This window comes from Priestia sp. TSO9 (assembly GCF_021029645.1).
In the GTDB taxonomy this organism is placed as follows: Bacteria; Bacillota; Bacilli; order Bacillales; family Bacillaceae_H; genus Priestia; species Priestia megaterium_E.
This window is the reverse complement of the sequence record NZ_JAJEKD010000016.1, coordinates 112,908-170,578: the sequence shown is the minus strand read 5'-3', so window position 1 is coordinate 170,578 and position 57,671 is coordinate 112,908. Positions and strand designations below refer to the sequence as shown.

General features: G+C 39.0%; 58 protein-coding genes and 1 tRNA gene (2 of these 59 cut by a window edge). 55 read left to right on the top strand and 4 right to left on the bottom strand.

Annotated features, from left to right (window positions below; all coding sequences use genetic code 11):
* The 3 genes from fliS to hpf form a co-directional block, all read left to right on the top strand.
* On the top strand, window positions 1-163 hold the 3' end of the coding sequence (gene fliS / locus LJC66_RS25795) for a flagellar export chaperone FliS (protein ID WP_025752547.1). 239 nt of this gene lie to the left of the window's left edge; 163 of the gene's 402 nt are visible here — the last part of the coding sequence; its start codon lies beyond the left edge, outside the window; the stop codon is at window positions 161-163.
* A gap of 2 nt (window positions 164-165) precedes the next feature.
* Window positions 166-504 carry a flagellar protein FliT gene (gene fliT / locus LJC66_RS25790; RefSeq protein ID WP_230933792.1) on the top strand — a complete coding sequence of 113 codons (339 nt, stop codon included), beginning with the start codon at window positions 166-168 and terminating at the stop codon, window positions 502-504.
* 189 nt (window positions 505-693) lie between these two features.
* Window positions 694-1,245, top strand: a complete 552-nt coding sequence (gene hpf / locus LJC66_RS25785; RefSeq protein ID WP_013059750.1) for a ribosome hibernation-promoting factor, HPF/YfiA family — start codon at window positions 694-696, stop codon at window positions 1,243-1,245.
* Between the two features lie 71 nt (window positions 1,246-1,316).
* Here the strand turns inward: hpf and LJC66_RS25780 are convergent, their stop codons facing one another.
* Window positions 1,317-1,721, bottom strand: coding sequence for a GNAT family N-acetyltransferase (locus LJC66_RS25780; RefSeq protein ID WP_195695706.1), 405 nt, complete (start codon window positions 1,719-1,721; stop codon window positions 1,317-1,319).
* A gap of 226 nt (window positions 1,722-1,947) precedes the next feature.
* On the opposite strand from LJC66_RS25780, the gene secA reads away from it, so the two are divergent.
* The 6 genes from secA to cccB all read left to right on the top strand — a co-directional run bounded on the left by secA (window position 1,948) and on the right by cccB (window position 9,162).
* Window positions 1,948-4,464: a preprotein translocase subunit SecA gene (gene secA / locus LJC66_RS25775; protein ID WP_014457805.1), complete on the top strand. Its 2,517-nt coding sequence runs from the start codon at window positions 1,948-1,950 to the stop codon at window positions 4,462-4,464.
* Window positions 4,465-4,563: 99 nt separating this feature from the next.
* Window positions 4,564-5,662 (top strand): peptide chain release factor 2 gene (prfB, locus tag LJC66_RS25770; RefSeq protein WP_114896991.1). Its coding sequence is split into 2 segments (ribosomal slippage): window positions 4,564-4,626 and window positions 4,628-5,662, totalling 1,098 coding nucleotides; the frame shifts between segments, so codons are not numbered across the junction.
* 306 nt (window positions 5,663-5,968) lie between these two features.
* A complete protein-coding gene (locus LJC66_RS25765) occupies window positions 5,969-7,702 on the top strand; it encodes an alkaline phosphatase D family protein (RefSeq protein WP_372586392.1) in 1,734 nt (577 codons plus the stop codon).
* A gap of 26 nt (window positions 7,703-7,728) precedes the next feature.
* Entirely contained in the window at window positions 7,729-7,947 is a 219-nt protein-coding gene (locus LJC66_RS25760; RefSeq protein ID WP_195695708.1) for a twin-arginine translocase TatA/TatE family subunit, read from the top strand.
* Between the two features lie 59 nt (window positions 7,948-8,006).
* A complete protein-coding gene (gene tatC, locus LJC66_RS25755; RefSeq protein WP_230933790.1) occupies window positions 8,007-8,723 on the top strand; it encodes a twin-arginine translocase subunit TatC in 717 nt (238 codons plus the stop codon).
* Window positions 8,724-8,847: 124 nt separating this feature from the next.
* Complete coding sequence (cccB, locus tag LJC66_RS25750; protein ID WP_013059743.1) at window positions 8,848-9,162, top strand: cytochrome c551; 315 nt, start codon at window positions 8,848-8,850, stop codon at window positions 9,160-9,162.
* Between the two features lie 25 nt (window positions 9,163-9,187).
* Here the strand turns inward: cccB and LJC66_RS25745 are convergent, their stop codons facing one another.
* Window positions 9,188-9,724, bottom strand: coding sequence for a flavodoxin family protein (locus LJC66_RS25745; protein ID WP_230933789.1), 537 nt, complete (start codon window positions 9,722-9,724; stop codon window positions 9,188-9,190).
* A gap of 338 nt (window positions 9,725-10,062) precedes the next feature.
* Between LJC66_RS25745 and ftsE the strand changes: the two genes are divergently transcribed.
* From ftsE to pruA, 8 genes are all read left to right on the top strand, one after another.
* Window positions 10,063-10,749: a cell division ATP-binding protein FtsE gene (gene ftsE / locus LJC66_RS25740; protein WP_013085414.1), complete on the top strand. Its 687-nt coding sequence runs from the start codon at window positions 10,063-10,065 to the stop codon at window positions 10,747-10,749.
* A complete protein-coding gene (ftsX, locus tag LJC66_RS25735; RefSeq protein WP_014457813.1) occupies window positions 10,739-11,629 on the top strand; it encodes a permease-like cell division protein FtsX in 891 nt (296 codons plus the stop codon). Before ftsE ends, ftsX begins: the two co-directional genes overlap by 11 nt.
* A gap of 160 nt (window positions 11,630-11,789) precedes the next feature.
* Window positions 11,790-12,998, top strand: coding sequence for a murein hydrolase activator EnvC family protein (locus LJC66_RS25730; protein ID WP_230933788.1), 1,209 nt, complete (start codon window positions 11,790-11,792; stop codon window positions 12,996-12,998).
* A gap of 173 nt (window positions 12,999-13,171) precedes the next feature.
* Window positions 13,172-14,611, top strand: a complete 1,440-nt coding sequence (locus tag LJC66_RS25725) for a S41 family peptidase (protein ID WP_013059738.1) — start codon at window positions 13,172-13,174, stop codon at window positions 14,609-14,611.
* A gap of 162 nt (window positions 14,612-14,773) precedes the next feature.
* A complete protein-coding gene (locus LJC66_RS25720) occupies window positions 14,774-15,964 on the top strand; it encodes a PDZ domain-containing protein (protein ID WP_025752562.1) in 1,191 nt (396 codons plus the stop codon).
* Window positions 15,965-15,990: 26 nt separating this feature from the next.
* Window positions 15,991-16,215 (top strand): DUF2198 family protein, encoded by a 225-nt coding sequence (locus LJC66_RS25715; RefSeq protein WP_013059736.1) that lies wholly within the window; start codon window positions 15,991-15,993, stop codon window positions 16,213-16,215.
* Window positions 16,216-16,530: 315 nt separating this feature from the next.
* Window positions 16,531-17,445 (top strand): proline dehydrogenase family protein, encoded by a 915-nt coding sequence (locus LJC66_RS25710; RefSeq protein WP_230933847.1) that lies wholly within the window; start codon window positions 16,531-16,533, stop codon window positions 17,443-17,445.
* Between the two features lie 27 nt (window positions 17,446-17,472).
* Entirely contained in the window at window positions 17,473-19,044 is a 1,572-nt protein-coding gene (gene pruA / locus LJC66_RS25705) for an L-glutamate gamma-semialdehyde dehydrogenase (protein ID WP_230933787.1), read from the top strand.
* 66 nt (window positions 19,045-19,110) lie between these two features.
* Here pruA and LJC66_RS25700 read toward each other — a convergent pair whose 3' ends face one another.
* Window positions 19,111-20,772, bottom strand: a complete 1,662-nt coding sequence (locus LJC66_RS25700; protein ID WP_230933786.1) for a sigma-54 interaction domain-containing protein — start codon at window positions 20,770-20,772, stop codon at window positions 19,111-19,113.
* Window positions 20,773-21,108: 336 nt separating this feature from the next.
* Here LJC66_RS25700 and uvrB point away from each other — a divergent pair, with 336 nt between their 5' ends.
* From uvrB to LJC66_RS25575, 25 genes are all read left to right on the top strand, one after another.
* Window positions 21,109-23,088, top strand: a complete 1,980-nt coding sequence (uvrB, locus tag LJC66_RS25695; protein ID WP_050688914.1) for an excinuclease ABC subunit UvrB — start codon at window positions 21,109-21,111, stop codon at window positions 23,086-23,088.
* A 6-nt stretch (window positions 23,089-23,094) separates the two neighbouring features.
* Window positions 23,095-25,971, top strand: coding sequence for an excinuclease ABC subunit UvrA (uvrA, locus tag LJC66_RS25690; protein ID WP_230933785.1), 2,877 nt, complete (start codon window positions 23,095-23,097; stop codon window positions 25,969-25,971).
* 87 nt (window positions 25,972-26,058) lie between these two features.
* Entirely contained in the window at window positions 26,059-26,370 is a 312-nt protein-coding gene (locus LJC66_RS25685; protein WP_013059730.1) for a hypothetical protein, read from the top strand.
* A 38-nt stretch (window positions 26,371-26,408) separates the two neighbouring features.
* Window positions 26,409-27,500, top strand: coding sequence for a DUF4097 family beta strand repeat-containing protein (locus LJC66_RS25680; protein WP_230933784.1), 1,092 nt, complete (start codon window positions 26,409-26,411; stop codon window positions 27,498-27,500).
* Window positions 27,501-27,541: 41 nt separating this feature from the next.
* Window positions 27,542-27,736 (top strand): PspC domain-containing protein, encoded by a 195-nt coding sequence (locus LJC66_RS25675; protein ID WP_013059728.1) that lies wholly within the window; start codon window positions 27,542-27,544, stop codon window positions 27,734-27,736.
* Between the two features lie 2 nt (window positions 27,737-27,738).
* Window positions 27,739-28,104: a phage holin family protein gene (locus LJC66_RS25670; protein ID WP_013059727.1), complete on the top strand. Its 366-nt coding sequence runs from the start codon at window positions 27,739-27,741 to the stop codon at window positions 28,102-28,104.
* A 191-nt stretch (window positions 28,105-28,295) separates the two neighbouring features.
* The gene (gene hprK, locus LJC66_RS25665; RefSeq protein ID WP_013059726.1) at window positions 28,296-29,231 is read left to right on the top strand and encodes an HPr(Ser) kinase/phosphatase; all 936 of its coding nucleotides are present in this window, start codon (window positions 28,296-28,298) and stop codon (window positions 29,229-29,231) included.
* Between the two features lie 16 nt (window positions 29,232-29,247).
* The gene (lgt, locus tag LJC66_RS25660) at window positions 29,248-30,081 is read left to right on the top strand and encodes a prolipoprotein diacylglyceryl transferase (RefSeq protein WP_028409654.1); all 834 of its coding nucleotides are present in this window, start codon (window positions 29,248-29,250) and stop codon (window positions 30,079-30,081) included.
* Window positions 30,082-30,141: 60 nt separating this feature from the next.
* Window positions 30,142-30,789 carry a pyrophosphatase PpaX gene (gene ppaX / locus LJC66_RS25655; protein WP_195695717.1) on the top strand — a complete coding sequence of 216 codons (648 nt, stop codon included), beginning with the start codon at window positions 30,142-30,144 and terminating at the stop codon, window positions 30,787-30,789.
* The gene (locus tag LJC66_RS25650; RefSeq protein ID WP_144633527.1) at window positions 30,786-31,313 is read left to right on the top strand and encodes an acyltransferase; all 528 of its coding nucleotides are present in this window, start codon (window positions 30,786-30,788) and stop codon (window positions 31,311-31,313) included. The genes ppaX and LJC66_RS25650 overlap by 4 nt, the downstream gene beginning before the upstream one ends.
* Before the next feature lie 183 nt (window positions 31,314-31,496).
* Window positions 31,497-32,678 (top strand): ATP phosphoribosyltransferase regulatory subunit, encoded by a 1,182-nt coding sequence (locus tag LJC66_RS25645; protein ID WP_230933783.1) that lies wholly within the window; start codon window positions 31,497-31,499, stop codon window positions 32,676-32,678.
* Complete coding sequence (gene hisG, locus LJC66_RS25640) at window positions 32,678-33,310, top strand: ATP phosphoribosyltransferase (RefSeq protein ID WP_013059721.1); 633 nt, start codon at window positions 32,678-32,680, stop codon at window positions 33,308-33,310. Before LJC66_RS25645 ends, hisG begins: the two co-directional genes overlap by 1 nt.
* A 15-nt stretch (window positions 33,311-33,325) precedes the next feature.
* Window positions 33,326-34,594 carry a histidinol dehydrogenase gene (hisD, locus tag LJC66_RS25635; protein ID WP_230933782.1) on the top strand — a complete coding sequence of 423 codons (1,269 nt, stop codon included), beginning with the start codon at window positions 33,326-33,328 and terminating at the stop codon, window positions 34,592-34,594.
* 75 nt (window positions 34,595-34,669) lie between these two features.
* Complete coding sequence (gene hisB, locus LJC66_RS25630; protein WP_025752581.1) at window positions 34,670-35,254, top strand: imidazoleglycerol-phosphate dehydratase HisB; 585 nt, start codon at window positions 34,670-34,672, stop codon at window positions 35,252-35,254.
* Window positions 35,255-35,902: an imidazole glycerol phosphate synthase subunit HisH gene (gene hisH, locus LJC66_RS25625; RefSeq protein WP_028409649.1), complete on the top strand. Its 648-nt coding sequence runs from the start codon at window positions 35,255-35,257 to the stop codon at window positions 35,900-35,902. It abuts the gene before it with no gap.
* Complete coding sequence (gene hisA, locus LJC66_RS25620) at window positions 35,889-36,623, top strand: 1-(5-phosphoribosyl)-5-[(5-phosphoribosylamino)methylideneamino]imidazole-4-carboxamide isomerase (RefSeq protein WP_050688920.1); 735 nt, start codon at window positions 35,889-35,891, stop codon at window positions 36,621-36,623. Before hisH ends, hisA begins: the two co-directional genes overlap by 14 nt.
* Window positions 36,623-37,381 (top strand): imidazole glycerol phosphate synthase subunit HisF, encoded by a 759-nt coding sequence (gene hisF, locus LJC66_RS25615; RefSeq protein WP_025752585.1) that lies wholly within the window; start codon window positions 36,623-36,625, stop codon window positions 37,379-37,381. Before hisA ends, hisF begins: the two co-directional genes overlap by 1 nt.
* Complete coding sequence (gene hisIE / locus LJC66_RS25610; RefSeq protein ID WP_013059715.1) at window positions 37,378-38,001, top strand: bifunctional phosphoribosyl-AMP cyclohydrolase/phosphoribosyl-ATP diphosphatase HisIE; 624 nt, start codon at window positions 37,378-37,380, stop codon at window positions 37,999-38,001. Before hisF ends, hisIE begins: the two co-directional genes overlap by 4 nt.
* Before the next feature lie 181 nt (window positions 38,002-38,182).
* Complete coding sequence (locus tag LJC66_RS25605) at window positions 38,183-39,685, top strand: tetratricopeptide repeat protein (RefSeq protein WP_050688922.1); 1,503 nt, start codon at window positions 38,183-38,185, stop codon at window positions 39,683-39,685.
* Window positions 39,686-39,796: 111 nt separating this feature from the next.
* Window positions 39,797-40,750 (top strand): thioredoxin-disulfide reductase, encoded by a 954-nt coding sequence (gene trxB / locus LJC66_RS25600; protein WP_025752588.1) that lies wholly within the window; start codon window positions 39,797-39,799, stop codon window positions 40,748-40,750.
* 303 nt (window positions 40,751-41,053) lie between these two features.
* Window positions 41,054-41,512 carry an 8-oxo-dGTP diphosphatase gene (locus tag LJC66_RS25595; protein ID WP_013059712.1) on the top strand — a complete coding sequence of 153 codons (459 nt, stop codon included), beginning with the start codon at window positions 41,054-41,056 and terminating at the stop codon, window positions 41,510-41,512.
* A 41-nt stretch (window positions 41,513-41,553) separates the two neighbouring features.
* Entirely contained in the window at window positions 41,554-42,447 is an 894-nt protein-coding gene (rapZ, locus tag LJC66_RS25590; RefSeq protein WP_013059711.1) for an RNase adapter RapZ, read from the top strand.
* Window positions 42,444-43,430, top strand: coding sequence for a gluconeogenesis factor YvcK family protein (locus LJC66_RS25585; protein ID WP_013085391.1), 987 nt, complete (start codon window positions 42,444-42,446; stop codon window positions 43,428-43,430). Before rapZ ends, LJC66_RS25585 begins: the two co-directional genes overlap by 4 nt.
* A 33-nt stretch (window positions 43,431-43,463) precedes the next feature.
* A complete protein-coding gene (gene whiA, locus LJC66_RS25580) occupies window positions 43,464-44,408 on the top strand; it encodes a DNA-binding protein WhiA (protein WP_013085390.1) in 945 nt (314 codons plus the stop codon).
* A 28-nt stretch (window positions 44,409-44,436) separates the two neighbouring features.
* Entirely contained in the window at window positions 44,437-44,691 is a 255-nt protein-coding gene (locus LJC66_RS25575; protein ID WP_013059708.1) for an HPr family phosphocarrier protein, read from the top strand.
* A 33-nt stretch (window positions 44,692-44,724) separates the two neighbouring features.
* Here the strand turns inward: LJC66_RS25575 and clpP are convergent, their stop codons facing one another.
* Entirely contained in the window at window positions 44,725-45,312 is a 588-nt protein-coding gene (gene clpP / locus LJC66_RS25570) for an ATP-dependent Clp endopeptidase proteolytic subunit ClpP (RefSeq protein ID WP_013059707.1), read from the bottom strand.
* 220 nt (window positions 45,313-45,532) lie between these two features.
* Here clpP and LJC66_RS25565 point away from each other — a divergent pair.
* The 13 genes from LJC66_RS25565 to rnr all read left to right on the top strand — a co-directional run.
* A tRNA-Arg gene (locus LJC66_RS25565) sits at window positions 45,533-45,604 on the top strand.
* Window positions 45,605-45,805: 201 nt separating this feature from the next.
* Entirely contained in the window at window positions 45,806-46,480 is a 675-nt protein-coding gene (locus LJC66_RS25560) for a hypothetical protein (RefSeq protein ID WP_195695726.1), read from the top strand.
* Between the two features lie 285 nt (window positions 46,481-46,765).
* The gene (gene rpoN, locus LJC66_RS25555; RefSeq protein WP_230933781.1) at window positions 46,766-48,076 is read left to right on the top strand and encodes an RNA polymerase factor sigma-54; all 1,311 of its coding nucleotides are present in this window, start codon (window positions 46,766-46,768) and stop codon (window positions 48,074-48,076) included.
* A gap of 12 nt (window positions 48,077-48,088) precedes the next feature.
* A complete protein-coding gene (locus LJC66_RS25550) occupies window positions 48,089-48,337 on the top strand; it encodes a glutaredoxin family protein (protein WP_195695728.1) in 249 nt (82 codons plus the stop codon).
* Between the two features lie 133 nt (window positions 48,338-48,470).
* On the top strand, window positions 48,471-49,499 hold the full coding sequence (locus LJC66_RS25545) for a sugar-binding transcriptional regulator (RefSeq protein ID WP_013085386.1): 1,029 nt from the start codon (window positions 48,471-48,473) through the stop codon (window positions 49,497-49,499).
* A 45-nt stretch (window positions 49,500-49,544) separates the two neighbouring features.
* On the top strand, window positions 49,545-50,552 hold the full coding sequence (gene gap, locus LJC66_RS25540) for a type I glyceraldehyde-3-phosphate dehydrogenase (RefSeq protein WP_098658961.1): 1,008 nt from the start codon (window positions 49,545-49,547) through the stop codon (window positions 50,550-50,552).
* Between the two features lie 309 nt (window positions 50,553-50,861).
* Window positions 50,862-52,046, top strand: a complete 1,185-nt coding sequence (locus LJC66_RS25535) for a phosphoglycerate kinase (protein WP_013059701.1) — start codon at window positions 50,862-50,864, stop codon at window positions 52,044-52,046.
* 175 nt (window positions 52,047-52,221) lie between these two features.
* The gene (gene tpiA, locus LJC66_RS25530; protein WP_013059700.1) at window positions 52,222-52,977 is read left to right on the top strand and encodes a triose-phosphate isomerase; all 756 of its coding nucleotides are present in this window, start codon (window positions 52,222-52,224) and stop codon (window positions 52,975-52,977) included.
* Window positions 52,977-54,509: a 2,3-bisphosphoglycerate-independent phosphoglycerate mutase gene (gpmI, locus tag LJC66_RS25525; protein ID WP_195695729.1), complete on the top strand. Its 1,533-nt coding sequence runs from the start codon at window positions 52,977-52,979 to the stop codon at window positions 54,507-54,509. The genes tpiA and gpmI overlap by 1 nt, the downstream gene beginning before the upstream one ends.
* A gap of 24 nt (window positions 54,510-54,533) precedes the next feature.
* A complete protein-coding gene (eno, locus tag LJC66_RS25520) occupies window positions 54,534-55,829 on the top strand; it encodes a phosphopyruvate hydratase (RefSeq protein ID WP_195695730.1) in 1,296 nt (431 codons plus the stop codon).
* A gap of 208 nt (window positions 55,830-56,037) precedes the next feature.
* Entirely contained in the window at window positions 56,038-56,271 is a 234-nt protein-coding gene (gene secG / locus LJC66_RS25515; protein ID WP_013059697.1) for a preprotein translocase subunit SecG, read from the top strand.
* Between the two features lie 267 nt (window positions 56,272-56,538).
* On the top strand, window positions 56,539-57,279 hold the full coding sequence (locus LJC66_RS25510) for an alpha/beta hydrolase (protein ID WP_013059696.1): 741 nt from the start codon (window positions 56,539-56,541) through the stop codon (window positions 57,277-57,279).
* Between the two features lie 38 nt (window positions 57,280-57,317).
* Window positions 57,318-57,671: the 5' end (the start) of a ribonuclease R gene (gene rnr, locus LJC66_RS25505; protein ID WP_013059695.1), read on the top strand. The gene runs 1,989 nt beyond the window's last position; the window shows 354 of its 2,343 coding nt (coding positions 1-354); its start codon is at window positions 57,318-57,320; its stop codon lies beyond the right edge, outside the window.

The window sequence follows — 57,671 nt, the reverse complement described above, 5'->3', positions numbered from 1 at the left end:
TATGTATGACTATATTAACCAGTGTTTAATTGAAGCAAATACAAAAAATGACACAGCAAGCTTGGATGAAGCCGAACAATATGTAACAGAATTCCGCGATACGTGGAAGCAAGTTGTGCAGCTTCACCGCCAGCAAGTCCATGGAAGCGGCGGTCAAGCATAAATATGATTAACGACCTATATCAGCTAACGGATGAGATTTATCGGCTTATTCAAACATTTTGTGACAAAAATCGAGAAGAAGGCATTCAAAAGTTAGAGTATCTTCTATTAAAAAGACGTGACCTCATAGAGAAACTGCCGCCAAAAAATAGGGATAATGAATCGATGGGTAAGAAAATTGTCGAAATGAATAAGGAAATTGATCAAAAGCTCATCTTAATTCGGCATCAAATTATGGTAGATCTCCGTTTGCTAAAAGCGAAAAAAAAGCATAATAACAGCTATGTAAACCCTTACGAAACAAAAACGTTTGATGGGATGTTTTACGATAAAAAAAATTAATTCTGCGTAAAAAAATACAACCCTTCTTCTTATGGAGAAGGTCTATTTTTTTGGTTTTTTCATAAACTTTTCTCAGGTTCCATAAATTTTCACTAAATTTTCAAAAAAATTTAATAGTTTAGGAAGGGATTGTGTCGGGTATTGTAGAATTGTAGAGGTATAGCAATGGATTAAAGGAGGAGTTCGAACATGATGTATAACATTCGCGGTGAAAACATTGAGGTGACTCCAGCAATTAGGGAATACGTAGAGAAAAAGCTTGGTAAGTTAGAGCGTTATTTCGACGAAACACCAACTGCTGACGTAAATGTAAACTTAAAAGTCTACAATAACGATCAAAAAATAGAAGTCACAATCCCAATGAATGATCTCGTATTGAGAGCTGAAGAGACACACAGTGATTTATACGCAGCTGTCGATCTTGTCCTAGATAAATTAGAGCGTCAAATTCGTAAACATAAAACAAAAGTAAATCGAAAAATGCGTGAAAAAGGCGCTGAGAAGTATCTGTTCGCAGCATTAGAAAGCGAAGCGAACGTAGCTGTTGCAACTGAAGAAGATGAATTAGAGCTAGTTCGTACAAAACGATTTAATTTAAAACCAATGGATAGCGAAGAGGCTATTTTGCAAATGAATATGTTAGGGCATAGTTTCTTTGTATTTACAAACGCTGAGACCAACATTACAAACGTTGTATATCGAAGAAAAGATGGACGATATGGATTGATTGAACCAAACTAAGATTATAGGCTCTCTTAAACAAGAGCAGTAAAGTAAAAGCAGCGTGCCTCCGCACGCTGCTTTTTAGCTGCTTAAAAAAATAGTTCCATCACTACATAGCGCGTAGAAGATTTGGTGAATACACGCGTGGTTTCTTTCATGTTGAACACCTTATAAAAAGAGACTTTATTTTCTCGTGCGTTACACCAGATCTTTCTTACCCCAAGGTTCTTAGCTTTGAGAAAAACCTCCTCTAGTAGACGACTGCCATATCCTTTTCCTTGTTCATCTTTGAGAGTAGCAAATTTTCGAAATTGAGCTTCATCCCCTGTTATAAATAAAGAAACAACTGATTTTAACTCTCCTTCTTCAAACAGTCCATAGTGAATGCCTGATGGATCATCTTTCAGCTGAATATAACTGAAATCTTTATCAGGCCACATGACGGTATGTCGGACTTTCCAAGCTTGTTCTTTTGTAATCGATTGAACGTTCATTCTACATTCCCCTTTTTTATTGTAAGAGTGAGGAAGGGGAAATCACAATAGAAAATAACTCGTTAATAGAGTAGTACTCGTAAAGAGACAGACGAAAAAGGGTACAAGTTGCTACTTGTTTAGCTGCAATGTTACAATTTTACTCAGAATGTTTTATAATGAAAGATACAGATATGAATGAAAATAGTATAAAATGTACTGATTATAAATAGAGGAGCGTTTTAATATGCTTGGATTATTTAAAAAAGTGTTTGACGGCAATCAACGTCAAATCGGCCGTTTAGAAAAAATGGCGGACCAAATTGATGCGTTAGGTCCTGAAATTGCGTCTTTAACGGACGATCAGCTTCGTGAAAAAACAGCTGAATTTCAACAACGCTACCAAAATGGCGAATCGCTCGATAACCTATTAGATGAAGCTTTTGCGGTTGTACGTGAAGCAGCGAAACGTGTGTTAGGCATGTATCCGTACAAAGTTCAGTTAATGGGGGGTATTTCTCTGCATGAAGGGAATATCTCGGAAATGAAAACGGGTGAAGGTAAAACGTTGACAGCTACTATGCCTGTGTACTTAAACGCTATTACAGGAAAAGGTGTACATGTAGTAACAGTCAATGAATACTTAGCGAGCCGTGATGCTAGTGAAATGGGTCGTTTATACGAATTCTTAGGCTTGAAAGTAGGGTTGAATTTAAACCATTTAACGCGTGAAGAAAAGCAAGAAGCATATGCAGCTGATATTACGTATAGTACAAATAATGAACTCGGATTTGATTATTTACGTGATAACATGGTGCTTTACAAAGAACAAATGGTTCAACGTCCGCTTCATTTTGCCGTAATCGATGAAGTTGACTCTATCTTAATTGATGAAGCACGTACGCCGCTTATTATATCCGGCAGCGCGCAGAAATCAACTGCGCTTTATATTCAAGCTAATGCATTCGTTCGCACGCTTGATAAAGAAACCGATTTTACTTTTGATATCAAAACAAAAAGTGTTCAGCTAACCGAAGAAGGTATGTCAAAAGCCGAGCGGGCATTTGGCATTGAAAACTTATTTGATATTTCACACGTAGCACTAAACCATCACATCAATCAAGCGCTTAAAGCACATGTAACTATGCAAAATGATGTGGATTATGTAATTGATGAAGATCAAGTCGTAATCGTTGACCAATTTACTGGTCGTTTAATGAAAGGAAGACGTTTTAGCGACGGCTTACATCAAGCTATCGAAGCTAAAGAGAACGTTGAGATTCAAAATGAAAGCATGACGTTAGCTACAATTACATTCCAAAACTACTTCCGTATGTATGAAAAATTATCAGGTATGACGGGTACAGCTAAAACGGAAGAAGAAGAATTCCGTAATATCTACAACATGCACGTTGTTGTTATTCCGACAAACAAGCCAATTTCACGTGATGATAAAGCGGATTTAATTTATAAGTCAATGGAAGGCAAGTTTAATGCGGTAGTAGAAGATATTGCCGAGCGCCACGCAAAAGGACAGCCTGTTCTTGTTGGTACAGTTGCGATCGAAACATCTGAAATTTTATCAGCTTTATTAAAGAAAAAAGGCATTCGCCATCACGTGTTAAATGCAAAACAGCATGAGCGTGAAGCGGATATTATTGAAAATGCGGGTCACAAAGGCGCGGTAACAATCGCAACAAATATGGCCGGTCGTGGTACGGATATCAAACTAGGTGAAGGTGTCGTTGAAGCTGGCGGTCTTGCTGTAATTGGTACAGAGCGTCATGAATCACGCCGTATTGATAATCAGCTCCGCGGACGTGCTGGACGTCAAGGTGATCCAGGGGTATCTCAATTCTATCTATCCATGGAAGATGAATTAATGCGCCGATTTGGTTCAGATAATATGATGGCAATGATGGATCGCCTTGGTATGGATGACTCACAGCCAATTCAAAGTAAAATTGTAACAAGAGCTGTTGAATCCGCTCAAAAACGCGTTGAAGGTAATAACTTCGATGCGCGTAAACAATTGCTTCAATATGATGACGTGCTTCGTCAACAGCGTGAAGTTATTTACAAACAGCGCTTTGAAGTGCTTGATTCAGACAACCTTCGTGCGATTGTAGAACGTATGATTGAATCAACGCTACAGCGTGTGGTTGAAGTAAACACACCGCGTGAAGAATTAGAAGAAGAATGGAATTTACAAGCGATTATTGATTACGTAAATGCTAATGTTCTTGAGGAAGGTGAAGTCACAGAAGAAGATCTTCGCCGTAAAGAGCCTGAAGAAATGGTAGAACTGCTGGTAGATCATGCAAAAGCTCGTTATAATGAAAAAGAAGAGCAGCTCCCTGAAGAACAAATGCGTGAATTTGAAAAAGTTGTTGTTCTTAGAGCAGTTGATTCTAAATGGATGGATCATATTGATACGATGGACCAGCTTCGCCAAGGTATCCACCTTCGTGCGTACGGCCAAACAGATCCTCTTCGCGAATACCAAATGGAAGGTTTTGCGATGTTTGAAAATATGATTGCAACCATTGAAGAAGAAGTGACGAAGTATATCATGAAAGCAGAAATTAACAACAACCTTGAGCGTCAAGAAGTAGCACAAGGCCAGGCGGCTGTTCATCCAAAAGAAGGAGACGCGCCGGCTAAGAAGAAGCCAAAAGTAAATGCGATAGAAGTTGGCCGAAATGATCCTTGTATCTGCGGAAGTGGCAAAAAGTATAAAAACTGCTGCGGTAAAGAATCATAAAATAAGAGTCAATTAGTATAGAATGAACTAGTACAGGAAGGAAATGAGTCTTCTCATTTCCTTCCTGTGCGTCAAAAATAAAATAGAGGTGTTTAACTCATGGATTTAGTAGAAATTAAGCAAGAACTTGACAAAACAGCTAAGCGATTAGCGGACTTTAGGGGGTCTCTTTGACCTCGATACAAAACAAGCTCGTATCGATGAATTAGATGAGACTATGGCTGATCCAAATTTTTGGAATGACCAGCAGGCAGCTCAGACTGTTATTAATGAAGCCAATGGTTTAAAAGATGCAGTAAATCAATTTAACCACTTGGATGAAACATACGAAAATTTACAGATATCTCATGAACTTGTAAAAGAAGAATACGATGAAGATTTAGCAGAAGAACTAGTTAGTGAACTAAAAGAGCTTATTTCAGGCATGAACGACTTTGAATTACAGCTGCTTTTAAGCGAGCCGTATGATAAAAATAACGCCATTTTAGAACTGCACCCAGGTGCTGGTGGAACAGAATCACAGGATTGGGGTTCAATGTTACTACGTATGTATACGCGCTGGGCGGAGAAAAAAGGTTTCAAAGTAGAAACGCTTGATTACTTACCTGGAGATGAAGCTGGTATTAAAAGTGTAACGCTTTTAATTAAAGGTCATAATGCGTACGGGTATTTAAAAGCTGAAAAAGGCGTTCATCGTCTCGTTCGTATTTCTCCGTTTGATTCATCAGGCCGTCGTCATACGTCATTCGTATCGTGCGACATAATGCCGGAATTTAACGATGAAATTTCAATTGATATTCGTACGGAAGATTTGAAGGTTGATACGTATCGTGCAAGCGGTGCCGGAGGTCAGCATATCAATACAACAGATTCAGCTGTTCGTATTACTCACCTCCCAACTAATGTAGTCGTATCTTGTCAGACGGAACGTTCACAAATTAAAAACCGTGAGCAAGCAATGAAGATGTTAAAATCTAAGTTGTATCAATTAGAAATTGAAAAGCAGCAAGAACAGCTAGCTGAAATTCGCGGAGAACAAAAAGATATTGGGTGGGGAAGTCAAATTCGTTCGTACGTATTCCATCCGTACTCATTAGTAAAAGATCACCGCACAAATACGGAAGTCGGAAACACGCAAAGCGTAATGGATGGAGATCTAGATCCGTTTATCGATGCGTATTTACGTTCTCATATTTAATCAAAAGGCAGCATACTTAGGTATGCTGCCTTTTTTTAAATTGTTGGGACTTTGTAAAATTTGGATGAAGAAAAACGAGCGTAAAGAACTATTGTTAAAAAGAAAATCGAGAAAATACAGAAATTTAAAGGTTGCTGTCGTAAGTTCGCTTATTTTGTCAATGAAATAAAATGGTTAAAAATACCTGATTTGCGGCAAGTGCTTCTTTACAATCCTTTATACCCCTTTTACAAACAGGATTTATAATTTGAGTTAAATCATGAGGAAGGGGCATGTGCAGTGGAAAATAAATCATTAAACGAATTAATAGAGCAAGTGAAACAGAATAGCTTTTCTTCGAGTAAAGGGTTTGATAGACGGCGTTTTTTACAAGGAGCTGGAAAAGTAGCAGGAGTATCACTTGGCTTAACAATTGCTCAGTCTATTGGTTTAAATGCAGTAGAAGCTTCAGCTGCAGCGCCTAAATTTTCAAGTTATCCGTTCACTCTAGGTGTCGCATCAGGAGATCCTTTAGCAGATAGTATTGTTCTTTGGACAAGATTAGCACCAGACCCGTTGAATGGCGGGGGGATGCCTAATCAACCTATTCCAGTAAAATGGGAGCTTAGTGAAGATGAAGACTTTCATCGAATTGTCAAACGAGGAACAGAAGTGGCTAGACCTGAACTTGCTCATTCGGTTCACGTTGATGTAAAAGGATTAAAGCCGAGTCATATTTATTATTATCGATTTAAAAGCGGTCATGAGTTAAGCCCTGTTGGAAAAACAAAAACACTTCCTTCAGCAAATGCAGAAGTAGCCAGCATGACGTTTGCGTTCGCTTCGTGTCAGCAATATGAACATGGGTACTTTACAGCCTATGAGCATATGGTTAAAGAACAATTAGATTTTGTCGTTCATTTGGGTGATTACATCTATGAATATGGACCAAACGAGTACGTGGCTGCAAGCGGAAATGTTCGTACTCACAGCAGCGCAGAAATTCAAACGCTGCAAGACTATCGAAACAGGCATGCTCAGTACAGGTCAGATGCCAATTTGAAGTCTGCTCATGCTGCTTTTCCATGGATTGTGACGTGGGATGATCATGAAGTAGAAAACAATTATGCAAATGTAATTCCTGAAAAAGGCCAATCAGTAGAAGCATTTATCCAACGTCGCGCTGCAGCTTATCAAGCTTATTACGAACACATGCCTTTGCGCCAAACATCCTTGCCTCACGGAACGGATATGAGATTGTATCGTGATTTTTCATATGGCAAACTAGCTTCTTTTCAAGTGTTGGATACGCGTCAGTACAGAGATGATCAAGCAAACGGAGACGGAACAAAGCCGCAAACGCCAGAATCTCTTGATTCCAAACGTACGCTATTGGGGAATGAACAAGAAAAATGGCTGTTTACTAATCTTGAAAAGTCATCGTGTCACTGGAATGTGCTGGCTCAACAAATTTTCTTTGCACCAAGAAAATTTGGAACGGCTGCTAAGCCTACATACAGCATGGATGCATGGGATGGGTATACGGCGAATCGTCAGCGCGTCATGGATTTTATTGAACAGAAAAAGTTAGACAACGTCATTGTACTAACTGGAGATGTACACGCTAACTGGGCTTCTAACTTATACGCGGATTTTGCTAACCTTAATTCAAGAATTATTGGTGCAGAGTTCATCGGCACCTCCATCACTTCCGGAGGGAACGGAGCAGATAAAAGAGCAGACACGGATAAAATTTTAAGTCAAAATCCACACCTCACATTTTTTAATGATTATAGAGGATATGTAAGGTGTACGGTAACTCCTGATATATGGCAAGCCGATTATCGCGTTGTGCCTTTTGTAACAGAGCCTGGTGTAGAAATTTCAACTCGAGCTTCCTTTCAATATGAAAAAGATGGAAAAGGTATGAAGGAAGTTGAAGTAAATAACGTGCCGCGTGGACTAAAGATTTCTAAGGAAGTAGAGGAAGATCGTATGCGGGCACATGGGAAAGCACATGAAAAACAAGAGTTGAAAAAGAAAGAAAAAGTCCACCAGTAAACTGAGTAAGAAAAAGGAGGTCAAGTATGTTTTCTAATATTGGAATCCCTGGTTTGGTTATTATTTTAGTTATTGCGTTAATAATTTTTGGACCGTCTAAGCTGCCGGAAGTTGGAAGAGCGTTTGGACGAACATTAACTGAATTTAAAGGAGCAGCAAAAGGGCTTGTATCGGATGATGAAGGTGTTAAAGAAAAGCAGACCGCAACTGTTTCTGAACAAAAAGGGAATGAATCCACATCGTAAGTAAGGAAATAGACGAGGAAACTCGTCTATTTCTACTTGTCAGAAAGGAGAGAAAGACAATGGGAGAAATGAGCTTGATGGAGCACCTTGAAGAATTGCGTGTTCGTATTATTAAAACACTTTGTGCATTTGTAGTTTTACTTATTGTCAGTTTTGTATTTGTACAAGATATTTATCAGTGGCTAGTAAAAGGTTTGGACGGCAAGCTTGCGGTACTTGGACCAAGTGAAATCGTATGGATTTATATGGTGATTGCATTTGTTTTTGCGCTGGCCTTTACACTGCCAGTAGCTGCTTATCAAGTATTTCGGTTTGTTTCACCTGGTTTAAAAAAGGAAGAATATAAGGTTCTGATTACCTTCATTCCATTCTTTTTTCTTTTGTTTGTAAGCGGGCTGGGGTTCGGTTATTTTGTTCTGTTTCCAATGGTTTTAGCATTTTTAACGGGCTTGTCGAATGATCAGTTTTCACTGATGTTTACGGCGGAGCATTATTTCCGTTTTATGCTTAATCTGTGTTTACCGTTTGGGTTTTTATTTGAAATGCCTTTGGTTGTTCTATTCTTAACGCGCTTAGGGGTTCTAAACCCTTTAAGATTAGCTAAAGCAAGGAAGTTCTCTTATTTTGCTTTAATTGTGATATCTGTACTTATTACTCCTCCTGATTTTATTTCGGATATTTTAGTCATTGTCCCGCTTCTGCTTTTATATGAGCTCAGTGTCACAATTTCACGCGTAGTATACAAAAAACGTTTAGGAAACGAATCAATTGCTTAATCGTATACATAAGTGTGATGAGAGAATTCATGAAATTGAAACAAAGTCCTTGTAAACAGAGTGTTTTAAACATTCTGGAGTAGGTTATAATAGAGTGAAAACTCTACAGCAAGGGGGAGAAGGCTTGAAAAAAGTATTACTGACGTTAACAATCGGTCTAGCGCTTGTTTTGTCCGCGTGCGGCGGAGGAAGCTCTAAAAATGAATCTGCTGGTGAATCTTCAGCGAGTGCAGAAGACATTGTGAAGAAAAACTGTACAGGCTGTCACGGAGTAGATTTAGGAGGAGCGAATGGACCAAGCTTGCAGCATGTAGGCAGCAAGCACTCAGAAGCTGAAATTGAAAACATTATTAACAATGGTCAAGGCGGTATGCCAAAAGGACTAATTAATGAAGAAGATGCAAAAAAAGTTGCTGCTTGGCTGGCAAAGAAAAAATAAGACGGATATCCGTCTTATTTTTGTGTTAAAGCTGCTTTAATTCTTGGTTTAAAACAATGGCTTGCTTTTGAGTTTTGACATCTTTTGCTATGTCTCCAGGTGCATTGGCTTCTCCAATGATGTATCCACTAAAGGAAGAGCCAATAAAATCGACAATGTATTGAAATTGCATAATAAGAGGAAGAGCTTTTACAGATGCGCCTGTGCCCCCTACTACTAATACATACACGCGCTTATTTTTCATTTGTTCTTTGAAGTTGATTGTCGAATCTCTAAGACTTTCAGACCAACGATCCACAAAGTTCTTCATTAATCCGCTCATACCGTACCAGTAAAGAGGCGTAACAAATAAAATAGTGTCGCGCGCTGCCATCTTTTTCGCTATATCATAATAATCATCTTGTTGATTGGTAAACCCAAGTTCATCGTGACGCATATCAGTAATAGGGTTAATGGTATGCCGGCGCAAGTAAACTTCTTCCGTATTGATATCTTTTAAGACTGCTTTAGCTAATTCCTCCGTATTTCCGTTTTCTCGTGAACTTCCATAAATGGTGATCATGTTATCCCTCCTCATCGTTTTTCTTATTTATCATACCTTGTTTGTAAAAAAAGTAGACATGAATGTGCTTTGTCTAACGATATTCGTAAAAAATGAACAGCAAAAAACAACAGAATTAAAAATAAGGATAAATTCTCATACCCTGCTAAAAATATCCTACTTATGTCATATTTGAAATAAAAATGTAATATTTTTGGGGCTTATTTTCACGAAGAGTGATGTTATAATGAGAAAGCGCGTGAGAAGAGTCGAATTTTTGGTTTGGATTGTAGAGTTTTGTCGTATTTTGACAAGTTTTACATAGTATTAAAATAACACACTTGATTAGGTGATTACTTATGATTGAAATGCAAAATGTATATAAAACGTATCCGAACGGTGTAAAAGCAATCAATGGCATTAGCATCAAGATTAATCAAGGTGAGTTTGCTTATATCGTAGGACCAAGTGGAGCAGGAAAATCCACTTTTATTAAAATGATGTATCGTGAAGAAAAGCCTTCTTCAGGAAATATCATTGTAAACGGTGCAAATGTAGCAAAAATAAAAGATAGCAGAGTTCCTATCTTTAGACGTCATATTGGTGTAGTCTTTCAAGATTTCAAGCTGCTTCCAAAATTAACGGTCTATGAAAACATTGCTTTTGCACTAGAAGTAATTGAGCAAAGTCCCGAAGAAATTAAAAAGCGAGTGCTAGAGGTGCTAGAGCTTGTTAAGTTAAAGGGTAAAATGGATTCTTTCCCTGATGAACTATCTGGAGGCGAGCAGCAGCGTGTGTCTATTGCACGTTCAATTGTGAATAGTCCTAAGGTTGTCATCGCCGATGAACCGACAGGGAATCTTGATCCGGAGACTTCGTGGGAAATCATGGATATCTTTGAGGAGATTAATAAACGCGGTACGACTATTTTAATGGCAACGCATAACCGTGAAATTGTAAATACAATTCGAAAGCGTGTAATTGCGATTGAAAATGGAAATGTTGTGCGCGATGAAGTAAGAGGTGAATACGGATATGAAGGCTAGAACATTCGGGCGCCACTTACGTGAAGGATCTAAAAGTTTAGGAAGAAACGGCTGGATGACATTCGCATCTGCAAGTGCTGTTACCGTGACGCTCTTGCTTGTAGGCGTATTTTTTATGTTGATGATGAATTTAAACCACATTGCTAAATTGATTGAAAATGATGTGGAAATTCGTGTTCACGTTGATGCTGCAGCGACAGCAGATGATCGAAAAGCAATGAAAGAAAAGCTAGATGCAATTAAGCAAGTTGATACGGTGACGTTTTCTTCTAAAGATAAAGAGTTAAAAGATTTAATTAATAGTATGGGTGATGAAGGACAAGCTTTTGAACCGTTTGAACAGCAAAACCCATTAAATGATGTATTTGTTGTTAAAACAAAAGAGCCGACTGATGTCGCAAAAGTAGCTAAACAAATTGAGAAATATCCGTATGCAGCAAAAGTTCAATACGGACAAGATCAAGTTGAAAAGTTATTTAAAGTGCTGAAAGTAGCTCGTAATATTGGAGTAGTGCTGATTTTAGGGCTTCTATTTACAGCAATGTTCCTAATTTCAAATACAATTAAAATTACGATTGTAGCTCGCCGTGAAGAGATTGAAATTATGCGCTTAGTTGGAGCTACAAACTCCTTTATTCGCTGGCCGTTCTTTATTGAAGGTCTGTTTTTAGGAGTGCTTGGTTCTATTGTGCCAATTGCAGTTATTATCGGTGTATACAGCGTTTTATATAATGAAGTTCAACCTAAGTTTGATGGATTCTTTGAACTTTTACCTGCCTTTCCATTCGTGCTTCAAGTGTCGCTATTATTACTAGTGATCGGCGGTCTAATTGGGATGTGGGGAAGTACATTATCCATCCGTAAGTTCTTACGAAAATAAGAATAGATTTTTAACATAATAGATTACAACAACCTCACATTTGATGTTTATCAAATGTGAGGTTGTTGTGTAATTACACATAAAAATAGAAAAAAGTGCTAATGGGGGTCTTGCTAATGCCCGTTTATACGGGGAAATATGTGCAGATGGGGAGAAACAAATGACACGTAAGACATTAGTAATGACAGCAGCAGTTTTAGTTGGACTAAGTGCGGCTTGGATAGGTAATGAAAAAATTGCTTATGCAGAAAGTGCCAGCACTACTAAACTCAGTGATTTAGAGAAAAAAAGTGATGATGTGAACCAAAATATTAATCAAAATAAAGAGAAATTAAAAGAGGTTCAAGAAAAGCAAAAAAACGAAGAAGCTGAGATTGCACGCTTGGATTCAGAGGTCGGACAAACGAATGCAGATATCCGCAGCCGTGAATCTGAAGTAGAAAAAGCAAAGCAAGACATCGAAAAGCTGAAAAGCGAGATTGACGTTGTAAAAAAACGAATTGAAAAACGAAATGAGCTATTAAAAAAACGTGCTCGTGCTTTACAAGAAAATGGCGGGTCTGTGGATTACATAGATGTACTGCTAGGCTCTGAAAGCTTCGGAGACTTTATTAGCAGAGTGAGTGCGGTTTCGACAATTGTAGGGGCTGACCGTGATTTGTTAATGCAGCATGAAGCCGATAAAAAGGCAAAAGAAGAGAAAGAAACAAAAGTTCAAAACAAGCTAACGGAAGTAAATCAAGCGCTTGAAGAACTTAAAAATCTTCGTGCGCAGCTGCAAAAACAAGTGGATGAAAAGAATCAGCTCATGCAAACGCTCAAAGATCAGGAAAAAGAATTTAATGAAGAAGCCGTTGGATTAGAAGAGCAAGCTTCTATTTTAGCTGATCAAAAAAATGCAGCACAAGCTCAACAGCAAGAAATTGAAACAGCCGGGGCAACAGAGGGGGCACCCCCTGTTACAAGCGGGTCGTTTATGAGGCCGGCAAAGGGCCCGGTAACATCTCATTTTGGGTATCGAGAAACGTTTGGAAGAGGACACTACGGTATTGATATTGGAAAGCGAGGAGAAAGTGTGCCAGTTGTAGCCGCAGCAAGCGGAAAGGTAATTAGAGCATATCATTCTTCTTCTTTTGGTAATGCCGTATTTATTCGTCACAATGTAGAAGGTCAGACGTGGGTTACAGTTTATACTCATTTAGAGAGCTACAGCGTCTCAAGCGGTCAATCTATCAATAAAGGTCAACAATTAGGTTATATAGGGAACACAGGACGTTCGTTTGGTGCTCACCTGCATTTTGAATTGCATAAAGGCGATTGGAAAGGCAAAAGTTCCGCTGTAAACCCTGAAAGTTATATTAAATTTTAAGTTCCTAGCATACGTGGTACAAGCTCAACATATAGTTTAACAAAAAGGCATCGCACTTGATTTGTGTGATGCCTTTTGCTACAAATAACACATGCATCCTTTTTATTACATAGTTTTGGTTGTATCTATTATAATAAGAAGAGATGGCTTAAGGTTGAGGAGGATGAAAGAACTTGAATCGGAAAATCGTTGCACTATTAATGGCACTCTCCTTAGTTGTTGGAGCAGCAGGTACATATTTTGGCATTCAGTATGCAAATGCTGGAACGGTCAGTACCCCCCTTACAACTTCTTCAAATGATAGTAAAGTGGAAAAGGAAGAGCTAGACAAAATCAAGCAAGCTTATGAACTGATATCTTCAAAATATTACAAAGATGTAGATGACAAAAAATTATTAGATGGCGCAATCCAAGGGATGGTACAAACCTTAGGAGACCCTCACTCATCTTACATGGATAAGAAAACGGCACAGCAATTCACGCAGTCTCTTGATTCATCGTTTGAGGGAATTGGCGCTGAAGTAAGCATGGTAGATGGAAAAGTAACAATCGTAGCTCCGTTTAAACAATCTCCTGCGGAAAAAGCAGGATTAAAACCAAATGATCAGATTTTAAAGATCGATGGTAAAAGTATCGCGGGTCTGGAATTGAATGAAGCAGTATTAAAAATTCGCGGTAAAAAAGGCTCTACCGTGACATTAGATGTTCAACGACCGGGCGTGAAAGAAACGATGAAAGTAAAAGTTGTAAGAGATGAGATTCCAATTGAAACCGTCTATTCTTCTGTTAAAAATGTAAACAATAAAAAAATTGGCTACATGGAAATTACGTCATTCTCTGAATCAACGGGAGACGAATTTACGAAACAGTTGAAAAAACTTGAAAATAAAAATATTGATGGCTTAGTTCTAGACGTTCGAGGAAATCCTGGTGGCTATTTAACGAGCGTTGAAAAAATGCTTGATAAATTAGTGACGAATAAAAAGCCATATATCCAAATTGAAGATCGTAACGGTGAACGTCAAAAAGTGGTTTCTTCAATGAAAAAGCAAAAGGATTATCCAATTGTGGCCTTGATTGATGGAGGGAGTGCATCCGCTTCTGAAATTCTTGCCGGGGCATTAAAAGAAGCAGGAGGATACAAGCTAGTCGGTGAAAAATCCTATGGAAAAGGAACCGTTCAACAAGCTGTTCCAATGGAAGACGGCAGTAATTTAAAATTAACGTTCTATAAATGGCTAACGCCTGATGGAAACTGGATTAACGAAAAAGGTATAAAACCAACGGTAGAAGTCAAGCAGCCGGATTATTATTATGCAAATCCAATTCAAGTTGATAAAAAGCCATTAACACGTGATATGACAGGTGACCAAGTGAAGAATGCTCAAGTGATGCTAAAAGGCCTTGGCTTTGAACCTGGACGTACAGACGGATATTTTAGTAAAGAGACAGAAACAGCTGTAACTGCATTCCAAAAAGCCAATAAGCAAAAAGCTACAGGTGAAATCGATGAAGATACAGCAGCGCTTTTACAAACAAAACTTCTAGAAAAAATTAAATCAAAAGATGAAGATCGTCAGCTTCAAACGGCTTTAAAGCTAGCTAGTCAATAAGAAGTAGAAAAAGTTCCGTGCTTTTCCAAAGCACGGAACTTTTTTAGTAAAAACAACATTGTCGGTTAGTGATGCATTTTGATAAAATAAAGAAGCCTATGATACATAACAATCAATCGTAAATGTTGTAATAAAAATGTGAAAAATACAGGTGGTGAAAAAATGGATTTTGCATTAGAGCTCTTAAAAGGTATCGGGCGTTTGTTTTTACATCCGTTAACTTATCTATTTCTGCTCGTCTCGTTTTTTGTAGGTCTTTCTCGCGTCAAGAGAGAGCGTCAGAATTTTCATGTTCGCGTGTTTGATTTTATTTTAGAAGCAAAATATTTATTTTTTCCAGGTATCATTATTGGGTTGATTTTATCCGTTGTTACCGTGTTGCTAGGTGTCTATGTATCTATAGGAATGATTGTACTTGTAGCTGTTTTAACTTTTATCATAAGCGGTCCGTGGACGTTTAAATGGCTTTCTCCTTCTTACACCGTAGGACTGGCTGTGCTTGCAACCTTGCTTATTCCGGCATCTGGTTTCGGTGAAGGATTTATTCAAACGTGGTCTGTGCAAGCTCATAACGCAGATTTACCTTCTCTGACTATTTTAATGTCTCTGCTTGTATTAGCAGAAGGATATTTAATTTGGAAATTTGGAGCAAAAGGTACGTCTCCAGCCATTGTGAAAAGTAAAAGAGGGCAGGAAATTGGAGCTCATTACTCTCAAAAATTATGGGTTGTCCCGCTTTTTGTCTTAATTCCAGGCAGCGCCATTACGTCTGTGTTTCCATGGTGGCCTGTGTTATCTATTGATGGAACATCATTTAGCCTGTTTTTTGTTCCTTTTGCTATCGGTTTTTATCAGCGAATTCAAAGTATGGTGCCGTTTAAATCTATTGAATTTACCGGTAAGCGTGTATTAGCATTAGGCGTGGGATTAACGATCATTACGATTGCTGCTATTTTTTATCCTCTTGCCGCTGTAGCTGTTGTTATTCTAGCGATCATAGGAAGAGAGTGGATTCGTTTGCAGCAGCGTCGAAGCGATGAAAAAGCGCCCGCACTGTTTACTAAGCGTACACAAGGTTTGGTTGTATTAGGAATCATCCCTCATTCTCCGGCAGAGAAAATGGGTTTGAAAGTAGGAGAAGTGATTATTAAGGTAAATGGAATCGCTGTATCTGAGGTCCATAAATTTTATGAAGCATTACAAGTTAATAACCGTGCTTTTTGTAAGCTAGAAGTTATTGACGAAAATGGAGAAGTTCGCTTTACTCAGCGAGCATTGTATGACAACGAACATCATGAACTAGGTATTTTGTTTGTACACAATTATACAAAACGTGATTCACAAGCTGGTTAAAAGACAGATAAAAAGGAGAAATGTTTGTGGAAGTCAAAACGATTGCCGCAGTTTTTCTACCCGCCATATTGCTTGTTCTGTTTGCTAGAGTAACATATAACTTATATGTTGCCACAGCGCTGACGCTTTTGTTGATAGCTGTTTCTGTATATAAAGGGTACGCAGATTATCCGCTTATTATTTTAATAGATTTACTTTCAGCAGCCATCGGTTTTATATATGCAAAAAGCATGCTAGCAGCTGGAAAATAAAGATTGTTGGTTTGATGATAAGTTAATGGCTTATTATTAAACTGTACAAAAAAGCTCTCTGCACAACGTAGAGAGCTTTTTTGTGTAAAAAAGTGAGTTAGAACTTATAACAATATTGTTTCGGTTCATTTAATGAGCGAGTATAATCAAATTAATTAGACAAATATGTTTATGAATAAAATATTTTAAACACTTATGTATAAATTTATTTAAATAAGTGTACAGAAATGTGAGAAGGGTATAGAAAAATAAAATTATTAATCTGAAAATTTAGTTTATTTTTAATTTTAAAACATAAAAGGAGGTTTAGGATTGATGGAAGTATTAATGAGAACGATGTTTCAGTCGCTTGGCAAAAATCATTCAATGAACAAATTAGCTAAAAAGTATGGATTGAGGATGGGGGCAGCTCGTTTTGTTGCTGGAGACTCAACCGAATCAGCAATTCAAACATCTAAGGAGCTTAACAATAGTGGAAAAGTTGTTACACTTGATCATTTAGGAGAATTTGTTTTTACAGAAGAGGAAGCCAGGTTGTCTACTGCCATGTGCATTCAGACACTAGAAGCCATTGCAGAATCGGGCGTTCAATCAAATTTATCATTAAAGATGACTTCTTTAGGATTGGATATTAGCAAAGAGCTTTGTATGGAAAATATGCGCAGAATTCTACACACGGCCAGAATGAATAATATTTTTGTTCGAATTGATATGGAAGACTACTTGCACTGCCAAATCTCCCTTGATATGTATAAAGAATTACGCAAAGAATTTGATAATGTTGGAATTGTGATTCAAGCGTATCTTTATCGTACAGAACAAGATATGAGTGACTTACATCAATATCAAGCTAATTTACGTCTAGTAAAAGGAGCTTATAAAGAATCACCAGAAGTATCATTTCCAGAAAAGAAAGACGTAGATGAAAACTATAAAAAAATCATTAAAATGCATTTATTAAATGGTCACTATACAGCTGTAGCAAGTCATGATGAAGAAATGATTCAGTACACAAAACGATTAGTAAGAGAAAATGGTATTTCAAATGACCAATTTGAGTTCCAAATGCTTTATGGAATTTGCGTAGAGATGCAGGACCGTCTAGTAAAAGAAGGATATAAAGTCAGGGTTTATGTTCCTTACGGCATTGATTGGTTTGGGTATTTCATGAGACGCCTAGCCGAGCGTCCCGCCAACGTATGGTTCGTGCTGAAAAACTTTGCGAAATAAATTTCTAATTAAAGGGGACTGGTTGAAATGACAGTAAGTACAAAAATCTCAGTTTTTAAAAATGAACCGTTTACTGATTTTTCGTCAGAAGAGAATAAACAAGCGATGCAAGCGGCGTTAATGAAGGTGAAAAAAGAACTGGGACAAACATATCCTCTCACGATTGGAAAGGATAAAATCTTAACAGAAGAAGTGATTGTCTCTACGAATCCGGGAAAAGTAGATGAAGTGATTGGCAGAGTAAGCCGTGGCACTAAAGCTTATGCTGAGCAGGCAATGCAAGAAGCATCAGCAGCCTTTCAATCATGGAAGAACGTCCCGCCTGCTGAACGTGCTGATTATTTACTCAAAGCAGCAGAGCTGATGAGAGAAAGAAAGTATGAATTTTCTGCCATGCTCGTTTATGAAGTGGGGAAAAACTGGGCAGAAGCTGATGCGGATACAGCGGAGGCAATTGACTTTATGGAATTTTATGCCCGAGAAATGATTCGTTTAAGTGAAACGAATGAGCATCGTCCTTTAACGCCGGTAGAAGGTGAAAAAACAGAGATGACGTATATTCCTTTAGGCGTAGGAGTAGTCATTTCCCCTTTTAATTTTCCGCTTGCCATCATGGCTGGAACGACTGTAGCTGGAATTGTATCTGGAAATGCGGTTATTTTAAAGCCGGCTGATTCTGCACCGGTTATTGCTGCGAAATTTGTTCAATTGATGGAGGAAGTCGGTCTTCCGTCTGGTGTTCTGAATTTTATCCCTGGAGATGGCATAGAAGTTGGGGAATATTTAGTCGAACATCCTCAAACTCGTTTTATTTCTTTTACGGGATCAAGAGAAGTAGGATGTCGCATTTATGAACGTGCTTCAAAAGTACAGTCTGGACAAATTTGGTTGAAACGCGTCATAGCTGAAATGGGAGGAAAAGATGGCGTTGTAGTAGATGAAACGGCAGACTTAGAAGCGGCAGCGCAAGCGATCGTAGCATCTGCGTTTGGATTTCAAGGCCAAAAGTGTTCCGCTGGCTCTCGAGCGATTATTGTAGAATCTGTTTATGAAGAGGTTGCCCAAAAGGTAGCCGCGTTAACAAAAGAATTAACCGTCGGACTGCCTGAAGACAACCCTTCTATGGGACCTGTTATTGATCAAAAAGCGTATGAAAAAGTATTAGCCTACATTGAAATTGGCAAAGAAGAAGGAAAGCTTATTGCCGGGGGAGCTAAAGCTCCCGGAAATGGCTACTATATAGAACCTACAGTATTCAAAGATGTGGATTCAAAAGCACGAATTATGCAAGAAGAGATTTTTGGGCCGGTCCTTGCGTTGACAAAAGCAGCTAACTGGGAAGAAGCCATTGAGATTTACAATGAAACTGATTACGGTTTGACGGGAGCCTTTTTCTCTGAAGCCGAAGAGAGGATTCAAAGGGCATTAGCTACCATGCACTGCGGTAACTTATATATTAACAAAAAATGTACAGGAGCATTAGTTGGCGTTCATCCTTTTGGCGGTTTTAATATGTCCGGAACGGACTCGAAAGCCGGAGGGTATGATTATCTTCTGTTATTTACACAAGGGAAGATGACAGCGAGAAAACAGAAATAAGTTAAGTCTATAGGAAATCAAAAAATTTGACACGAAGCATCTTTAGCTTCGTGTCGAATTTTTTGATTAGTTTAGTCCGTATTCTTTGATTTTGTTGTAAAGGGTGCCCCGTGAAATGCCAAGCAGATCTGCTGCTGCACTTTTGTTTCCATAGGTTTTTTGAAGAGTCTCTTCTATTAGCCTAGCTTCTTGAAGAGAATCTTCTTCTTTTTGAACTTCTGTGAAAGAACTTGCATCCTTCAGATTGTCAGGAAGGTGCGTAAGGGTAATCAACGACTGATCACTTAGAAAAATCATTCGTTCAATCGTATTTCTCAGCTCGCGAATATTGCCTGGCCAATCGTATTGCATAAAGGCTTCGAGAACTTCAGAGCTAATGAAAGGAGCCTTCTTTTTATACTTCTTGCTGAATTCCTGTACAAATTGCTGAGTCAATGCTTCGATGTCTTCCTTATGGTCTCGAAGCGGCGGAATAATAATGTTGATGACGGTCAGCAAATAGTAAAGATTTTCATGGAATTCACCGGCTTTTAGCAACTCTTCCAAAGGCGTCGTGGTAGAGGCTACAATTCGGGTTTGAACTTGAATTTCTTCCGTGCCTCCAACGTGATAAAAGGATCGTTCTTCCAAGTAACGGAGAAGCTTAACTTGAATTTCAAGAGGCATTTTATCAATTTCTTCAATAAATAACGTCCCGTTGTGAGCCTGCTCCAGTTTTCCCGCAATGGTTGTTGGATCTTCTGAAAAGACATCTTTTTGATGACCAAAGAGCTCAATTTCCAGGAGTCCCGATGGAATAGTGGCGCAATTTAAAGATAAAAAAGGTTCTTTATGTTTAGATCCCCCGTAGTGGATGGCCTGAGCCAGCATTTCTTTCCCAGAACCAGGTTCTCCTGTTAATAAAATAGGCATATCTGTAGATGCCACTTTTTTGGCAATGTCAACGGCTTGCTTAATTTCAGGACTGATACCCGCGAAAGAAGAAAACGGATTATCTTTTGGAATGAGAAGAGACACATCAATTTCTTCATTTAATCTTACAATATTGGTAATGTCATGTTCAGTTGCGACTCCACCTATAACTCGATTGTTTCTTATAATAGGAGATGCATTGATGAGCACGTGAGTTTGTTCATTAGGACGATGATACGTTCCGCGTACAGGGCGCCCTTCATTTAGAATCGTATGTAGAATGATGGATTCATCTTTGAAATGCTCTCCGATTTTTCTACCCATAATATCATCTCTCTGAATCTTATACGTATGTTCCGCAGCAGTATTCCACAAGATTACATTTCCTTCATTATCGACCGCTGTCACTGCATCATTAATGGTTTCTGCCAATGTATCAAAATAGGAAGCTAATATCTCATTTTGGCTATGCAAATGTGTAATCCACTGTGAAGGTGTTACAAGTCCTATTGTGGTTTCTTGGTTTTCTGCTTGAATGAGGACTGGTCTGTTCCAGTTTGTGTTGGCTTGTAAATTGGCTAACGTAGAAGTAGAAGATGAAGGCCAATTTGTATCCGCTATTACTTTTTTTATAGACGATGCCTCGTCATGACCTGTTAACAGGTATCGTTCATCTTTTTGTATTACATAAAAGGTACTTGCTGTGACTATAACGAAGTCATAGTTTGAAAGTTCAGATTTCACTTTAGCTAAAGAAGTTGATTCTTCAACTGTTATAAAGGAGTTATTTATAAGAACTTGATCAACGCTTGCCATACTAAACCCCTCTCAGTACATATTTTTTATACTGTATCATAATTTAGAAATTGGCGCAAAAGCCTATCTTTTTCAAACAATTACGCAGCTTACTTTCTTTTATTGCTTTCATCTAAAGAGTTGTATTCCCTTCGAAAAGGGTAGTATAAGAATTTAGTGGGTAATAAAGTAACAGGGTAAAAAATAAAAACAAACAAACACTATATAAGATTAATACTCATTAGTTTCATTTATGATTATAAAGTGATAAAATACGAATATCAGTTCGTGTTTTCGGTTTTTACATATCGTAATAAAAAATAGATAAAACAAGAAAATGGAAACGGAGGCCTTCATTTGAAAGATCAGTTTGAATTAGTATCCCCATATCAGCCGCAAGGTGATCAGCCAAAGGCAATTGAAAAGATTGTGAAAGGAATTAAAGAAGGTAAGCAGCATCAAGTTTTATTAGGTGCTACAGGAACGGGAAAAACCTTCACCATGTCTAATGTTATTAAGGAAATAAATAAGCCGACACTAATTATGGCTCATAACAAAACGCTTGCTGGTCAATTGTACAGTGAGTTTAAAGAGTTTTTTCCTAATAATGCAGTTGAATACTTTGTCAGTTACTACGATTACTATCAGCCTGAAGCCTATGTACCTCAAACAGATACATTTATTGAAAAAGATGCAAGCATTAATGATGAAATTGATAAACTTCGTCACTCGGCAACTTCTTCTCTCTTTGAACGAAAAGATGTCATTATTATTGCCAGCGTGTCCTGTATTTATGGCTTAGGGTCTCCGGAAGAATACAAAGAAATGGTCGTATCTCTTCGAGTAGGAATGGAAAAAGAGCGCAATCAGCTGCTTCGTACGCTAGTGGATGTACAGTACGAAAGAAACGATATTGACTTTAAGCGCGGAACGTTTCGCGTTCGCGGCGATGTTGTGGAGATTTTTCCTGTATCTCGAGATGAACACTGTATTCGCGTCGAGTTTTTCGGAGATGAAATTGACCGCATTCGAGAAGTTGACGCTCTAACAGGAGAAATTATTGGAGATCGTGAACATGTAGCTATCTTCCCGGCATCTCACTTTGTCACGAGAGAAGAAAAAATGCGCGTTGCTATTCAAAACATTGAAAAAGAATTAGAAGAACAGCTAGAGAAGCTAAAAGAAGCAGGAAAGCTTTTAGAAGCGCAACGCTTGGAGCAGCGCACGCGCTACGATCTAGAAATGATGAGAGAAATGGGCTTTTGTTCGGGAATCGAGAACTACTCTCGTCATTTAACGCTTCGTCCCGCTGGTTCTACACCTTATACACTGCTGGACTTCTTCCCGGAAGATTTCCTTCTTGTTGTGGATGAATCACACGTTACGATTCCTCAAGTTAGAGGAATGTACAATGGAGACCAAGCGCGTAAACAAGTGTTAGTAGATCATGGTTTCCGCTTGCCGTCCGCATTAGATAACCGCCCGCTTAAATTTGATGAATTTGAACAGCATATTAACCAAATTGTCCATGTTTCTGCAACACCAGGTCCTTACGAACTTGAGAAGGCACCTGATGTAATTGAACAAATTATCCGTCCAACGGGATTATTGGATCCAAATATCGAAGTTCGACCAATTGAAGGACAGATTGATGATTTAATTGGAGAAATTCACGACCGGATTAAGCGAAATGAACGAGTGCTCGTTACGACGTTAACAAAGAAAATGTCTGAGGATTTAACGAACTACTTAAAAGAAATTGGCATTAAAGTTCAATATCTTCACTCTGAGGTGAAGACGCTCGAGCGTATTGAAATTATCCGAGAGCTGCGGCTTGGAAAATACGATGTGCTTGTAGGAATTAACTTACTTCGTGAAGGTTTAGATATTCCGGAAGTTTCGTTAGTAACCATATTAGACGCGGATAAAGAAGGATTCTTGCGCTCAGAACGATCGCTTATTCAAACCATCGGACGTGCTGCGCGAAATTCTAATGGACATGTCATTATGTATGCAGATCGCATCACAAATTCCATGGACATTGCTATCAATGAGACCAAGCGTCGTAGAAGTATTCAAGAAGCTTACAATGAAGAGCATGGTATTACACCGACAACGATTCAAAAAGAAGTTCGAGGCTCAATTCGTGCAACAGTAGTAGCAGAAGATACAGAAACGTATGAAGAAGCACCGGCATTTGATAAGCTCAACAAAAAAGAAAAAGCAAAGCTCGTAGAAGAAATGGAACAAGAAATGAAAGAGGCAGCCAAAGCGCTTAATTTTGAACGCGCAGCTGAGCTTCGTGACTTGATTCTAGAATTAAAAGCGGAAGGGTGATAAAACATGGCGATGGAAAAAATCGTGGTAAAAGGTGCACGAGCCCACAATTTGAAAAATATCGATATTGAAATCCCACGAGACAAATTAGTGGTATTAACAGGGTTATCAGGTTCTGGTAAATCTTCTTTGGCTTTCGATACAATCTATGCAGAAGGACAAAGACGTTATGTCGAGTCGCTTTCGGCATATGCAAGACAGTTTTTAGGTCAAATGGATAAGCCCGATGTAGATTCAATCGAAGGATTGTCGCCTGCTATTTCAATCGATCAAAAAACAACGAGCCGAAACCCTCGTTCAACCGTCGGAACTGTGACCGAAATCTATGACTATTTGCGCCTTTTGTTTGCTCGTGTAGGAAAGCCGATTTGTCCTAATCATGGAATTGAAATTACATCTCAAACGATTGAGCAAATGGTAGATAGAATTTTAGAGTACCCTCAACGCACAAAACTTCAAGTACTGGCACCTGTGGTATCTGGCCGAAAAGGTACCCACGTAAAAGTGCTAGAAGATATTAAAAAGGAAGGGTACGTTCGCATTCGAGTAGACGGAGAAATGCGTGAAATAACAGAAGAAATTGAACTGGAAAAAAACAAAAAGCATTCCATTGAAGTAGTGATTGATCGCGTTGTTGTAAAAGAAGGTGTAGCCGCTCGTTTGTCGGACTCTTTGGAATCAGCTCTTCGCCTTGGAGAAGGGAAAGTAATTATTGATGTGGTAGGTGAAGAAGAACTGCTTTTTAGTGAGCATCATGCTTGTCCAAAATGTGGTTTCTCCATCGGAGAACTTGAGCCCCGCATGTTTTCATTTAATAGTCCGTACGGGGCGTGTCCAACGTGTGACGGGTTAGGAACGAAATTGGAAGTGGATAAAGATTTAGTTATTCCTAACTATGACTTAACGCTTCGCCAGCACGCAATTGCACCTTGGGAGCCAACAAGTTCTCAATACTATCCGCAGCTGCTTGAAGCCGTATGTACACATTACGGCATCGATATGGACGTGCCGGTGCGAGATATCCCGGAACACTTATTTGATAAAGTATTATATGGCAGCGGCAAAGAAAAAATTTACTTTCGCTATGAAAATGATTTTGGCCAAGTAAGAGAAAATCATATCGAATTTGAAGGCGTGCTTCGGAATGTAGAGCGCCGTTATCATGAAACAAGTTCAGATTATATCCGTGAGCAAATGGAAAAGTACATGGCTCAGCAAGCTTGCCCAAAATGTAAAGGAAATCGCTTAAAACGCGAAAGCTTAGCGGTGCTTATTGACGAAAAGCATATAGGAGATACAACCCGCTTCTCAGTAAAAGAAGCATATGATTTTTTTGAAAGTCTCAGCCTATCTGAAAAAGACATGAAGATTGCGGATATGATACTGCGTGAAATTCGTGAGCGTCTAAGCTTTCTCATTAACGTGGGGCTTGATTACTTAACATTGAACCGCTCTGCTGGAACTCTCTCAGGAGGAGAAGCACAGCGGATCCGTTTAGCTACTCAAATTGGTTCTCGTTTGACGGGGGTTCTTTATATTTTAGATGAACCTTCTATCGGTCTTCATCAGCGTGACAATGATCGCTTAATTCGCACGATGCAAGATATGCGCGATATTGGAAATACGTTGATTGTTGTAGAACATGACGAAGATACGATGATGGCAGCTGATTATTTAATTGATATCGGACCAGGAGCCGGGGTACACGGGGGGGCTGTTGTTTCTCAAGGTACGCCTCAGGAAGTGATGAAGGATGAAAACTCTTTAACGGGTCAATATCTATCAGGAGAGAAGTTTATTCCTCTTCCAGCGGAAAGACGGTCAATAGATAAAGATCGGATGATTGAAATTATAGGAGCAAAAGAAAATAATTTAAAAAATGTAAAAGCAAAGCTTCCGTTAGGTATGTTCACGGCTGTTACAGGTGTATCTGGATCTGGTAAGAGTACGCTGGTAAATGATATCCTTCATAAATCATTGGCGCAAAAGCTGCATAAAGCAAAAAGCAAAGCAGGAGAACATAAAGAAATCAAAGGCATTGAACACTTAGATAAAGTCATTGATATTGATCAGTCTCCCATAGGCCGTACGCCTCGTTCGAACCCTGCAACGTATACAGGTGTATTCGATGACATTCGAGATGTATTTGCCCAAACAAACGAAGCAAAAGTGCGCGGATATAAAAAAGGCCGTTTTAGCTTTAACGTGAAAGGCGGCCGCTGTGAAGCCTGTCGAGGAGACGGTATTATCAAAATTGAAATGCATTTCTTGCCAGATGTATACGTCCCTTGTGAAGTCTGCCACGGCAAACGATATAACCGTGAAACTTTAGAAGTGAAATACAAAGATCAAAACATTTCAGATGTGTTGGATATGACCGTTGAAGACGCGCTTCACTTCTTTGAAAACATTCCAAAGATTAAGCGGAAGCTGCAGACCATTTACGATGTAGGACTTGGCTATATCACGCTTGGACAGCCGGCTACTACTTTATCCGGTGGAGAGGCACAGCGTGTAAAGTTAGCTTCAGAGCTTCACCGCCGCTCAACAGGAAGAACGCTGTACATTTTAGACGAACCGACTACCGGTCTTCATGTCGATGATATTGCACGATTATTAAAAGTGCTCCAGCGTTTAGTTGAAAATGGAGATACGGTTCTAGTGATCGAACATAATTTAGACGTTATCAAAGCTGCTGATTACCTTCTTGATTTAGGGCCTGAAGGTGGAGATAAAGGCGGACAAATTGTGGCTACGGGTACGCCAGAAGAAGTGGCAAAAGTAAAAGAATCCTATACGGGTCATTATTTGAAGCCAATTTTAGAACGTGACCGTAAACGTATGGAGAAAAAAGTTGAAAAAGCAGAGGCATTAACTCGTTAAAAGACACCAGCATTGGTGTCTTTTTTATAAAGAATGAAACTTTTTAACTCATTAAAACGTAATACATGATATAAGGAGCTGATTATTATGGAAGGAAATCGCATACTATCTTCCTTAAATTATTTTAGCGTTTTCTTTGCCCCATTTTTATTACCTATTATTATTTATTTTGTTGTTCATAACATAGAAGTAAAGAAACATGCAAAAACTGCATTTTTGTCACATTTATTACCTATCGCTACAGCGATCTTGTTTTTATTTTTCTTGCTTCCTGCTCTTACTGGCTCTAGTGGAACGGTATTTATTCTTTTAATTGTAGCGTTAGTTGTTGTTTCTTTAGTTAATGTTGTTGTGTTTGTATGGAATATTGTAAAAGGGATACAAATATTAAGCAGATAAAAGTTAAATGACTAAAACGTAAAGAGGAGATGGAAGGTATGAGTGAAAAGCGCAAACAAATTTTACAGATGGTAGAAGAAGGGAAACTTAGCGTAGATGAGGCTTTAACTTTGCTAAATTCACTGGAAAAAGACTCAGCTAATGACTCTTACTATGCTACGCCTGATAAAGCTGAGCTATCCCCTTATGTAGGAGGAAAACAGAAAAAAACGTACGCTTCTAAGTCATCTCAAAGCTCTTTAAAGGAAAAGTTATTTACATTTGTAGATCAAACGGTAAAAAAAGTAAAAGAAGGAGATTTAGATTTTAACTTTGGTCCTTCGATTGACGTTCAGCACATCTTTCAACAATCAGAAGCATATATTCAAGAGATTGACGTAGATTTAGCAAATGGAAGCGTTCAACTCCGACCTTGGGGAAGTACAGAAGTACGAATAGAGTGTGAAGCTGCTATCTACAAAGTAGAGAATTCGGATGAAGCGCGCCGCACTTTCTTGCAGCATACGGCATTTTCCATCGAAAATGGCAAATTGCGCTTTGCAATTCAGCAAAAGCAAATGAAGGTGAAAGCGATTATTTATATTCCAGAAATGGAATATGAACGCGTCAAGCTCCGTATGTTTAATGGTTCAATCGATGGGGAAAGACTAAGCGTACGAGACTTGAAAGCCAAAACAGCTAATGGTACCATCCGCTTTTACGATGTGAACAGCCATTCTCTTGAAATGGAGACATCAAACGGGCATATGGAACTTTCTCGAATACTCGCTTCGAAATGTGAGCTTGAAACAATTAATGGAACGGTTAAATTTGATGGAGATACAAAAAAGATTGATGTTCAGACATTTAACGGAGATATTGATACGTATTTAAAAGGAGAGCGCATTGAAAAGGCATTTTTCAAAACGACTACAGGAAGCATTACGCTCTATACGCCGCCTCATCTCTCCGTTGATGGAGATTTGAAATCTAACTTTGGGAATTTTACGTGTACACTTCCTGAGATGGAAATAGTAGATGAGAAAAAAGAAACAGTGATGAAACAACTTCGTTTCAAAGCAAATGTCGCTTCGCTAAAAGGCTATAAATTGTTAGCTGAATCCAAAACGGGCTCAATTGTTATAAAATAGAAAACGCTTGTTTTAGTGAAAAAACAAAGGAGATGATTAACGTGCGAAAGTTGTATCGTTCGCGAACAAATCGCAAGCTTGCGGGTGTTATCGGCGGTATTTCTCAGTATATCGGAATAGATGCTTCACTACTCCGCGTATTGTTTATCATCAGTTTATTTTTTACGGTAGGTACTCCCGTCATTTTATATATGATTTTTGTGTTTTTAGTTCCAAATGAAGAAGGAGATTTCTAAAGATGTTATTGCGTGGAATCATTAGTATTTTAATCAATGCCCTCGTATTAATCGTAATTGCAGGTTATATCGACACTTTCCACTTGGAATCAGTTAGTGCAGCTATTATCGCGAGCTTGATTCTATCTATTTTGAACGTGTTTGTTAAGCCAATTTTAATTTTACTTACCCTGCCGGTGACATTTCTTACGCTTGGGCTGTTTTTATTCGTCATTAATGCCATTACGCTGATGATTACACAAAGTGTTATGGGAGATTCTTTTAATATTGACGGGTTTGGTACAGCACTTTTAGCCTCAGTAATTATGTCGCTTTTAAATGCGCTTATTCAACGAGTGATTGTTGAACCGCTTCAAAATAGAAGATAACTTTCTTGCAATATTTAATTTTCTAAAAAAGATGGTAAGGCGATGCAGCCTATGCCATCTTTTTTTTCTTTTCTTTCTGTATTAATGATAAAATAAAATGGCTAGTAGAACCAAACGCGACATAAAAGCGAGAGTTGGATATACTGTAGACATGAACAGATATATGACTGTTCATAAAAGGAGGATGCACGGTGGTTAAAGTACGTACAAAAGACATCATTGAGAAATTTAAATTAGAGCTTATTAGCGGAGAAGAAGGAATCGACCGCCCTATTTCAACAAGTGATATTTCACGTCCAGGTATTGAAATGGCAGGTTATTTTACATATTACCCAGCGGAACGTATCCAGCTGCTAGGTAAAACAGAACTATCATTTTTTAAACAATTAGATGATGAACAAAAAAAAGTTCGAATGGAAAAGATGTGTACAGATATCACGCCGGCTATCATTGTTTCGCGCGAAATGGATGTACCGAAAGAACTTATCGAAGCTTCAGAGCGTGAATCAGTTCCTGTACTGCGTTCAAGCTTTAAAACAACACGACTTTCCAGCCATTTAACGAATTTTCTTGAAAGCCGGCTAGCACCTACTACTGCTCTGCACGGCGTATTAGTGGATATATACGGAATTGGTGTATTAATCATGGGGAAAAGCGGCGTTGGTAAAAGTGAAACAGCCTTAGAGCTTGTTAAGAGGGGACATCGTCTAGTAGCCGATGACTGTGTAGAAATCCGTCAAGAAGATCAAGACACGCTTGTAGGAAATGCGCCTGGTTTAATCGAGCATTTGCTTGAAATTCGAGGACTAGGGATCATCAATGTGATGACGCTATTCGGCGCAGGAGCTGTACGAAGCTATAAGCGAATTTCACTTGTTATTCAGTTAGAGACATGGGATCAGCAGAAGCATTATGATCGCCTTGGTTTAGAAGAAGATAAAATGAAAATTATTGATACAGACGTTACAAAAATTACATTGCCAGTACGTCCGGGACGAAACTTAGCTGTTATCATTGAAGTGGCAGCAATGAACTTCCGCTTAAAGCGTATGGGTATTAACGCAGCAGAACAATTTTCCGCACGTCTAACAGATGTAATTGAAGAAGGAGATCGTGAAGATTTATAAGAAAGGGTGTTAACTTGTGGAAGCAACTATTCAGCCGTTAGATCGCGTGTTCCTTGAAATTGGCCCTCTAACGGTCTACTGGTACGGCGTAATTATCGGTGTAGGTGTTCTATTAGGTCTTTATATTGCGACAAGAGAAAGCGTAAGAAGAGGCTTATCAAAAGATACATTTGTTGATCTCATCTTATTTGCTGTGCCAATAGCTATTATTTGTGCACGAATTTATTATGTATCCTTTGAATGGGGATACTATTCAAAGCATTTAAATGAAATACCTCAGATTTGGCAAGGTGGGATTGCCATTCATGGTGGCTTAATCGGAGGCGTATTAACTGCCATTGTATATTCGAAAGTAAAAAAGATTTCATTTTGGAAGCTGGCTGATATTGCTGCGCCTAGTTTAATCCTTGGCCAAGCCATTGGGCGCTGGGGCAACTTTATGAATCAAGAGGCACACGGGGGACCGGTTACCCGTGCTTTTTTAGAAGGATTGCACCTTCCAAATTTTATTATTAACCAAATGTATATTAACGGTACATATTATCATCCTACGTTTTTATACGAATCATTATGGGATTTTGCCGGATTTATCCTGTTGATGGTACTTCGCCGCACCAGTCTGCGAAAAGGAGAAATTTTCTTATCTTATTTAATCTGGTACTCAGTTGGACGCTTCTTTGTAGAAGGGCTTCGCACGGATAGTTTAATGCTGACGCATACACTCAGAATCGCTCAAGTTGTTTCACTTGTACTGATTGTAATAGCCATTATTTTAATTATTGTGCGCCGCGTGACGGGAATGAGTAAACAGAAATACTTAGAGAATGAAGAAGCACAATCTAAGGCGTAAATGAAGAAAAGCTACAAGATTTACACAAACTTGATTTGACACAAGGGAAGGAAATGAATAATGACGATTAATACGGTTTTGTTTGATTTAGACGGTACGTTAATTGATACCAATGAATTAATTATTGCTTCGTTTACTCATACGCTTAATCACTATTATCCTGAACAATATACTCGTGAAGATATTTTACAGTTTATGGGACCTCCTTTATACGACACGTTTGTAGAAATGGATAAAACGAAAGTAAACGAAATGATTGAGATGTATCGCACGCATAATCTAGCTAATCATGATTTGCTTGTTCAAGAATTTGAAGGCGTAATTGAAACAGTTAAATGGCTGCACGAGCAGAATTATAAATTAGGTATTGTCACAACAAAGCAAAGAAATACGGTCATGATGGGGCTTAAGTTAACAAAGTTAGACCAGTTCTTTGATACGATTGTCGCAATTGAAGACGTAACAAATGCAAAGCCGCATCCTGAGCCAGTAGAAAAAGCACTGAAGATGCTTGATGCTAAACCTGAAGAAGCACTGATGGTGGGAGATAACCATCACGACATCGTTTCCGGTCAAAGAGCTTATACGAAAACAGCTGGAGTTGCTTGGAGTGCAAAAGGAAGAGATCATATCGCTTCTTATAATCCTGATATTATTTTAGAAAATATGACGGATTTAATTGATATATTAAAAGGAGAACGTCAGTGAGAAAAACGACGCGCTATCCGGTTAAAGGAGCTAATTCCCTTTGGCATGTCTATAAGACCGTGCCTTTTTGGAAAGTAGTGCGCAACTTCCTAATCATTCAATGCGCTCGCTATACGCCTTTTCTTTCGATGAAAAACTGGCTGTATAAAACGTGCTTAGGGATGAAAGTAGGGCCTCATACATCCTTTGCCCTTATGGTGATGCTCGATATTATGTTTCCTGAAAAAATACAAGTAGGACGCAATACGGTCATTGGATACAATACAACTATTCTTGCTCATGAATATCTGATAACGGAATATCGTCTTGGAGATGTCATCATTGGGGATGAAGTGATGATTGGAGCAAATAGCACCATCCTTCCAGGTGTAACAATCGGCAATGAAGCGGTTGTAGCGGCTGGAACGGTGGTTCATAAAGATGTAGCACCCGGTTTCTTTGTTGGAGGTAACCCTATGCGTGTCATCTATACAAAAGAAGAAATGGAAAAGCGCAGGGAAGCAGAACCTAAAGCCACAACTTAGCAAGAACTAAGCTGTGGCTTTTTTTGTAAATTTGAACAGCTGGCGGTTGACGGCTGACTTTATCGGGTGTAAACTATCAATAACTTTAATTTGTTATTTCGCTAATACATTAGTGTGATAAAGTGAAAACAACCTATCAATGGTTCCTTAATAGATAAAATCAAGCTTAAAGGACGTGTCGGAATGTCAAAGTTATTTATGTTTGAAAAACCCCTTGGAATGAGAGATACTCTGCCAGCTCTTTTTGAAAGAAAAAAACAAGTTCGCAATCAGCTGGCAGATGAAATCAGCAGCTGGGGCTATCAATATATGGCAACGCCTACGGTGGAATATTACGAGACGGTAGGAAGCGCATCAGCTATTTTAGATCAGCAATTGTTTAAACTTTTAGATAAAGAAGGGCATACGCTTGTGCTGCGACCGGATGTAACAACACCATTTGCACGTGTGGCCGCTTCAAAACTTTTAAATAATTCTCCTTTGCGCTTAGCTTATGAAGCAAATGTATTCCGAGCTCAGCAGCGTGAGGGCGGCCGCCCGGCGGAGTTTGAACAAATAGGCGTTGAGCTAATTGGAGACGCTACGATGAGCAGCGATGCTGAAGTCATTGCTCTCATGATCGGCGCATTAAAAAGAGCGGGACTTAAATCATTTAAAGTGGCAATTGGCCACATCGGGTTTGTTAATTCGCTTTTTTTAGAAATTGTCGGAAATGAAGAACGTGCTAACGTGCTTCGCCGCTTTTTATATGAGAAAAATTACGTGGGTTATCGTAATCATGTAAAAGATTTGAATCTATCTTCTATTGATAAACAGCGTCTCCTTCAGCTGCTTAACCTGCGCGGAGATGAAAAGAAGATTGAAGAAGCGGTTGAACTAGTTGAAAACGAAGCTGGTAAAAAAGCAGCCGGTGATTTGACAAAGCTATGGAATATGCTTGATGCGTACGGTGTGACGGATGAAATTAAAATTGATTTTAACTTAGTCAGTCATATGAGCTATTACACAGGTATTTTATTTGAAGTCTTTGCTGAAAACGTTGGTTTCCATATCGGTAATGGAGGACGTTATGACCAGCTTCTTGAAAAATTTGCGTCTAAAACACCAGCTACAGGATTTGGAATTCAGCTCGACCGCTTAATTGAAGCGCTGGGCGAAGAAGTATATGAGCCTTCAGCAGTATACGGCATATTATATAGCCAGGAGCGTTTAGATGAGGCATTAGCTTTAGCCGCTGAACAGCGCAAGCAAGGATACCGGGTAGTGACTCAGGAAATTGCAGGCGTTGATGATGTTGATGTATTTACGGCACAGTTTGAAGAAGTGACGTTTCTAATTGGAAAACGAGGCAAGGGGGGACAATAATGAGTGAACTATTAACAATTGCAATGCCAAAAGGACGTATTTTTGAAGAAGCGGCTGAACTTTTGCGTCAAGCAGACTTTCAATTGCCACCAGAATTTGACGATTCGCGCAAGCTGATTGTAGACATTCCTGAAGAGAACATGCGCTTTATTTTAGCAAAACCAATGGACGTTACTACTTATGTAGAATACGGGGTAGCGGATCTTGGTATTGCAGGTAAAGACGTAATGTTAGAAGAAGAAAGAGATGTCTATGAGCTGTTGGATTTAAATATTAGTAAATGTCATCTGGCCGTTGCCGGTTTGCCTAATGCTAAAAAATCAGAAATTGCTCAAAAAGTGGCAACCAAATATCCAAATGTAGCATCTACTTATTTCAGGGAGCAAGGAGAGCAAGTCGAAATTATTAAATTGAATGGTTCCATTGAATTAGCGCCTTTAATCGGCCTGGCTGATCGGATCGTTGATATTGTATCAACGGGACAAACACTAAAAGAGAACGGACTTGTTGAATTGGAGCACATTGAAGATATTACATCGCGTTTGATTGTGAACCCTGTGAGCTATCGTTTAAAAGACGAACGAATTGATGATTTAGTGAATCGTTTAGCTCAAGTGGTTCAACCTGTATAAAAGAGGTGACATACATTGAAAATTACACGTGTAACAGAACAAGTGAGCTTAAAACGTACGATTGATCAAGGGACGAGTGCTCAAAGAGAAATTGTCGTAAATATTTTAAAGCAGGTGCAAGAGCAAAAAGACGAAGCTTTAAAAAGGTATACAGCCCAATTTGACGGCGTTGAGCTTTCTTCTTTACTTGTGACGGAACAAGAAAAGAAGCGTGCTTATGAGCTGGTTGATGCAGACATGCTGTCAATCATTCGTGAAGCGGCTGACAACATTCGTGATTACCACGAAAGAATGGTTGAGCAGTCTTGGATGACAACAAAAGAAGACGGCACTATTTTAGGGCAGAAAGTAACGCCTTTAGATGCAGTAGGTGTTTATGTACCGGGAGGCCTTGCGGCGTATCCTTCTTCCGTTTTAATGAATGTTATTCCTGCTCAAGTGGCAGGGGTAAAACGTATTGTGATGGTTTCACCTCCAGGAAAAGACGGCGCGCTGCCTGCTGGAGTAGTGGTAGCAGCGAATGAGCTTGGGGTCGAAGAGATTTATAAAGTAGGGGGAGCTCAAGCGGTAGGAGCACTTGCCTATGGAACAGAAACAATTAAACCCGTCGATAAAATTGTAGGCCCTGGTAATATCTTTGTTGCATTAGCGAAAAGAGAAGTATATGGATTAGTAGACATTGACTCAATTGCTGGACCTAGTGAAATTGTCGTACTAGCAGACGAAACGGCTAAGCCGAACGAAGTGGCAGCTGATTTATTATCTCAAGCAGAACATGACAAATTAGCTTCAAGCATTTTAGTAACGCCTTCTATGAAATTAGCCGAATCTGTTAAAGAAGAAGTGGAAAGACAAGTGGAATCTTTACCTCGTAAAGAAATTGCAAAACCTTCTATTGATAACCATGGTGCTATTTATGTGACCGGGTCATTAGAAGAAGCGATTGAAGCTGTTAATCAATTAGCTCCTGAGCATTTAGAAATTATGACTGAAAGTCCGCTTGAACTTTTAGGTTCCATTCGTCATGCCGGTGCTATTTTTCTAGGAAGATACAGCTCAGAACCTGTTGGCGATTATTTTGCGGGACCAAACCATGTTCTTCCAACCAATGGGACAGCGAAATTCTCAAGTCCTTTATCAGTTGATTCATTTGTGAAGAAGTCTAGTATCATTTCATACAGCCAACAAGCCCTGCAGAAAAATGTCTCGAAAATCGCAGTGTTTGCTCGTTTAGAAGGGCTAGAAGCTCATGCAAGGGCGGTTGAAGAACGCTTTAAAAAATAAGGTGGAGATTAAAAGAAAAGAGTCGAAATGTTCTTTTCTTTATCTATTACATGCATAGTTGAAAGGAGTTTCACAATGAGAGAGTCAAGTATTAAACGTACAACAAACGAAACGGATATTGCATTAGCGATTGGAATCGATGGAGAAGGAAAAGCGAGCATTGATACAGGCGTTCCTTTTTTAAATCATATGCTTGATTTATTTACAAAACACGGACAGTTTAACCTTGATGTAAAAGCAGATGGGGACACGGAGATTGATGATCACCATACAACGGAAGATATCGGTATTTGCCTTGGTCAAACGTTCAAAGAAGCGCTCGGTGATAAAAAAGGAATTAAACGCTATGGAAATGCTTTTGTACCAATGGATGACGCATTGGCTCAAGTGGTAGTAGATTTAAGCAATCGTCCTCATTTTGAATTTAAAGGTGACATTCCCGCGTCGCGCGTCGGTACATTTGATACAGAGCTTGTGTATGAATTTTTATGGAAATTTGCATTAGAATCTCGCATGAATGTACATGTAATTGTACACTACGGCAAAAATACACACCACATTATTGAAGCGGTGTTTAAGGCTTTAGCACGTGCTTTGGACGAAGCGACAACGATTGATCCGCGTGTCAAAGGTGTGCCTTCGACGAAAGGGATGTTGTAAATGATTGGAATTATCGACTATGGGATGGGCAACTTATACAGCGTAAGTAAAGCTCTTGAACGATTAAACTATGATTATATTATCTCGGCAGATCCTGCAGAACTAAGAAAGGCAAAAGGGCTGATTCTTCCTGGAGTTGGAGCATTCAAAGATGCGATGGAACAGCTGAATCAAACAAAGTTGACGGACTTTATTAAAGAAGAAGTAGCAAAAGGAATGCCTTTGCTTGGAATTTGTTTAGGTATGCAGCTTTTATTTGAAGAAAGCGATGAAAACGGCGTAACAAAAGGGCTGGAACTGTTAAAAGGGAGAGTCGAGCGTATTCCCGGCATTACTGCCGAAGGACAGACATATAAAGTTCCGCACATGGGCTGGAACTCTTTAAATTTTCATCAGCCGTCTGCTCTGCTTGATGGAATCAGTGAAGGTCACGTGTACTTTGTTCACTCTTATTACGTAAAAACAAATGACCAAGACGTGCTTTTAGCAACAAGTCCTTATGATGTTGAAGTTCCAGCAGTTGTTGGAAAAGAACACGTATTTGGCACTCAATTCCACCCTGAAAAAAGCAGTGCAATCGGAATGCAAATGCTGCAAAATTATGCAAACTTCGTAGAGAAAAGGAGCCCATCATATGAGCAAATTTGAAATATATCCAGCCATTGATATGCGCGGAGGAAAGTGCGTCCGTTTGCTTCAAGGAGATTACTCAAAAGAAACGGTGTACGGAGATTCTCCGGTAGATATGGCCACACAATTCGCAAGTGAAGGCGCTCAGTGGATTCACATGGTTGATTTAGACGGTGCAAAAGCGGCCAAGCGCGTGAATGATGAATTTGTGCTAGGCGTGAAAAAGAAATTAGATGTAAGTGTGCAAATTGGAGGAGGCATTCGCTCAGAAGCTGACGTTGCTTACTATTTAGAAAACGGAATTGACCGCGTTATTTTAGGAAGTGCAGCTATTTCTAATCCTGAATTTGTGAAAAAAATGCTGAAGGAATATGGTGCGCGTATTGCTATTGGTATTGATGCACGTGATGGCTACGTTGCGACGGAAGGCTGGGTGGAAACATCTACAATCAAAGCGACAGAACTAGGAAAAGAATTGGCTAATGCTGGTGCGGAAACATTTATTTTCACGGATATTTCTACGGATGGCATGCTGTCTGGTCCTAATGTGGAAGGGATTGTTGAAATGGCCAAGGCTACTGGAAAAGGTGTGATTGCATCAGGGGGAGTTAGTAAACTTGCTGATCTAGATGCACTAAAGAAGTATGAAGCTGACGGCGTTATTGGTGCGATTGTAGGGAAAGCACTTTATACAAATAAGTTTACAGTAGCTGAAGCACTTCAAGAGGTGAAAGCGTAATGATTACAAAACGAATCATTCCTTGTTTAGATGTAAAGGACGGTCGTGTGGTAAAAGGAGTTCAGTTTGTGGAACTTCGAGATGCAGGAGATCCTGTAGAGTTGGCGAAGTTTTACGATGAAGAAGGCGCAGACGAATTAGTCTTTTTGGATATTTCTGCTTCTCATGAAGGACGCAAAACAATGGTACATGTTGTAGAAGAAGTAGCATCTCAGCTAGCGATTCCTTTTACGGTGGGCGGAGGAATTAATGCATTAGAAGATATGAAGAGAATGCTTCGTGCTGGTGCAGACAAAGTGTCATTAAATACAGCGGCCGTACTCAATCCAGCACTCATTACAGAAGGGTCCGACTTTTTTGGAGCTCAGTGTATTGTGGTAGCCATCGATGCTAAGTACGATGAAAGTTTACAATCATGGCGAGTCTATACACACGGAGGCCGCAACGCAACGGACTGGGAAGTAATCGACTGGGCAAGAGAAGCAGTGAAGCGCGGTGCGGGTGAGATCTTGTTAACGAGTATGGATAAAGACGGCGAAAAGTCAGGGTTTGATTTAGCATTAACCAAAGCAGTGAGCCAAGCAGTGAGCGTTCCTGTTATTGCTTCTGGCGGCGCAGGAAATGGTCAAGATTTTGTCGATGCGTTTGAAAAAGGAGAAGCTGACGCGGCTTTGGCGGCTTCGATCTTTCACTATAAAGAAACATCTGTAAAAGAAATTAAAAGCTATGCAAAACAACAAGGAGTGAGCATTCGATGACGATTGAAAACATTAAATTCAACAGTGATGGACTTGTACCGGCTATTGTACAAGATGCTGTGAGCAAAGAAGTTTTAACATTGGCTTATATGAACGAAGAATCACTTCAAAAATCAATTGATACACGTGAAACGTGGTTTTACAGCCGTTCTCGACAAGAGTTGTGGCACAAGGGCGCAACCTCGGGAAACACACAAAAGATTGTAAGCATGGCATATGACTGTGATGCTGATTCGCTGGTTGTAAAGGTGGAGCCTCAAGGTCCTGCTTGTCATACGGGGGCTTACAGCTGTTTTAATGAAACAATTCTTGGTGAAAATAAACAAAATGATAATCGGTTTGCTATTATTAATGAGCTAGAAGAAGTAATCGCTAAGCGTGAAGCTGAAATGCCAGAAGGAGCTTATACGACGTACTTGTTTGATAAAGGCGTAGATAAAATCCTCAAAAAAGTAGGAGAAGAAGCTGGTGAAGTCATTATTGCAGCAAAAAATCGTGACCATGATGAGCTGAAGTGGGAAGTTGCAGATTTATTGTACCACGTACTTGTTTTACTTCGTGAGCAAAAGTTGCCTTTAGACGATGTCCTATCAGTATTAAAAGAGCGTCACTCTAGCTAATAGCTACATAGTGAAAAGAGAGAAGGAGTTGTCTCATTTTAGATAAAAGAGGCAAAACCTTCTCTTATTTGCGTCAAGAAACGACTGCTTGCAGGCTCCTTTTTTGAATAGAGGTATTAAACTTCTTGGCAAATGTGATATACTACGAACGTCGAAATTATCAACTTATTTGGAGGGCTTAATGGAAAAACACTCAAAAGTAATTCAAAAAATGGCACAAGTAATTCCATTTTCGCAAACGGGTGACTTCTATTTCGAAAAAGCGCTGCAGGCGTTTGAAGAAGAGGAGTCAGATAAAGCGCTCAAGTATTTAACGCGTGCAAACAAAGAAAATGCCCGTAATCCACAGCTTCTTACAAACGTTGGAGTAGCTTTAACGGAGCGGGGAGATTATCAAGATGCCAACGAGCTTTTTCTCCATGTGATTCATCATATGGACGATACATTAGGAAGCTGTTACTACTATATAGCCAACAGCTATGCGCATCTTGGACTGTTTGAAGAATCAAAAAAATACGCGATGTATTACATTGAGCATTTTCCAAATGGTGACCTCTTTCGATCGGCTACAGATCTGTTAGATTTACTATCAATTGATGTGGATGAAGAAGATGAAGAGCCTAAAAATCAGCTAGGCGACATGCTGATTATAAAACAAGAACAAGCAAAAAGACTGCTTGAAGCAACGAATTTTGAAGAAGCAGTGGATTTGTTAACTGAAATAATTGATGAGTATCCAGAATTCTGGTCTGCATATAATAATTTAGCGTTAGCTTATTTTTATTTAAATAAAATTGATGAGGCAATGGATTTGCTGAATGAAGTATTGGAGAAAAACCCTGGAAATCTTCATGCGTTATGCAATCAGCTGATTTTCTATTATTATTGCCATAAGCATAAAGAAGTTGAGGAGCTTACAGACGGGCTTAGCCGCGTTTATCCGATGTCCTTTGAACACCGCTATAAGCTTGGAGCTACATTTGCGTTGATTGGTCAATACAAACTATCATACAGATGGTTGAAGAAGCTTTATACACAAGGATTTCAAGGAGACAACTCATTTCATTATTGGCTCTCATATGCCTCTTACTATACTGGACGTGAAGCGTTCGCTAAAGAAATGTGGAAGCTGGCATTGGAAGACGTTCCTGATAAAGAAGGAGAGGAGCCTTGGCGCATCAGTCAAAAAGCTGCGAAGGTTTTTCAATCGAAAGTGGATATTACAGCGAAAAAGAAATGTGCAACAAAAAATGTTCATGATCAGCTTTACAGCCTGTATATGGCGAAGAAGCTTCCTGAACAACAGCGTCTGCTTCTTTTAGAAGAAATCAAGTCGTCCATACATATGAGTACACTTTTAGATGAAGTATATACGTATGTATGGCAGGATAAACACCATGTGATTTTTGAGGTGGCAGATGTTATTGAACTGGAGATGGAATCGCAGACTGAAAGTGATATCCAGGATCTTTTAAGCTTTTGGTTTTATGTATATGTACAGGTATATAAACAATCCTATGATTTTCAGCATGTGAACGTAAATGCATGGGCCGCAGCCGTCACATATATATGGGCGAAAGAACAAAACCAGTCTATTACTCAAGCCGATGCGGCAAAACAATATTCCATTTCCGCTGCAACAGTGAGAAAGTACAGTAAAATTGTGAATACGTTATTAAATTGAGCAAAAAAATAGACGATAATAGGAAGAACATATTAGGATAGTGGTAACGAAATAATTATCCATAAATTTGGAATCAACTACGAAGGAATTTCCTAAAAGGAGTGTAAAGCAATGACAGAAGAAAAAATTTATGATGTCATTATTATTGGGGCAGGCCCAGCAGGTATGACTGCTGCTGTATATACATCTCGTGCAGATTTATCAACACTAATGATTGAACGCGGAATTCCAGGCGGTCAAATGGCTAATACGGAAGATGTAGAAAACTATCCAGGTTATGATCATATCCTTGGTCCTGACCTTTCTAACAAAATGTTTGAGCATGCAAAAAAATTTGGTGCGGAATATGCGTACGGTGATATTAAAGAAATCATCGACGGAGAAGAATACAAGACAGTTCGTGCAGGCAGCAAAGAATATAAAACACGTTCAGTAATCGTTGCTACTGGTGCTGAATATAAAAAATTAGGTGCGCCAGGAGAGAAAGAACTAGGCGGCCGCGGCGTATCTTATTGTGCTGTATGTGACGGTGCATTCTTTAAAGGTAAAGAGCTAGTCGTTGTAGGCGGTGGAGACTCTGCGGTTGAAGAAGGCGTATATTTAACACGCTTCGCAACAAAAGTAACAATTATTCACCGACGCGATGAGCTTCGCGCGCAAAAAATCCTACAGCAGCGTGCATTTGATAACGAAAAAGTTGATTTTATTTGGAATACAACGGTCAAAGAAGTAAAAGAAAAAGACGGTAAAGTAGGCAGCGTAACGTTAGTAGACACAAAAACAGGTGAAGAGCGCGAGTTTGGTGCGGACGGCGTATTCATTTATGTTGGAATGGTTCCACTAACAAAACCATTCGAAAGCCTAAACATCACGAATAAAGAAGGATATATTGAAACGAACGAGCAAATGGAAACAAAAGTACCAGGTGTGTTCGCAGCTGGAGACGTTCGTGAAAAGGCTCTTCGTCAAATTGTAACAGCTACAGGCGATGGCAGCATTGCTGCTCAAGCGGCTCAGCACTATGTAGAAGAGTTAAAAGAAAAGTTAAAAGCTATTCAGCAATAAGGCTGAAATCAATCTTTTACAAAACGTAATTCGGTTTTAACTGTTCTGTAACACCTGTGAAACATTGATGGGGTACTATATAGATAGTAATTGACCCCCTTTTATAAAATATATGTATGTCGGGCATAGGACGTGTTCCTATGCCTCTTTTTTGTGACTATAACAGATTGAATTTACGTATATAACAGCAATGGATTATTTTCAGAAAATTTAGTAATAGTTAGTTCATCTCCGTTGTGAGAGAAGTTTGTTTCGTAGTATAATAAAAGAAAATGTCAGTATACATATGATGAGGTGGAAAACATGCAAAGGGTCACAAATTGTGTATTAATGAAAGATGATAAAGTATTGTTGCTTCAAAAGCCACGACGAAACTGGTGGGTGGCCCCGGGCGGGAAAATGGAGCAAGGAGAATCTGTAAAAGACTCTGTTGTACGAGAATTTCGTGAAGAAACGGGAATTTATTTGAAAAATCCCACTGTAAAAGGTATCTTTACTTTTACGATGAAAGAAAACGATCAAATTTCATCTGAATGGATGATGTTTACTTTTTTTGCTACAGATTTTGATGGGACAAATGTGCTAGAATCAGAAGAAGGCAAACTCGGTTGGCATAATTTGAGTGAAGTAAGTGAATTGCCGATGGCACCGGGAGATCATCACATTATCGATTATGTAGCAAAAGGGTCGGGTGTTATTTATGGCAACTTTACGTATACAACAGATTTCGAGTTATTATCTTACCGAATTGATCCTTGTTAATGATAAATAGACATGTATGCATAGATTGAGGGGGATGGAAAATGAGTACTGGGTCTGTAAGCGATATTCAATTAGTGATTATTACTGGAATGTCAGGTGCAGGAAAAACAGTAGCAATTCAGAGTTTTGAAGATTTAGGGTTCTTTTGTGTAGATAATTTACCCCCTACATTGCTACCGAAATTTTTAGAACTCATGAAAGAGTCAGGGAATAAAATGAATAAAGTTGCTCTTGTTATGGACTTGCGAGGCAGAGAGTTTTTTGAAAGCCTGTTTGAAGCATTAGATAACATGAGTGAAACAACGTGGGTCACGCCACAAATTTTATTTTTAGATGCAAAAGATTCTGTATTGGTGACGCGCTATAAAGAAACGAGACGTTCACATCCGCTAGCTCCTTCGGGTTTACCTTTAGAAGGAATTGGTATGGAACGTGAGCTTCTTGAGGAGTTAAAGGGAAGAGCTCAGCTTATTTATGAGACGTCAGAGTTAAAACCAAGAGAGCTTAGAGAAAAAATTTTAACTCAGTTTTCGTCGCACGCTTCACAGGTTTTTACTGTTAATGTGATGTCGTTTGGTTTTAAATATGGTGTGCCTATTGACGCTGATTTAGTCTTTGATGTGCGCTTTTTGCCAAACCCTCACTACATTGACCATATGCGTCCTAAAACGGGGCTTGAAGAAGAGGTTTCTTCTTACGTATTAAAATGGACGGAAACTCAAAAGTTCATTGAAAAAGTAGTAGACTTACTTTCGTTTATGCTTCCACAGTACAAGCGAGAAGGTAAAAGCCAGCTGGTCATTGCTATAGGCTGCACAGGCGGACAGCATCGCTCCGTCACACTAGCTGAATATTTAGGTCACCATTTCCAGAATGAATACAAAACTCATATTTCTCATCGTGACATTGAGAGGAGAAAGGAAAATCATAGATGAGCAGTGAACAGCTTCCAAAAGTTGTCGTCATTGGGGGAGGAACGGGTTTACCAGTGCTGTTAAGAGGGTTGAAGGAATACCCTCTTGATCTTACAGCCATCGTGACCGTAGCAGACGACGGGGGAAGTTCTGGCCGATTGCGCGATGAACTTGAAATCCCTGCTCCTGGTGATATTCGAAATGTGCTAGTTGCTTTATCTGATGTAGAGCCACTAGTTGAAGAGCTTTTTCAGCATCGATTTGATACAGGAAATGAGCTTACAGGCCATTCTCTTGGCAATTTGTTGCTTGCAGCTATGACGTCTATTACTGGCGATTTTGTGCATGCTATACGAGAAATGAGCAAAGTACTAAACGTCAGAGGGAAAGTACTTCCAGCAGCTAATCAAAGTGTTGTGCTGCATGCGGAGATGCAAGATGGATCCATCGTAACAGGTGAATCTAAAATTCCAGAAGTTAATAAAAAAATTAATAAAGTATTTTTATCGCCCGCTGATGTGAAACCGCTTGTCGAGACAATAAAAGCTATTCGACGCGCTGATTTAATTGTGTTGGGGCCCGGAAGTCTTTATACAAGTATTTTGCCGAATTTACTGGTTCAGGATATTTGTAACGAGCTTTGTTCGACAAAAGCAAAGAAAGTGTACGTATGCAACGTGATGACGCAGCCGGGTGAGACATTAGGCTTTAAGGCAAGTGATCATATTAAAGCGCTTTACAATCATATGCCGTGTGCATTTTTAGATGCGATTATTGTCAATAATGCACCTATTCCAGCACCTTTGAAAAAGAAATATCAAGTAGAGCAGGCTCAGCCTGTAGAATATGATCGTGAAGTATTGCTAAAGTTAGGGTTAGAAGTGATTGAAGATCAAATTATTCAGTATGACGGCAGCGTAATTAGGCATGATACAAAAAAAGTAGCAAAGCTTGTGTATTCTATGCTGACATCGCTGCAAGGTAAAGCGAATACGGGTGTTTAACACTATTTCCGTATGTAGATTGGAGGTGAAGTTATGTCATTTGCATCAGAAACAAAAAAAGAGTTAACGAATTTAGAAGTCAAAGATTGCTGTGCAAAAGCAGAGCTTTCTGCATTAATTCGAATGAATGGTTCACTTTCTTTTTCGAATAAAAAATTCACGGTTGATGTTCAAACAGAAAACGCAGCGATTGCTCGGCGCATTTATGTCCTGCTTAAGAAAAATTATGATGTGTCAGTAGAACTGCTTGTGCGTAAGAAAATGCGGTTGAAGAAAAACAATGTGTATATTGTTCGATTAGTAGAAAAAACGAGAATGCTTTTGGAAGACTTAAAAATTGTAGAAGAAGGATTTACGTTTACACATCGTATTTCACCAGAGCTAGTACAAAAGAAGTGCTGTAAGCGATCCTACTTAAGAGGCGCATTTTTAGCCGGCGGTTCTATTAATAACCCAGAGACATCATCATACCATCTTGAAATCTTTTCATTGTATGAAGAGCACAACGAAGCTTTATGCAATTTAATGAACGAATTTCAATTGAATAGTAAAACATTAGAACGGAAAAAAGGCTATATTAACTATTTGAAAGAAGCTGAAAAAATTACGGAGTTTCTAAATATCATTGGAGCCCATAACGCTCTTTTACGGTTTGAGGATGTAAGAATCGTCCGAGATATGCGAAATTCCGTTAATCGCTTAGTTAATTGTGAAACAGCTAACTTAAATAAAACGATCGGAGCGGCTATTCGTCAAGTGGAAAACATTCGTTATATTGATGAAACAGCTGGATTAGACATCTTACCAGAAAAGCTAAGAGAAATTGCTCGTTTGCGTGTGGAATACCAAGACGTTACGTTAAAGGAGCTTGGTGAGATGGTATCTGGAGGTCAAATTAGCAAATCGGGCATTAACCATCGGTTGCGTAAAATTGACCAAATAGCAGACAAGCTTCGCGCCGGTCAGCCAGTCACATAAGGGGAATTGCAAGGGGGAGGATTTTATCATGGAAAAACAAGTAGAAGTAAAATTAAAAACGGGATTACAAGCTCGTGTTGCGGCACTGTTTGTGCAAGAAGCAACTCGTTTTACATCGGATGTGTACTTGAAGAAAGATGAGAAAGTAGTCAACGCTAAAAGTATCATGGGGTTAATGAGCTTAGCGATTAATAATGGTTCTCTCATTACGCTCATTGTTGAAGGGGTAGATGAAAAAGAAGCAATGGATGCGTTAGTAGCTTACGTAGAGAACGATGCATAAAAAAGCCTTTCCCGCAGGGGGAAAGGCTTTTTTTTATTTAGGGTCGTTTTCTAATACTTTGTCAATTAGACCGTATTCTAAAGCGCGTTCAGCAGTCATGAAATTATCACGATCTGTATCACGTTGTAGCACTTCTAACGGTTGACCTGTACGCTCAGCTAAAATTGAATTTAGTTTTTCGCGTAAGAATAGAATACGTTTTGCCGCAATTTCAATTTCAGTAGCTTGTCCTTGAGCACCACCAAGAGGTTGATGAATCATTACTTCGCTGTTTGGAAGAGCAAAACGTTTGCCCTTTTCACCAGCAGCCAGTAAGAAAGCACCCATTGATGCAGCCATACCGATACAAATTGTAGAAACTTTTGGCTTAATGAATTGCATCGTATCGTAGATAGCCATTCCAGCTGTAATAGAGCCACCTGGACTGTTGATATAAAGTGAGATATCTTTTTCTGGGTCTTCAGCAGCTAAGAATAGAAGCTGAGAAACGATTGAGTTAGCTACATTATCGTCAATAGCACTACCTAAAATAATAATGCGGTCTTTTAATAAACGTGAATAAATGTCATAAGCACGTTCACCACGGTTTGTTTGTTCAATAACTGTAGGAATTAAGTTCATATTAAATTCCTCCTTAACAAGAATAATTTGTTATGTACCTATAATACACGTATGGTCAATAAAGGTCAAACAAAAGAACCTCTACTACACATATTCGCTTAAAACACTATGTATTCCTCTTTGACATTATTAAAATTTTTCCCCCTTCTAAAAAAAATAAACGTAGTATTCTATTGAAAAGAGAAGTTTTCTCTCCTATAATGGAAGTTGTGACAAATATGCCCTCGTAGTGTAGTGGATAGCACAAGAGATTCCGGTTCTCTTAGGGTGGGTTCGAATCCTGTCGAGGGCGTCTTAAAACGTTGCGGATTACGCAACGTTTTTTATTTTGAGTAAAAAGGCTCATCTTCTCAAAAAATAATATTTATTTTCCTCCTATAACCCTTTATACGCGTAAGGAAGCAAGAAATTAATTCCATTGTACCGGTTGCGGAATTTGTCAGAATACTATAAAACAGTATATAAGGAAAAGAAAAACGGAGGAGGAATAAATATGAAATATATGAACAAACTTTTCATTGTCAGTGCATCGGTAGCACTATTGCTGTCTGCATGCGGGACGAACGACGATGCTGCTCAGCCGAAGTCTAATGATCAAGCAGAAAATGTTCAGCAAGATAAGGCTTCTAAATCTGATCAAACATCAGGCGCTGCAAAAGAAGATTCGAAAAAAGATGCGGATTCTTCCGAGGTCTCAGCCAAACCTTCAGGAAGTCAATCGTCAACTAGCAAAACAGCGGAAGATGGACAGTCAACGTCTTTTTCAGAAACAAAACTAACAAAAAGCCCAGAACAAGATTATTCTATTCAAGTAATGGACGGTTATAAACTAACGGGTGAAGAACCAGGAAAAGATGCGTTAGTATTAACTTCAGATGATTCTCAATTTATGCGTATCGAAATGCTTTCATCAGAAGCATCGATGGACGACGCTGCTCAATCTGTTAAACAAACGGCAACAGCAGTTAATAAAAATGCAGCAGAGAAAAAGAATCTTGAAGAGAATGGAATCTTCAAAGATTCTGTTTGGTATGAAGCCACATCTGGCGATCATACGGTAAACGCTGTGTTGGTTAAAGGAAAGAAACCAATGAAGCTAACCATCTTCACGAAAAACAATGAAGAAAACCTGGATAAGTTTATGCAAATGGCACAGACCATTCAATAAGTAACTCTTCTATTATTATACACATGCAGAAAATTCGACATGACGAAGAAAACGTCATGTCGGATTATTACTCGGATCATGCGGTCGGTGCGAATTATAATGAAAAGTTATAAAGGTGCATAGCTCTATTACTTTTTTGATGGTTAGTAATTAAAAATAGGATGAACCGCTTCGTTAACAAAGGTTGACGAAGATTTTTTGATGAAAAAATTACATATAAAAAATAGTTACATGCTCTTTGAAAGCGTTTTTATAGTAAAATAGATGAAGGGGAGGGGAGAAATAATGGAGATTGGATTATTTCAGCAGCAGTCGTTAAAGCTGACGATGTCAAAAGAATTATCACAAGCTATTTCTCTTTTACAATATTCATCGATGGATATTGTAGCGTTTTTACATGAGCAGGCGCTTCAAAATCCGCTTATAGATTTTTCAGAGCTGCCCGTCTATACATCTCACAATCAAAAAAATCATGCAACTTCTGATTCAACAGATTATATGAGCAGTATACCAGCTCCTAAAGAAACGCTGTACGAACATTTAATGAATCAATCCGCATTATTAAAATTAGATGAATGTGAGCAGGCAGCCGTTGAGTTTGTTATTAATAGCCTGGATGATGCTGGCTATTTGCATGATGAGTTAATTATACTTGCTAACCAGCTTGGCCAAGGTCAAGAGCAGGTTGAGAAGGCTCTCCAGCTTGTGCAGCAGATGGACCCGGCAGGAGTAGGGGCGAGAAGTTTACAAGAGTGCTTAATGCTTCAATTAAAAAGAAGTAATCAATGGACAGAAAAAATAGAGCAAATTTTGACACATCATTTTGAGGAATTTGCGTATAAAAAATGGATGAAAATCTCAAAGTTATGTCAAATCTCACTTGAAGCTCTTCAACAATTACATGAACAGATTAAGAAATTAAATCCTCGTCCTGGATCGTTTTATATGAAGTCCAATGAACGATTCATTGTACCGGATTTTATTGTAAAAATTGAAGATGGAAATGTCGTTGCTTATGCAAATGAGGATTTGGAACCTCGTCTTTCAGTGAATGAACAATACAAACTTCAGCTGAAAAATAGGCAGAACCAAGAAATGTTTTCTTATTTGCAAGAGAAATATCGTGAATTTCAGTGGATTATGAAAAGTTTACACACACGCAAAGATACATTAAACGCATTAATGAATACCTTACTCGTTGAACAAGAAGCCTTTTTTAAAAAGGGTCCTTCGTATTTGAAGCCGTTAACAATGAAGGAAGTAGCGGAACAAACGTCTGTGCATGAATCAACGATTAGCCGTGCTACTCGGCACAAATATATTCAAACGCCTTTTGGCACCTTTTCAATGAAATCTTTTTTCTCAACTAGTATTCAACTGGGCAACAACGAAGCGACTTCTACAACTCACGTAAAAGAACTGCTTAAAAAGCTAGTAGCAGAAGAAAACAAACAGCGTCCGCTTTCAGATCAGCAGTTGGCTAACGTTTTGCAAAGCAATTATAACGTTACTATTTCAAGAAGAACGGTAGCCAAATATCGAGATCAATTAAACGTTCTGCCATCCAGTCAACGAAAACTTTTTGTCACGCAGTAAAGGAGTGGGAATGTGGAAGTCGTACTGTATACCAAAAATGGCTGTCACTTATGCGATGATGCAAAGAAGCTGCTTGCAGAGCTGCAGTCGGAGTTTCCCTTTCAGCTTATTGAACGAGATATTTACAAAAACGATGAGTGGCTGGAAAAGTATCACCTTGCCATTCCCGTGGTAGAAATGGATGAAGAAGAAGTGGAATATGGAAAAATAACAGGTATTCCATTAAGAAAACGCTTACTTTTAAAAATAGGCAACACATGAGTTGAATAAAGGATTCACTCCTGTTAGAATAGATTTTGTAGCAGGGTGAATTTTTTTTGCGCAAGGTGGGACATAATATGTCTATACGGGACAAAAAATGTCCAGCAAGTTTATGCCTTAAGGGGATTTTAACATGCGTTCTTTAATAGAAGTACAACGAAAATTATTACCTGAACTTCTCTCAGTTATGCAAAAGCGCTATCAAATCTTGCAATACATACGTTTAATGCAGCCGATTGGCCGCAGAAACTTAGCTGTAAGCCTTGGGCTAACAGAGCGTGTGTTACGAAGCGAAGTAACATTCTTAAAAGAACAAGATTTGATTGACATTTACCCTAGTGGAATGACGCTTACAAATGAGGGAGAACTCCTTCTGGCTGAATTAGAAGAAGTAATGAAGGAAGTTTCAGGACTTCGATTATTGGAAACAACATTAAAAGAGGCGTTTTCTTTATCAGAAGTTGTTGTTGTATCTGGAGATAGTGATCAGTCTCCTTGGGTCAAAAATGAAATGGGTCGAGCATCTGTTTCGTGTATCAAGGAGCGCCTTGTTGGTAAAAAAAATACCGTTGCTGTTACAGGTGGTACCACGCTTGCCGCCGTTGCTGAAATGATGACACCTGATTTAAAACACCCTGATGTACTTTTTGTACCTGCTCGCGGAGGGCTAGGTGAAAATGTACAAAACCAAGCAAATACGATTTGTGCTAAGATGGCTGAAAAGTCCATGAGTCACTATCGCTTGCTTCATGTTCCAGATCAGCTTAGTGATGAAGCATACCGATCTATTATCGGTGAACCATCTATTAAAGACATGCTTCATTTAATTAAGTCCGCTGGTATGGTTGTTCACGGAATAGGAGACGCTATGACAATGGCAGAACGCCGTAAAACACCACAAGCAGACTTAGAAAAAGTGAAAAATGGACATGCTGTAGGTGAGGCATTTGGATACTATTTTAATCATCAAGGCGAAGTTGTTCATAAAGTTAAAACAGTTGGCATACAACTCGATGATTTAAAGAACAATAAATGTGTTATTGCTGTTGCAGGAGGTTCATCAAAAGCGAAGGCAATTAAAGCGTTTATGCAACAAGCGCACGATTCGATTCTCATTACAGATGAAGGCGCCGCAAAAGAGTTAGTAAGGGATTTTAATTAATCCCTCATATAAAAAATACTTTTTACATTCAAGGAGGAAATACCCATGTCAGTAAAAATTGGTATTAACGGATTTGGTCGTATCGGCCGTAATGTATTCCGCGCAGCTTTAAAAAATGATAACGTTGAAGTAGTAGCAATCAACGACTTAACAGATGCTAACATGCTTGCTCACCTTTTAAAATATGATTCTGTACACGGAAAATTAGATGCAGAAGTAGTAGTAGATGGTAGCAACTTAGTAGTAAACGGTAAAACAATCGAAATCTCTGCTGAACGTGACCCAGCTCAATTATCTTGGGGCAAACAAGGCGTAGAAATCGTTGTTGAATCTACTGGATTCTTCACAAAACGCGCTGACGCTGCGAAACACTTAGAAGCAGGAGCTAAAAAAGTAATCATCTCTGCTCCAGCATCTGACGAAGATATCACAATCGTAATGGGTGTTAACGAAGACAAATACGATGCGGCTAACCACAACGTAATTTCAAACGCTTCTTGTACAACTAACTGCTTAGCGCCATTTGCTAAAGTGTTAAATGACAAGTTCGGTCTTAAACGCGGAATGATGACAACAGTTCACTCTTACACAAACGACCAACAAATCTTAGACTTACCACACAAAGATTACCGTCGTGCTCGTGCAGCTGCTGAAAACATCATCCCAACTTCAACTGGTGCTGCTAAAGCTGTATCTCTAGTATTACCTGAATTAAAAGGTAAATTAAACGGTGGAGCTATGCGTGTTCCAACTCCAAACGTTTCTTTAGTAGACTTAGTTGCTGAACTTGACAAAGAAGTAACTGTTGAAGATGTAAACAACGCTCTTAAAGAAGCTGCTGAAGGCGATCTTAAAGGCATCCTTGGTTACAGCGAAGAGCCACTAGTATCTGGTGACTACAATGGTAACATCAACTCTTCTACAATCGATGCATTATCTACAATGGTAATGGAAGGTAACATGGTTAAAGTTATCTCTTGGTACGATAACGAGAGCGGATATTCTAACCGTGTAGTAGACCTTGCTCAATACATCGCTGCTAAAGGACTATAAGAATAACTTAAAATTCGCTTCTATTTTATTCAATAAGACAGAAATCGACTAGACTTTCCTTTTTTATTGGATATCTGAAAATAGAACGACTATAATAAGACTTGCTAAGGAAGAGAGGGGCATACCCCCTCTTCCTTGATTTATGTATTGGCTTCTACATGAAAAAGCGTCATAAGCAGCTAACTGGAGTTTCACTTTATATAGAAAGGCGCCAATATATAAAATGAAATCTACGGTGGCTTGTGGATTGATGATTACATAGAAGCCTACTTGCTTAGTACCATAAATACTTAAGGAGGCCTTTTAACGATGAACAAAAAAACGTTGAAAGACATCGATGTAAAAGGAAAGCGAGTATTTTGTCGCGTAGACTTTAACGTACCAATGAAAGACGGAAAAGTAACAGACGAAACTCGTATTCGTGCAGCTATTCCTACTATTCAATATTTAGTAGAACAAGGTGCAAAAGTAATTTTAGCTAGCCATCTTGGACGTCCAAAAGGCGAAGTTGTTGAAGAGTTACGTCTAAATGCTGTTGCAGAACGTTTACAAGCTCTTCTTGGTAAAGACGTTGCAAAAGCTGACGAAGCTTTTGGCGAAGAAGTAAAGAAAACAATCGACGGCATGAGCGAAGGCGATGTTTTAGTACTTGAAAACGTACGTTTTTACCCAGGTGAAGAGAAAAACGATCCTGAATTAGCAAAAGCATTTGCTGAATTAGCAGACGTGTACGTAAACGATGCATTCGGTGCAGCTCACCGTGCGCATGCTTCAACAGAAGGAATTGCACAACATATTCCAGCAGTAGCAGGTTTCTTAATGGAAAAAGAGCTTGATGTGCTTTCAAAAGCATTATCAAACCCAGAACGTCCATTTACTGCAATCGTTGGTGGAGCAAAAGTTAAAGACAAAATCGGTGTAATTGACCACTTGCTTGATAAAGTAGATAACTTAATCATCGGTGGAGGACTTTCTTACACATTTATTAAGGCACTAGGCCATGAAGTAGGTAAATCACTTCTTGAAGAAGACAAGATTGAACTTGCAAAATCTTTCATGGAAAAAGCTAAGAAAAACGGAGTAAACTTCTACATGCCAGTGGACGTGGTAGTAGCAGATGACTTCTCAAATGATGCTAATATTCAAGTTGTATCAATTGAAGATATTCCAAGCGATTGGGAAGGCTTAGACGCAGGACCGAAAACGCGTGAAATCTATGCTGACGTAATCAAAAACTCTAAGTTAGTTATTTGGAATGGACCAATGGGTGTATTTGAATTAGACGCATTTGCTAACGGAACAAAAGCAGTAGCAGAAGCTTTAGCAGAAGCAACTGACACATATTCAGTAATCGGCGGAGGAGACTCTGCAGCAGCTGTTGAAAAATTCAACTTAGCTGATAAAATGAGCCATATTTCTACAGGTGGCGGTGCGTCACTAGAGTTTATGGAAGGTAAAGAACTTCCAGGCGTAGTTGCATTAAACGATAAGTAAGTTTATGTTTCAGTAAGACGGAGGACCGACCTGACGACTGATAATATAAAAAATTATCAAGCAGCGAAGATGGATGACCAAGAGATAAAAGGGACCGAATCACTTTTAACAGCACCCTCTTGGACATCTGACGCGTGAAGGGAAAACCCACAATAAACAAAGGACGGTGTTATACATGCGTAAACCAATTATTGCAGGAAACTGGAAAATGAACAAAGTACTTTCTGAAGCAACTAGCTTTGTTGAAGAAGTAAAAGGAGCAGTACCATCTCCTGAAAGCGTAGAATCAGTAGTATGTGCACCTGCACTATTTTTAGATCGTTTAGTAGAAGCGACTAAAGGCACAGACTTAAAAATTGGTGCACAAAACATGCACTTTGAAGAAAACGGTGCGTTCACTGGAGAAGTGAGCCCTGTTGCTTTAGCAGACTTAGGTGTGAACTATGTCATTTTAGGACACTCTGAGCGTCGTGAAATGTTTGCTGAAACGGACGAAACAGTAAACCAAAAAACAATTGCTGCATTCAAACACGGTTTAACACCAATCGTTTGCTGCGGTGAAACAAACGAAGAGTACGAACAAGATCAAACAAAAACAGTTGTAGCTAATCAAGTACAAAAAGCATTAGCTGGTCTAACTGATGAGCAAGTAAAACAAACGGTTATCGCATATGAGCCAATCTGGGCAATCGGTACAGGTAAATCTTCAACTGCTGAAGGTGCAAACGAAGTTTGTGCATACATCCGTAGCGTTGTTGCAGAACAATTCTCTCAAGATGTTGCAGATGCTGTACGTATTCAATACGGCGGTAGCGTAAAACCTGCTAATATCAAAGAATATATGTCTCAATCAGACATTGACGGAGCTTTAGTAGGTGGAGCAAGCTTAGAAGCAGATTCTTTCTTACAGCTTTTGGAGGCTGGTAAGTAATGAGTAAAAAGCCAGTAGCATTAATCATCTTAGATGGTTTTGCATTACGCGATGAAGATAAAGGTAATGCGGTAACACATGCAAAAAAACCAAACTTCGACCGTTTCTGGAACGAGTATCCTCATGCTACACTTCAGGCGTCTGGAGAAGCTGTAGGCTTACCAGAAGGCCAAATGGGTAACTCTGAAGTAGGTCACTTAAACATCGGCGCAGGCCGAATTGTGTACCAAAGCTTAACTCGTGTAAACGTAGCAATTCGTGAAGGCGAGTTTGAACAAAACGAAACGCTTCTAGCAGCTGTAAAGCACGCAAAAGAAAAGGGCACAAACCTTCATCTTTTCGGGCTTTTATCTGATGGCGGTGTACACAGTCATATCGAACATCTATATGCATTATTGCGTCTAGCTAAGAGTGAAGGCTTAGAAAAAGTCTACATTCATGGCTTCTTAGATGGTCGTGACGTAGCACCTCAATCTGCTGAAACGTATTTAAAAGAACTTAATGAAAAAATTGAAGAGTACGGCGTTGGTGAAATTGCAACACTTTCAGGACGTTACTACTCAATGGACCGCGACAAACGCTGGGAGCGCGTAGAGAAATCATACCGCGCAATGGTGTACGGCGAAGGTCCATCATATACAAGCGCTGAAGAGTGCGTAAAAGATTCGTATGAAAATGGAATCTATGACGAATTCGTTTTACCTTCTGTTATTACAAAAGAAGACGGATCGCCAGTTGCGACAATTCAAGACGAAGATGCAGTTATTTTCTACAACTTCCGTCCAGATCGCGCAATTCAAATTTCAAATACGTTCGCAAACGAAGATTTCCGTTCATTTGATCGCGGTGAAAAACATCCGAAAAACTTACATTTTGTATGTTTAACTCACTTTAGCGAAACAGTTGACGGATATGTAGCCTTTAAGCCAAATAACTTAGATAACACGCTTGGTGAAGTATTATCTCAAAATAACTTAAAGCAGCTTCGTATTGCCGAGACAGAAAAATATCCTCACGTAACGTTCTTTATGAGCGGTGGACGTGAAGCAGAGTTTCCTGGTGAAACACGTATCTTAATCGATTCACCAAAAGTAGCAACATATGACTTGAAACCTGAGATGAGTGCTTATGAAGTGACGGACGCGTTGCTTGCAGAAATCGAAGGCGATAAGCAAGACGCTATTTTATTAAACTTTGCAAATCCTGATATGGTAGGCCATTCAGGTATGTTAGAACCAACGGTAAAAGCGATTGAAACAGTAGATGAGTGCTTAGGCAAAATCGTAGATGCAATTTTAGCTAAAGGCGGTACAGCAATCATCACAGCAGACCATGGTAATGCTGATGAAGTGATTACGCTTGAAGGTAATCCAATGACGGCTCATACAACGAATCCTGTTCCAGTAATCGTAACCAAACAAGGCTTAGAGCTTCGTGAAGACGGTATTCTAGGAGATCTAGCTCCTACAATGCTTACTCTTCTAGAGGTAGCACAGCCAAAAGAAATGACAGGTAAAACATTAATTAAATAATTAATTATAAAGGAGAGTTTTAAAATGCCAGCAATTCTTGACATTTATGCACGCGAAGTATTAGATTCTCGCGGTAACCCAACAGTTGAAGTTGAAGTATATACTGAATCAGGCGCTTTCGGACGCGCTTTAGTACCAAGTGGTGCTTCTACTGGTGAATACGAAGCAGTAGAATTACGCGATGGTGACAAATCTCGCTACCTAGGTAAAGGTGTATTAAAAGCAGTAGAAAACGTAAACGAAATTATCGCTCCTGAATTAGTAGGTATGGACGTAACTGATCAAATCGGTATCGACCGCCTTATGATCGAGTTAGACGGTACTGAAAACAAAGGTAAATTAGGTGCCAACGCTATTCTTGGTGTATCTATGGCAGTAGCTCACGCAGCAGCTGATTTCGTAGGTCTTCCATTATACCGTTACCTTGGTGGATTCAACGCTAAGCAATTACCAACTCCAATGATGAACATCATCAACGGTGGTTCTCATGCTGATAACAACGTTGACTTCCAAGAATTCATGATCTTACCTGTAGGAGCTCCTACATTCAAAGAAGCAATCCGTATGGGTGCTGAAGTATTCCACGCGTTAAAATCTGTTTTAGCTGCTAAAGGCTTAAACACAGCTGTAGGTGACGAAGGTGGTTTCGCTCCTAACTTAGGTTCTAACCGTGAAGCATTAGAAGTAATCGTAGAAGCAATCACAAAAGCTGGTTACGAAGCTGGTAAAGACATCCAATTAGGTATGGACGTAGCTTCTTCTGAGTTCTTCAACAAAGAAACTGGTAAATATGATTTAGCAGGCGAAGGCCGTACAGGCGTAACTTCTGCTGAAATGGTAGATTTCTACGAGCAGTTAGTTAACGAATTCCCAATCGTTTCAATCGAAGACGGTTTAGACGAAAATGACTGGGATGGTCACAAGCTATTAACTGAGCGCATTGGCGGAAAAGTACAGCTTGTTGGTGACGATCTATTCGTAACAAACACGAAAAAACTTGCTCAAGGTATCGAACAAGGCGTAGGTAACTCTATCCTTATCAAAGTTAACCAAATCGGTACATTAACTGAAACGTTCGAAGCTATCGAAATGGCTAAACGTGCTGGTTACACAGCAGTAGTTTCTCACCGTTCTGGTGAAACTGAAGATGCAACAATCGCTGATATCGCTGTTGCAACAAACGCTGGTCAAATCAAAACTGGTTCTATGAGCCGTACAGATCGTATTGCGAAATACAACCAATTACTACGCATCGAAGACGAGCTAGGTGTTTTAGCTGTATACGATGGCGCTAAATCTTTCTACAACTTAAAAAAATAAGTTGAAAGTATAAAAAACGGATGACGATTGTCATCCGTTTTTTTACGTTAAAATCCGGTGTATTTCACTGCCATTACTTGTATGAGAGGGTTTTTTATGATAAATTAACCTTAGCGTAGTGCGCGTACTTTATCCCCGGTAATGCCAATCAGAAGGGATGAAGAAACCCCGCTGATTGACTATTACTTGGTGTAGGAGGTGTGTCTTAGTGCATACATTGCTGATTACTTTGCTAGTGATTGTTTCAATTGCTTTGATTGTTGTGGTCGTTTTACAATCAAGTAAAACTACTGGATTATCTGGAGCTATTTCCGGTGGAGCTGAAACGTTATTTGGGAAACAAAAAGCACGTGGAATTGACTTAGTTTTACACCGTTTGACAGTAGTGTTATCTATCTTATTCTTTGTGTTAACACTTGCTGTATCTTATTTCAAACTTTAATATGTTACTGGATAGACTGCCACCTAATGCATATGTACTTGGTGTATACCAACTTATGTATTAGGTGGTTTTTTAATGGGCGTGTTGAATACTTTAATTTCATTTTTAAGTAATGATATAATATACCTTTAGAAAAAAGTACTAAATATAGTATAAAAGCGTAAAAGTGGACGGCCACATCTCTTGTTATGTGATGACCGTCACATAAATACATGTTTTTTTCTATTAGGACTGCAGATATTATAACTAAAAGGAGTTAAATGATATATGAAAATTGCACAACCAAAGCCATTTACATTTGAAGGCGGCGAAAAAGCTGTTTTATTACTTCATGGTTTTACCGGAAATTCTGCTGACGTTCGTATGTTAGGTCGTTTTTTAGAGAAAAAAGGATACACATGCCACGCACCTCATTACAAAGGACATGGCGTAGCCCCTGAAGAACTTGTTCATACTGGTCCAAAAGATTGGTGGAAAGATGTCATGGACGGCTATGAGTTTTTGAAAAGCAAAGGTCATGAAAGTATTGCCGCTGTAGGTCTTTCACTAGGTGGCGTATTTTCACTGAAATTAGGTTACACTGTACCTATAAAGGGTATTGTGCCTATGTGCGCCCCTATGTATATAAAGAGTGAAGAAGTCATGTATGAAGGTGTTTTAGCGTATGCACGCGAATATAAAAAGCGTGAAGGTAAATCGTCTGAACAGATTGAACAAGAAATGGAAGAGTTCAAGCAAACACCAATGAACACATTAAAGTCTTTACAGGAATTAATCGCTGAAGTGCGAAATTCAGTTGATATGATTTATGCACCGACATTTGTTGTACAAGGTCGTCATGATCATATGATTAATACAGACAGCGCCAATATTATTTATAATAGCGTCGAGTCTCCTACAAAAGATATAAAATGGTACGAAGAATCTGGTCATACCATTACCTTTGATAAAGAGCGTGATCAGCTTCACGAGGATGTATATGCATTTTTGGAATCACTTGATTGGTGATAGAGATAATACGAATAAAGAAAAAGGAGGGACATGATGTGAAAGAAGAAAATCAGCCCTATATAAATGAAATATTGGATTTTATGAAAAGGGATAATTACAAACCTTTGACTGTCCAAGAGCTTGCAAAAGAATTTAATACTGAGGATGCAGAGTCATTCAAAGAGTTTGTGAAGGCACTTGTTATTATGGAAGAGAAGGGTTTAATTATCCGAGCAAGAAACGATCGCTACGGGCTGCCGGAACAAATGAATTTTGTCAAAGGGAAAGTAAGCGGACATGCAAAAGGGTTTGCGTTCGTAGTTCCTGAAGAAAAAGATGCGGGTGATGTATTTATTCCCCCTACTGAAACAAACAATGCTATGCACGGAGATATTGTGCTTGCAAGAGTG

Excerpts from the sequence above, each read along its gene's own strand:
- hisH (WP_028409649.1), top strand. The coding sequence starts at position 35,255 with ATGATTGGAATTATCGACTATGGGATGGGCAACTTATACAGCGTAAGT.
- whiA (WP_013085390.1), top strand. The coding sequence starts at position 43,464 with ATGTCATTTGCATCAGAAACAAAAAAAGAGTTAACGAATTTAGAAGTC.
- hisA (WP_050688920.1), top strand. The coding sequence starts at position 35,889 with ATGAGCAAATTTGAAATATATCCAGCCATTGATATGCGCGGAGGAAAG.
- LJC66_RS25510 (WP_013059696.1), top strand. The coding sequence starts at position 56,539 with ATGAAAATTGCACAACCAAAGCCATTTACATTTGAAGGCGGCGAAAAA.
- LJC66_RS25700 (WP_230933786.1), bottom strand. The coding sequence starts at position 20,772 with ATGGCAAGCGTTGATCAAGTTCTTATAAATAACTCCTTTATAACAGTT.
- LJC66_RS25730 (WP_230933788.1), top strand. The coding sequence starts at position 11,790 with ATGACACGTAAGACATTAGTAATGACAGCAGCAGTTTTAGTTGGACTA.
- hpf (WP_013059750.1), top strand. The coding sequence starts at position 694 with ATGATGTATAACATTCGCGGTGAAAACATTGAGGTGACTCCAGCAATT.
- ppaX (WP_195695717.1), top strand. The coding sequence starts at position 30,142 with ATGACGATTAATACGGTTTTGTTTGATTTAGACGGTACGTTAATTGAT.
- LJC66_RS25670 (WP_013059727.1), top strand. The coding sequence starts at position 27,739 with ATGTTATTGCGTGGAATCATTAGTATTTTAATCAATGCCCTCGTATTA.
- pruA (WP_230933787.1), top strand. The coding sequence starts at position 17,473 with ATGACAGTAAGTACAAAAATCTCAGTTTTTAAAAATGAACCGTTTACT.
- rpoN (WP_230933781.1), top strand. The coding sequence starts at position 46,766 with ATGGAGATTGGATTATTTCAGCAGCAGTCGTTAAAGCTGACGATGTCA.
- LJC66_RS25685 (WP_013059730.1), top strand. The coding sequence starts at position 26,059 with ATGGAAGGAAATCGCATACTATCTTCCTTAAATTATTTTAGCGTTTTC.
- secA (WP_014457805.1), top strand. The coding sequence starts at position 1,948 with ATGCTTGGATTATTTAAAAAAGTGTTTGACGGCAATCAACGTCAAATC.
- rapZ (WP_013059711.1), top strand. The coding sequence starts at position 41,554 with ATGAGTACTGGGTCTGTAAGCGATATTCAATTAGTGATTATTACTGGA.
- LJC66_RS25595 (WP_013059712.1), top strand. The coding sequence starts at position 41,054 with ATGCAAAGGGTCACAAATTGTGTATTAATGAAAGATGATAAAGTATTG.
- hisF (WP_025752585.1), top strand. The coding sequence starts at position 36,623 with ATGATTACAAAACGAATCATTCCTTGTTTAGATGTAAAGGACGGTCGT.
- tatC (WP_230933790.1), top strand. The coding sequence starts at position 8,007 with ATGGGAGAAATGAGCTTGATGGAGCACCTTGAAGAATTGCGTGTTCGT.
- eno (WP_195695730.1), top strand. The coding sequence starts at position 54,534 with ATGCCAGCAATTCTTGACATTTATGCACGCGAAGTATTAGATTCTCGC.
- LJC66_RS25605 (WP_050688922.1), top strand. The coding sequence starts at position 38,183 with ATGGAAAAACACTCAAAAGTAATTCAAAAAATGGCACAAGTAATTCCA.
- LJC66_RS25720 (WP_025752562.1), top strand. The coding sequence starts at position 14,774 with ATGGATTTTGCATTAGAGCTCTTAAAAGGTATCGGGCGTTTGTTTTTA.
- fliT (WP_230933792.1), top strand. The coding sequence starts at position 166 with ATGATTAACGACCTATATCAGCTAACGGATGAGATTTATCGGCTTATT.
- LJC66_RS25745 (WP_230933789.1), bottom strand. The coding sequence starts at position 9,724 with ATGATCACCATTTATGGAAGTTCACGAGAAAACGGAAATACGGAGGAA.
- LJC66_RS25585 (WP_013085391.1), top strand. The coding sequence starts at position 42,444 with ATGAGCAGTGAACAGCTTCCAAAAGTTGTCGTCATTGGGGGAGGAACG.
- LJC66_RS25575 (WP_013059708.1), top strand. The coding sequence starts at position 44,437 with ATGGAAAAACAAGTAGAAGTAAAATTAAAAACGGGATTACAAGCTCGT.
- trxB (WP_025752588.1), top strand. The coding sequence starts at position 39,797 with ATGACAGAAGAAAAAATTTATGATGTCATTATTATTGGGGCAGGCCCA.
- ftsE (WP_013085414.1), top strand. The coding sequence starts at position 10,063 with ATGATTGAAATGCAAAATGTATATAAAACGTATCCGAACGGTGTAAAA.
- LJC66_RS25760 (WP_195695708.1), top strand. The coding sequence starts at position 7,729 with ATGTTTTCTAATATTGGAATCCCTGGTTTGGTTATTATTTTAGTTATT.
- LJC66_RS25710 (WP_230933847.1), top strand. The coding sequence starts at position 16,531 with ATGGAAGTATTAATGAGAACGATGTTTCAGTCGCTTGGCAAAAATCAT.
- LJC66_RS25545 (WP_013085386.1), top strand. The coding sequence starts at position 48,471 with ATGCGTTCTTTAATAGAAGTACAACGAAAATTATTACCTGAACTTCTC.
- tpiA (WP_013059700.1), top strand. The coding sequence starts at position 52,222 with ATGCGTAAACCAATTATTGCAGGAAACTGGAAAATGAACAAAGTACTT.
- gpmI (WP_195695729.1), top strand. The coding sequence starts at position 52,977 with ATGAGTAAAAAGCCAGTAGCATTAATCATCTTAGATGGTTTTGCATTA.
- LJC66_RS25560 (WP_195695726.1), top strand. The coding sequence starts at position 45,806 with ATGAAATATATGAACAAACTTTTCATTGTCAGTGCATCGGTAGCACTA.
- LJC66_RS25680 (WP_230933784.1), top strand. The coding sequence starts at position 26,409 with ATGAGTGAAAAGCGCAAACAAATTTTACAGATGGTAGAAGAAGGGAAA.
- clpP (WP_013059707.1), bottom strand. The coding sequence starts at position 45,312 with ATGAACTTAATTCCTACAGTTATTGAACAAACAAACCGTGGTGAACGT.
- gap (WP_098658961.1), top strand. The coding sequence starts at position 49,545 with ATGTCAGTAAAAATTGGTATTAACGGATTTGGTCGTATCGGCCGTAAT.
- hisIE (WP_013059715.1), top strand. The coding sequence starts at position 37,378 with ATGACGATTGAAAACATTAAATTCAACAGTGATGGACTTGTACCGGCT.
- LJC66_RS25780 (WP_195695706.1), bottom strand. The coding sequence starts at position 1,721 with ATGAACGTTCAATCGATTACAAAAGAACAAGCTTGGAAAGTCCGACAT.
- LJC66_RS25645 (WP_230933783.1), top strand. The coding sequence starts at position 31,497 with ATGTCAAAGTTATTTATGTTTGAAAAACCCCTTGGAATGAGAGATACT.
- LJC66_RS25535 (WP_013059701.1), top strand. The coding sequence starts at position 50,862 with ATGAACAAAAAAACGTTGAAAGACATCGATGTAAAAGGAAAGCGAGTA.
- hisB (WP_025752581.1), top strand. The coding sequence starts at position 34,670 with ATGAGAGAGTCAAGTATTAAACGTACAACAAACGAAACGGATATTGCA.
- ftsX (WP_014457813.1), top strand. The coding sequence starts at position 10,739 with ATGAAGGCTAGAACATTCGGGCGCCACTTACGTGAAGGATCTAAAAGT.
- hisG (WP_013059721.1), top strand. The coding sequence starts at position 32,678 with ATGAGTGAACTATTAACAATTGCAATGCCAAAAGGACGTATTTTTGAA.
- uvrA (WP_230933785.1), top strand. The coding sequence starts at position 23,095 with ATGGCGATGGAAAAAATCGTGGTAAAAGGTGCACGAGCCCACAATTTG.